Annotated in this window: 47 protein-coding genes; 27 read left to right on the plus strand and 20 right to left on the minus strand. The window is 72.0% G+C overall.

The window, feature by feature from the left end; all coding sequences use genetic code 11:
* The coding region (locus VKN16_25395; protein HME97557.1) for a hypothetical protein at window positions 1-368 on the plus strand (368 nt) is incomplete at its 5' end.
* Here the strand turns inward: VKN16_25395 and VKN16_25400 are convergent.
* The 7 genes from VKN16_25400 to VKN16_25430 all read right to left on the minus strand — a co-directional run bounded on the left by VKN16_25400 (window position 358) and on the right by VKN16_25430 (window position 6492).
* Window positions 358-879 carry a hypothetical protein gene (locus VKN16_25400; protein ID HME97558.1) on the minus strand — a complete coding sequence of 174 codons (522 nt, stop codon included), beginning with the start codon at window positions 877-879 and terminating at the stop codon, window positions 358-360. The genes VKN16_25395 and VKN16_25400 overlap by 11 nt on opposite strands.
* 32 nt (window positions 880-911) lie before the next feature.
* The gene (locus VKN16_25405) at window positions 912-1319 is read right to left on the minus strand and encodes a copper resistance CopC family protein (GenBank protein ID HME97559.1); all 408 of its coding nucleotides are present in this window, start codon (window positions 1317-1319) and stop codon (window positions 912-914) included.
* The gene (locus VKN16_25410; protein ID HME97560.1) at window positions 1316-1714 is read right to left on the minus strand and encodes a copper resistance CopC family protein; all 399 of its coding nucleotides are present in this window, start codon (window positions 1712-1714) and stop codon (window positions 1316-1318) included. The genes VKN16_25405 and VKN16_25410 overlap by 4 nt, the downstream gene beginning before the upstream one ends.
* On the minus strand, window positions 1711-2934 hold the full coding sequence (locus VKN16_25415; protein HME97561.1) for a sialidase family protein: 1224 nt from the start codon (window positions 2932-2934) through the stop codon (window positions 1711-1713). Before VKN16_25415 ends, VKN16_25410 begins: the two co-directional genes overlap by 4 nt.
* Window positions 2934-5048, minus strand: a complete 2115-nt coding sequence (locus VKN16_25420) for a TonB-dependent receptor (GenBank protein ID HME97562.1) — start codon at window positions 5046-5048, stop codon at window positions 2934-2936. The genes VKN16_25415 and VKN16_25420 overlap by 1 nt, the downstream gene beginning before the upstream one ends.
* A gap of 30 nt (window positions 5049-5078) precedes the next feature.
* Window positions 5079-5858: an energy transducer TonB gene (locus VKN16_25425; GenBank protein ID HME97563.1), complete on the minus strand. Its 780-nt coding sequence runs from the start codon at window positions 5856-5858 to the stop codon at window positions 5079-5081.
* A 100-nt stretch (window positions 5859-5958) separates the two neighbouring features.
* The gene (locus VKN16_25430; protein HME97564.1) at window positions 5959-6492 is read right to left on the minus strand and encodes a hypothetical protein; all 534 of its coding nucleotides are present in this window, start codon (window positions 6490-6492) and stop codon (window positions 5959-5961) included.
* Window positions 6493-6612: 120 nt separating this feature from the next.
* Here VKN16_25430 and VKN16_25435 point away from each other — a divergent pair, with 120 nt between their 5' ends.
* From VKN16_25435 to VKN16_25515, 17 genes are all read left to right on the plus strand, one after another.
* The gene (locus tag VKN16_25435) at window positions 6613-6825 is read left to right on the plus strand and encodes a ribbon-helix-helix protein, CopG family (protein HME97565.1); all 213 of its coding nucleotides are present in this window, start codon (window positions 6613-6615) and stop codon (window positions 6823-6825) included.
* A 37-nt stretch (window positions 6826-6862) separates the two neighbouring features.
* Window positions 6863-8173 (plus strand): 30S ribosomal protein S12 methylthiotransferase RimO, encoded by a 1311-nt coding sequence (rimO, locus tag VKN16_25440; protein HME97566.1) that lies wholly within the window; start codon window positions 6863-6865, stop codon window positions 8171-8173.
* A gap of 22 nt (window positions 8174-8195) precedes the next feature.
* On the plus strand, window positions 8196-8642 hold the full coding sequence (locus tag VKN16_25445) for a phosphatidylglycerophosphatase A (protein ID HME97567.1): 447 nt from the start codon (window positions 8196-8198) through the stop codon (window positions 8640-8642).
* 7 nt (window positions 8643-8649) lie between these two features.
* Entirely contained in the window at window positions 8650-9909 is a 1260-nt protein-coding gene (locus VKN16_25450; GenBank protein HME97568.1) for a nicotinamide-nucleotide amidohydrolase family protein, read from the plus strand.
* Window positions 9906-10487, plus strand: coding sequence for an RNA 2',3'-cyclic phosphodiesterase (gene thpR / locus VKN16_25455; GenBank protein HME97569.1), 582 nt, complete (start codon window positions 9906-9908; stop codon window positions 10485-10487). The genes VKN16_25450 and thpR overlap by 4 nt, the downstream gene beginning before the upstream one ends.
* A 104-nt stretch (window positions 10488-10591) precedes the next feature.
* Window positions 10592-12706 (plus strand): recombinase RecA, encoded by a 2115-nt coding sequence (recA, locus tag VKN16_25460; protein HME97570.1) that lies wholly within the window; start codon window positions 10592-10594, stop codon window positions 12704-12706.
* A 13-nt stretch (window positions 12707-12719) separates the two neighbouring features.
* Window positions 12720-13931, plus strand: coding sequence for a type IV pilus twitching motility protein PilT (locus VKN16_25465; GenBank protein HME97571.1), 1212 nt, complete (start codon window positions 12720-12722; stop codon window positions 13929-13931).
* Window positions 13932-13936: 5 nt separating this feature from the next.
* Window positions 13937-14494, plus strand: coding sequence for a regulatory protein RecX (locus VKN16_25470; GenBank protein HME97572.1), 558 nt, complete (start codon window positions 13937-13939; stop codon window positions 14492-14494).
* Window positions 14495-14504: 10 nt separating this feature from the next.
* On the plus strand, window positions 14505-17183 hold the full coding sequence (gene alaS, locus VKN16_25475; GenBank protein HME97573.1) for an alanine--tRNA ligase: 2679 nt from the start codon (window positions 14505-14507) through the stop codon (window positions 17181-17183).
* A 6-nt stretch (window positions 17184-17189) separates the two neighbouring features.
* Window positions 17190-19220, plus strand: coding sequence for a molybdopterin-dependent oxidoreductase (locus VKN16_25480; GenBank protein HME97574.1), 2031 nt, complete (start codon window positions 17190-17192; stop codon window positions 19218-19220).
* A 13-nt stretch (window positions 19221-19233) separates the two neighbouring features.
* The gene (locus VKN16_25485; protein ID HME97575.1) at window positions 19234-19896 is read left to right on the plus strand and encodes an HAD family hydrolase; all 663 of its coding nucleotides are present in this window, start codon (window positions 19234-19236) and stop codon (window positions 19894-19896) included.
* Window positions 19896-20603, plus strand: a complete 708-nt coding sequence (locus VKN16_25490) for an NTP transferase domain-containing protein (protein ID HME97576.1) — start codon at window positions 19896-19898, stop codon at window positions 20601-20603. Before VKN16_25485 ends, VKN16_25490 begins: the two co-directional genes overlap by 1 nt.
* Before the next feature lie 17 nt (window positions 20604-20620).
* The gene (locus VKN16_25495; protein ID HME97577.1) at window positions 20621-21469 is read left to right on the plus strand and encodes a hypothetical protein; all 849 of its coding nucleotides are present in this window, start codon (window positions 20621-20623) and stop codon (window positions 21467-21469) included.
* A complete protein-coding gene (locus VKN16_25500) occupies window positions 21466-22794 on the plus strand; it encodes an aspartate aminotransferase family protein (protein ID HME97578.1) in 1329 nt (442 codons plus the stop codon). The genes VKN16_25495 and VKN16_25500 overlap by 4 nt, the downstream gene beginning before the upstream one ends.
* Entirely contained in the window at window positions 22781-23833 is a 1053-nt protein-coding gene (locus VKN16_25505; protein ID HME97579.1) for a Gfo/Idh/MocA family oxidoreductase, read from the plus strand. The genes VKN16_25500 and VKN16_25505 overlap by 14 nt, the downstream gene beginning before the upstream one ends.
* A complete protein-coding gene (locus tag VKN16_25510; GenBank protein HME97580.1) occupies window positions 23830-24993 on the plus strand; it encodes a CDP-alcohol phosphatidyltransferase family protein in 1164 nt (387 codons plus the stop codon). Before VKN16_25505 ends, VKN16_25510 begins: the two co-directional genes overlap by 4 nt.
* A 1-nt stretch (window position 24994) precedes the next feature.
* Window positions 24995-26569, plus strand: a complete 1575-nt coding sequence (locus tag VKN16_25515; GenBank protein HME97581.1) for a CopD family protein — start codon at window positions 24995-24997, stop codon at window positions 26567-26569.
* A gap of 66 nt (window positions 26570-26635) precedes the next feature.
* Here VKN16_25515 and VKN16_25520 read toward each other — a convergent pair whose 3' ends face one another.
* The 4 genes from VKN16_25520 to VKN16_25535 form a co-directional block, all read right to left on the minus strand.
* Window positions 26636-27799, minus strand: coding sequence for a class I SAM-dependent rRNA methyltransferase (locus tag VKN16_25520; GenBank protein HME97582.1), 1164 nt, complete (start codon window positions 27797-27799; stop codon window positions 26636-26638).
* A 61-nt stretch (window positions 27800-27860) separates the two neighbouring features.
* Window positions 27861-28628, minus strand: a complete 768-nt coding sequence (locus VKN16_25525; protein HME97583.1) for a class I SAM-dependent methyltransferase — start codon at window positions 28626-28628, stop codon at window positions 27861-27863.
* Window positions 28625-29482, minus strand: coding sequence for an agmatinase (speB, locus tag VKN16_25530; GenBank protein HME97584.1), 858 nt, complete (start codon window positions 29480-29482; stop codon window positions 28625-28627). Before speB ends, VKN16_25525 begins: the two co-directional genes overlap by 4 nt.
* Before the next feature lie 21 nt (window positions 29483-29503).
* Window positions 29504-29986: an arginine decarboxylase, pyruvoyl-dependent gene (locus VKN16_25535; GenBank protein HME97585.1), complete on the minus strand. Its 483-nt coding sequence runs from the start codon at window positions 29984-29986 to the stop codon at window positions 29504-29506.
* A 72-nt stretch (window positions 29987-30058) separates the two neighbouring features.
* Here VKN16_25535 and VKN16_25540 point away from each other — a divergent pair, with 72 nt between their 5' ends.
* From VKN16_25540 to VKN16_25555, 4 genes are all read left to right on the plus strand, one after another.
* Complete coding sequence (locus tag VKN16_25540) at window positions 30059-30238, plus strand: hypothetical protein (protein HME97586.1); 180 nt, start codon at window positions 30059-30061, stop codon at window positions 30236-30238.
* A 72-nt stretch (window positions 30239-30310) separates the two neighbouring features.
* Window positions 30311-30721, plus strand: coding sequence for an adenosylmethionine decarboxylase (speD, locus tag VKN16_25545; GenBank protein ID HME97587.1), 411 nt, complete (start codon window positions 30311-30313; stop codon window positions 30719-30721).
* An 8-nt stretch (window positions 30722-30729) separates the two neighbouring features.
* Entirely contained in the window at window positions 30730-31647 is a 918-nt protein-coding gene (gene speE / locus VKN16_25550) for a polyamine aminopropyltransferase (protein ID HME97588.1), read from the plus strand.
* A gap of 29 nt (window positions 31648-31676) precedes the next feature.
* Window positions 31677-32252: a Maf family protein gene (locus tag VKN16_25555; protein ID HME97589.1), complete on the plus strand. Its 576-nt coding sequence runs from the start codon at window positions 31677-31679 to the stop codon at window positions 32250-32252.
* Here VKN16_25555 and VKN16_25560 read toward each other — a convergent pair.
* The 8 genes from VKN16_25560 to VKN16_25595 all read right to left on the minus strand — a co-directional run bounded on the left by VKN16_25560 (window position 32249) and on the right by VKN16_25595 (window position 39054).
* Window positions 32249-33205, minus strand: a complete 957-nt coding sequence (locus tag VKN16_25560) for an ABC transporter substrate-binding protein (protein ID HME97590.1) — start codon at window positions 33203-33205, stop codon at window positions 32249-32251. The genes VKN16_25555 and VKN16_25560 overlap by 4 nt on opposite strands.
* The gene (murG, locus tag VKN16_25565) at window positions 33202-34314 is read right to left on the minus strand and encodes an undecaprenyldiphospho-muramoylpentapeptide beta-N-acetylglucosaminyltransferase (protein ID HME97591.1); all 1113 of its coding nucleotides are present in this window, start codon (window positions 34312-34314) and stop codon (window positions 33202-33204) included. The genes VKN16_25560 and murG overlap by 4 nt, the downstream gene beginning before the upstream one ends.
* 151 nt (window positions 34315-34465) lie before the next feature.
* Window positions 34466-35587: a D-alanine--D-alanine ligase family protein gene (locus VKN16_25570; protein HME97592.1), complete on the minus strand. Its 1122-nt coding sequence runs from the start codon at window positions 35585-35587 to the stop codon at window positions 34466-34468.
* Between the two features lie 52 nt (window positions 35588-35639).
* A complete protein-coding gene (locus tag VKN16_25575) occupies window positions 35640-36899 on the minus strand; it encodes a replication-associated recombination protein A (protein HME97593.1) in 1260 nt (419 codons plus the stop codon).
* A 157-nt stretch (window positions 36900-37056) separates the two neighbouring features.
* Window positions 37057-37692: an HAD-IA family hydrolase gene (locus VKN16_25580; protein ID HME97594.1), complete on the minus strand. Its 636-nt coding sequence runs from the start codon at window positions 37690-37692 to the stop codon at window positions 37057-37059.
* Window positions 37689-37835 (minus strand): hypothetical protein, encoded by a 147-nt coding sequence (locus VKN16_25585; GenBank protein HME97595.1) that lies wholly within the window; start codon window positions 37833-37835, stop codon window positions 37689-37691. The genes VKN16_25580 and VKN16_25585 overlap by 4 nt, the downstream gene beginning before the upstream one ends.
* On the minus strand, window positions 37832-38833 hold the full coding sequence (locus VKN16_25590) for a GntR family transcriptional regulator (GenBank protein HME97596.1): 1002 nt from the start codon (window positions 38831-38833) through the stop codon (window positions 37832-37834). Before VKN16_25590 ends, VKN16_25585 begins: the two co-directional genes overlap by 4 nt.
* A gap of 14 nt (window positions 38834-38847) precedes the next feature.
* Entirely contained in the window at window positions 38848-39054 is a 207-nt protein-coding gene (locus tag VKN16_25595) for a hypothetical protein (protein ID HME97597.1), read from the minus strand.
* Between the two features lie 250 nt (window positions 39055-39304).
* On the opposite strand from VKN16_25595, the gene VKN16_25600 reads away from it, so the two are divergent.
* From VKN16_25600 to VKN16_25615, 4 genes are read left to right on the plus strand one after another with little or no spacing between them, the layout of a single operon-like run.
* Window positions 39305-39775 carry a potassium-transporting ATPase subunit C gene (locus VKN16_25600; protein ID HME97598.1) on the plus strand — a complete coding sequence of 157 codons (471 nt, stop codon included), beginning with the start codon at window positions 39305-39307 and terminating at the stop codon, window positions 39773-39775.
* A gap of 4 nt (window positions 39776-39779) precedes the next feature.
* A complete protein-coding gene (locus VKN16_25605) occupies window positions 39780-40535 on the plus strand; it encodes a DUF4118 domain-containing protein (protein HME97599.1) in 756 nt (251 codons plus the stop codon).
* A gap of 35 nt (window positions 40536-40570) precedes the next feature.
* Window positions 40571-41998 carry a tetratricopeptide repeat protein gene (locus VKN16_25610; protein ID HME97600.1) on the plus strand — a complete coding sequence of 476 codons (1428 nt, stop codon included), beginning with the start codon at window positions 40571-40573 and terminating at the stop codon, window positions 41996-41998.
* Window positions 41995-44979: a tetratricopeptide repeat protein gene (locus VKN16_25615; protein HME97601.1), complete on the plus strand. Its 2985-nt coding sequence runs from the start codon at window positions 41995-41997 to the stop codon at window positions 44977-44979. Before VKN16_25610 ends, VKN16_25615 begins: the two co-directional genes overlap by 4 nt.
* Window positions 44980-44999: 20 nt before the next feature.
* On the opposite strand, the gene VKN16_25620 is transcribed toward VKN16_25615, so the two are convergent.
* On the minus strand, window positions 45000-45563 hold the full coding sequence (locus VKN16_25620) for a peroxiredoxin-like family protein (protein ID HME97602.1): 564 nt from the start codon (window positions 45561-45563) through the stop codon (window positions 45000-45002).
* 48 nt (window positions 45564-45611) lie between these two features.
* Here VKN16_25620 and VKN16_25625 point away from each other — a divergent pair.
* A partial coding sequence (locus VKN16_25625) for an aldehyde ferredoxin oxidoreductase N-terminal domain-containing protein (protein HME97603.1) occupies window positions 45612-46750 on the plus strand: 1139 nt, incomplete at its 3' end.

A 46750-nucleotide genomic window follows, 5' to 3' on the forward strand; every position in this document is an offset into this window, starting at 1 on the left:
CGGTCTACGGCCGCGCGCTGATCGCGAAGGTTCTGCTGGTGCTGGGCCTGGCCTGGTGGGGCGCGGTCAATCGCTACACGGTGCTACCGCGCCTCCCCGCCGGCCGGTCGGGCGCTCTCGAGCGGCTATTCGGGCGCGGACGGGCGGTGCTGCTCGGCGCGGCGGAGATCCCGCCGGGGAGCGCTCCCTCCCGACTGGCCGTCTATCTGGCCCGGGAGATGGTGCTGGCGCTGCTCGTCTTCGCGTGCACCGCGATCCTGACCGAATCCACGCCGGCCCGGCACGCGCATCACCTCCGAGAACGCGCCCCCATGGGAGAGCACGCGGGCCCCGCGATCGCCGGCGTGCGCGCCCCGGTCAGTCGTTGACCACCGGGTTGCGGCGAACGGTCGGCACCCCGATCTTGATGAACGGGTGCTGCTCCGCCGCGTGGCACGCCGTGCACGCGGCCCGCATCGTCTCGATGCGCTGCTTGAACAGGGCGAGATCCTTCGCCTTGATGGCCTCGATCACCTGCGGATAGGCGGTCTTGAGGAAGAGCGCGTCCGCGTTCTTCCGGAACTGGGGCCGCCGCTCCAGCCCGGTGGTGAACGCGTCGTTCATCCGGCCCGCCATGTGCTCGGCGTAGCCCCAGTTGCCGTCGAGCGCGCCGAAGTACATCTCGCCGTACCGGTACGACACCTCGGCCATCGTGGTCTCGAATCCCCTGAACTGGCGCTCGATCGCCGCCACCCGCGCGTTCGGGGACAGCTTCAGGTACCACCCGCCCTGGTCCATGGTGCCGTCGTGCGAATGCATGTGCATGTGAGACTGAGCCCCCACCAGCTCCCAGCCGGCCGCCGCGCCCAGGCCGACCAGGGCCGCGGTCACGACCATCACCAGAAGCGGGCGTATCCGACGGAAGGATGTCGTCATTGCCGTTGTCCTTTCACCGTGAATGTGAAGAAGCTGTCGACGATGTGGCCGTCCACCGACAGCACGCGGTACTTGACGGTGTACTGCCCGGCGACCCGCGTGGCGAACGTGACGGTCAGGCGGCGCGGGTCGTCCGCGGTCACCGTCGCATCGCGCTCGTCGACCTGGCGGCCCGCCACGTTCCAGATCGTCACCGTGCTGTACGCGGGCTCGAGCCGCTCGTTGAACCAGAGATCCACCCGCTCCGGCGCCTGGCCCAGCACCGCGCGGTGCGACGGAGTCGAGCGCACCAGCACCGCGTGCGCCTGCACCGGCTGAGTTGCCGCGACGACCAGGAGCGCGCCGGCGAGCGCCGCGACCGCCCGGCACACGGCGCGGCCGGCCGAGGGCTTGGGCCGGCTCACTTCTGCGCGGGCGTCGAACCCGTGACGGTGAAGGGCACCGCGCCCTCCGTCACGTGTCCGTCGGCGGCCATCACCTTCCAGCGGGCCTGGTAGGATCCCGGCTCCAACGGCGGCAGCGGGTAGGCGAGGGTATCGGGGGCCGCGTCCGCCTCCGGCCGCAGCAGGGCGACCGATCGCTGGCGCGGGCCGCCCACCAGCTGCACCGAGCAGAGCGGTTTCTCGAGCCGGCTGTTGAAGCGCAGGACGAGCCGCTTGGGCGCCGCGACGGTCACGTCCTGCCGAGGCTCCGATTCGAGGATGATGGCGTGGCCCTGCGCCGGCAGGATGCCGGTCCCGCATGCCCAGATGATACCCGCCGCGACTGCCAGCGCGAGTCGGACCGCTCGGCGGCTCATCGGGCCGTCGGAATGCGGACCGGCTGGACGACGGTCTTGAGGAAGGGGAACTGCTCCTCGTGCCAGGCCACCAGGAAGGAGCCGTCCGGGGCGAAGGCCACGTCGGGCTGGTACGCCTTGATGGCGCCGGAGAGCACGTGGATCGGGCTCAGCGTCCTGCCCCCGTCCGCGGTGTAGCGCAGGAGAATGCGCCGGCGGACCGCGGTCGACTCCTCCCACACCACCACCGCGCGGCCGGCCGGATCCACCGCCATGCGCGCGTTGTCCGGGATGGACGTGGCCGAGGTGTGCAGCCGCCGCGGCGGCCCGAACCGCCGGCCGTCCTCGGAGATCGCGAAGCGCAGGTCCGGGCGGATGTCGGTGCCCTCGGTATACCAGCTCATGTAGATGCGTCCGCGCGCGTCCAGCCCGATGGCCCCACCGCGGTGGGGACACGCGTTGATCTTCCAGCGATCGGCGCTCACCAGGGTGGGGTCGCCGAACGACCGCCCGCCGTCGCGCGAGACGGCCATCACCATGTCGCGGATGTCGCCCGGGAAGACGCGCCGCCACGTGAGGGCCACGGTGTCGCGCGGCCCCGCCGCCGCGTCGACCCGGCAGCACACGCAGGTGTCGTCGCCGACCTTGCGGGTGCTCTCGACCCGCGTTCCGCGCTCGACCACCCGGGCCACCCAGGTGGCCGGGTCCCGCCGGCCCTCCCGGCCGTCGATCCAGGTGACCAGCAGCGTGCCGTCCGGCGCCACCGCGAGGCCATCGAAGGAGTGCGAGATCGGGCGGTCCTCGTTCACCCGCAGCGGCGTCTCGAAGGTCTTGCCCCCGTCGAGGGAGCGCGACAGCTGCAGATCGGAAGCGAACAGCGTGCCTTCGGGCTTTGGCTTCTCCGACGACCAGGAGACGAAGACCTCACCGCCCGGCGCGACCGCGAGGCGCGGCGGATGGTGGAGCGCCTCCACGCTGAGCCCGTCGGGGCTCACGCGCACCGGTGCCGCGCCGTCGCCCGCGCGCAGGAGATGGAGCTGGTTGGCCTGGCCTTCCTGGGAGGCCCAGGCCACGAGAGGCCGACTGTCCGGCGCGGCCGCGATCGCCGCCCCCGAGAAGTGGAACTCGTGCCCCTGCGTCACGTGCTTGTACTCGAGCCGCGGGCCGAGCGTGAGATCGGCGGCCGTCGCGGGACCGGCGGCCAGCCCGACGGCCAGCGCGCCCAGGAGGAGCGTTCGCATCACTTCCATCTCCACGCCACCGAGCCGTAGAACCCGCGCCCGTCGCCCGGGAAGAAGTAGTTGCGGTTGGCGTCGTCCACCTGTACCGCCGAGACGAAACGCTTGTCGCCGAGGTTGCGGCCCTCGAAGAAGAGGCCCAGGTTCCAGGGCTTGTACTCGTAGCCGAGCTTCACGTTGACCAGCGTATAGGACGGAGTGCGGGTGGTGTTGGCGCTGTCGACGAAGTAGCCGCGGGGGACGATCTCGACGCCGGGAGCGAACCAGAAGCCCGAGGCGTGGTCGTAGCGGATCTCGGTGTTGACGAAATGCTCGGGGGCGCCGGGCAGGTCGTTGTTGTCGAAGACGGGGTCGTCCACGAAGACGAAGCGCGACCAGGTGTAGGTCACCCGGGCGCGCAGCGCGTCGCCCATGCGGCCGAGCCCCAGGCGCGTGGCGATGTCCCGCACGACCACCACGTCCGCGCCGACCTCGACGCCGGTGTGGCGCGAGCGGTCGATGTTCTGGAAGCGGGGAATCGTGAAGGGCGCGCCCGGAAAGGGCTGGACGTTGACGTTCTGGATCTCGTCCCACAGCTCGATGTCGTAGACCGAGACGTCCCAGCGCACCCAGTCGCGCCAGGTGCCCCGCGTGCCCACCTCGAACTGCCAGGACTTCTGCGCCTCCAGCAGCGAGAGATCGCCGCCGATCTGCCCAGGCGCGGTCAGCTCGAGCATGAGCGGCGGCTCGTAGGCGCGGCTGGCGTTGCCGTAGACCTGGACGGTCGGCGCGGCCCGCCAGACGACGCCCACCTTGGGCGAGGCGCCGAAGAAGGTGGTGGAGTCCGACTGGTTGCCGTCGGAGAGGAAGCGGTCGCGCACCTGGTCGTCGGTGACCTGCAGGCGTCCGCCCGCCACCACGGCCACGGTGGGCACCACGTCGAGCTGGTCCTCCGCGTAGATGCCGAACGTGTTCGTGATGTTGACCTGGTTCTTGATCCGAGCGCCCCGATCGCCGTTGAGGTTCTGGAACTGGGCGTCGTTCTGGTTCGTGCCGAAGAACTGGAGGCCGGCGGCGAAGCGGTTGCCGAGGCCGAGCAGGGGCGCGGACAGCAGATAGCGCGCCTCGGTGCTGTAGCTGTACGTGGTCTGATCGATCACCGCGAAGGACAGCGGGTGGTCCAGGTCCTGGTAGTTGAGCTGGGTCGACCACTCGAAGGCCTGGTCGGCGCCGAGGGGCGTGCGGAACGTCACCGCCCCCCGGGTGTAGTCGTAGCGCCGCGCCTCCTTGGCGAACCGGGTCGCCGGCTGCTGCTGCTGCGGGTTCTGCCGGAACTGCTCGGGGGTCAGGGCGCCCGGCAGCTGCTCGTCGTTGCGCACGAAGCCGAGATCGAATCGCAGCGTGGCCCCGTTCGAGAGCTGGTAGCCGGCGTTGCCGTAGGCGCGATAGCGCGTCTGCTGGCTGTGGTCCCGGTAGCCCTGCAGCTCGGTGTCGCTGAAGCTCGCGTACAGATCGAAGGGCCCGTACGCCTGGCCGGTGCCGACGTAGCCCTTGAAGAAGCCGTAGGATCCGCCCTCCACGAAGCTCTCGACCAGGCCGGCGTCGCGGCCGGTCTTGGTCACGAGGTTGACCGCGCCGCCCAGGGTGTTGCCGCCGAAGCGCAGCGCGTTGGCCCCTTTGTACACCTCGATGTGCTTGGTGGTCTGCAGCTCGAGCGATTCGAAGTCGCTGAAGCCGTCGGCGTTGCCGTAGGGGAAGCCGTCGATCAGGATGTTGATCCCGCGCTGGTGGAAGTTGTTGCGCAGGCTCGAGCCCCGGATCGAGAACTGGCTCTCGTCGGCGGCCCCGAAGCGCGGACGGATGAGCACGCCGGGCACGAAGTCGAGCGCGTCCTTGAGGTTCGCGCCGCGAGACTCCTGGATGGTCTGCTGCGGCACGATCTCGACGCCGCCCGGTGTGCGCTCGATCTCCTCGCGCGCCTGCTCCAGGCTGCGCGTGCGCTCGGGCGGCAGGGTGCTCGATTCGACGATCACCGGGCTCAGCACGGGCGGGGCGGACTGGCTCTGGGCGGACGCGGCCACCGCGGCCACGAGGACGGCGGAGGACGCGAGCACCGGAACGAGCAGGACGAAGGGCATCGATCGGGTCTCCTTACCGCGAGGGCGAGATCACTTGAGCCGGAACTCGACGGGCAGCAGCACCCACATGGCCACCGGCTCGGTGCCGCGACGGGCGGGATCGAAGCGCCAGGCGCGCACCGCGTCGGTGGCGGCCTGGTCGAGGTCGGGATGGCCGCCGGACTTTTCGACGAGGACCTCGCCGATGCGCCCGTCCGCCAGGACGTGCACGCGGAGCAATGTCGTGCCCTGGATGCCGAGCCGGCGCGGGGCGGCCGGATAGCTTGGCCTCACCTGGTAGCCGCCCTGCGGCCGCGCGAACTGGGTGACGCCGGGCGGCACCGCCATGGCGGTACGCGTCGTCGCGGCGGCGGGCGGCGCGACCGGAGCCGGCGTCCCGTTGGTCGGCGGCGAGAAGGTGGTGAGCGGCGGACCCGGTGCGGCGGCGTCCGAGATCGAAGGCTCGGGGGCGGGCTCCGGGACGCTCGCGGCCGGCGGCGGATCGATCGGCGGCGTGGGTGCGACGGGAGCCGGCGGCGGTGGCGCGGGCTCCGGCGCCTCCACGACCGGCGGCGCCTCGCGGGGCTTCGGCGTCTCGAGCACCCGGGGCGGCCGGATGCGTGGCGGCGGGGAAGGCTGAGGCGTCGGCGGGGTGATCTTCGGCTCCTCCACCGTGTCCAGCGTGACCAGGTGGACGGGCATCTCGGGCGGGCGCACCGCGATCGCGACGGGCACCCAGTGCTGACCGAGCACCAGCGCCATCGCGAGCCCCAGATGGAGCAGGCACGACAGCCCCACCGTCACCCCTCGTGATCGGAGCGATTCGCCCACCAGAAAGATTCCTCCGCCTGTGCCAGAGTTGGAATCCGAAAGCTCGAGACCCACGAGCGCCGGCGGCGAGCCGCGGCGAGCGCGGGACGACGACGAAGAGCTAGGCGGAAGCGAGCGGAGGGGCCCGGCCCTGGTGCGGGTCGAGCAGGCGCGCCGGCGGGGCGGCTGGATCGAACTCGGCGGTCGGCGCGGTGGCGATCAGGACGACGGAGGCCTCGAGGAGCCCGTCGACCGACACCGCCGACAGATTCGCAGAGGCCGCCGCGATGGTGCATTCGCCGTGCTGCTTGGCGTCGAAGCCGTGGTGGACCGAGTGCAGGCCGTTCTCGAACGCGAAGATCGCGAGGAGGAGGCCCAGAGCCAGGACGAGCGCGCGCCGCGGGTGACGCCGCGCGCTCTCGAGCCCGAGCGCGCCCAGGACGATCGCGGCGAGAAGCAGGGACGACGGGCCGACCGGCGTGACCGGACCGATCGGACCGGACTCGGCGGCGGGCCGGATCTCCGGCGCCGACATCCGCAGCACCTCGGCGACGACCGGCGAGGCGGTGTGGGCCGAGGCGGGTCCGCTAGTCGCCAGGACGGCGAGCACCGTCAGGAGCATCGGGATCAGCGCGAGCGCTCGAAGGCGACGCATTGGTGGCAGGGTATCCAATCAACCATCCATGGTCAATCGCGGTTCCCCGGGCCCTTGCCCCCGTCCGGGCGCTGCCGCATGATCGGCCCGATCGTCCGCTGTCCGGCACAAGGAGAGCCCATGAGCCGCAGGAAGGGCGGGCGCGCCCCCTCCACGCGCTTCTCCGTCTCGCTCCCGGATCCGCTGATGCGCGTGCTGGACCGGCTGCGCACCGATCGCCGCTACGGCAATCGCAGCGAGTTCGTGCGGGATCTGCTCCGCGCCGAACTGGTGACAGCTCGTACCGGCCACCGGCGAGCGTCTGATGTGAGCGGCGACCGGTCGATTCGTTGACGGCGCCCGACGCCCTGTGGGATCATAACTGCTCGCCATGAAAGTCCATTTCACGACCCTCGGCTGTCCGAAGAACCAGGTCGACTCCGAGCTGATGCTGGGCATGCTCGCGCGCGCCGGCCACGAGATCGCCGACGCGGCGGAGACGGCCGACTGCCTGGTGGTCAACACGTGCGCCTTCATCGATCGCGCCCGTGAGGAATCCGTCAACACCATCCTCGAGCTGGCCCGGCTCAAGGAGCGCGGGCGCGCGCGAGCCCTGATCGTCACCGGGTGCCTCACGCAGCGGTACGGCGCCGAGATCCGGTCGGAGATTCCCGAGATCAACGCGATGCTCGGCACCTCCGAGCTCGATCGCATCGTCGACCTGGTGAACCAGGCGGACGGGCGCCAGGCCTGGGTCAGCCAGGCGCCGCCCGGCTACCTCTACGACGCGCAGACCCCGCGGCTGCTGTCCTCCCGGGTGCCGTACGCCTACGTGAAGATCGCCGAGGGCTGTGACATGGGCTGCACGTTCTGTGCGATCCCCCAGTTCCGCGGCCGTCATCGCAGCCGCCGGCTGGACGACGTGGTGGCCGAGGTCGAGGGGCTGGCCCGCCGCGGCATCCAGGAGGCCATCCTGGTCTCGCAGGACACCCTGGCCTACGGGCGCGACCTCTCCGGCAACGGCGACATCGGCGACCTGCTGCTGGCCCTCTCCGGCACCGCGATGCCCTGGATCCGGCCCATGTATCTGCATCCCGCGCACGTCACCGAGCGCCTGATCGCGAAGTGGCAGCGCGCGCGCGTGGTGCCGTATCTCGACATGCCGGTGCAGCACGGCGACGACGGCATCCTGCGCGCGATGCGCCGCGGCGTCACCGCCGGGCGCATGCTCGAGCTCATCGCCCGGCTGCGCGATGCGCTGCCCGGGGTGACCCTGCGCACGACCGTGCTGGTCGGCTTCCCCGGCGAGACCGAGGCCGCGTTCGACAACCTGCTCGCCTTCGTCGAGGAAGCCGGCTTCGATCGGCTCGGAGTGTTCACCTACTCGGCGGAGGAGGGCACGCCGGCGGTGGACATGCCGGATCCGGTGTCCACCGAGGTCATGGCCGAGCGCGCGCAGCAGGTGCAGGATCTTCAAGACCGGCTGGCGTGGCCGCGGCAGAAGGTCCTCTACGGCACGCGCCAGACCGTGCTGGTGGACGGGCCGAGCCCGGATCCGGCGTTTCCCTTCGAGGGCCGCACCGCGGGGCAGGCGCCCGAGATCGACGGCGTGGTGCTGCTGCGCGACCGACGGCTGACTCCGGGCCGCTTCGCGGAGGTCTCGATCGTCGAGGTAGACGGTTACGAGCTCGTCGGGGAATAAGCCCCTCGGCCGCCTGGACCGCGTGGCCTTTCTCGCGGCCAGCGTCTTCGGCGCCGGCTACGCTCCGATCGCCTCGGGCACCGTCGGCAGTTTCGTCACCCTCGTCTTCATCTGGCTCCTGCCGTGGACGACGTTCGGTCTCCTGGTGACCCTCGTGGTGGTCACGCTCGTCGGCCTCTGGGCGGGCTCGCGCGTCGAGCGGGTGCTCGGGCGTAAGGATCCCGGGGTGATCGTGATCGACGAGGTCGCGGGCATGCTGCTCTCGGTGATCGGGCTGCCACGCTCGATCCCGGTGCTGGTGACCGCGTTCCTGCTCTTCCGCGTGTTCGACATCTGGAAGCCGTTTCCCGCGCGCGAGAGCCAGGCGCTGAGCGGAGGGATGGGCGTCATGGTGGACGACCTCATCGCCGGTCTCTACGCGCTGATCCTGGTCATGGGCGCGCGCACGCTCTTCGGCGTCCCCGCGTGAGCGCACCGTGACGCCGAGCAGCCGGGCCTGGGTCGTCACGGTCGGCGCGGCCCGGCTGGGCACGGCGGAGGACCCGGCCGGCCTGATGGTGGCGCGCGCCCTGCTCGCCGAGGGCGTGCCGGTGGCCTCACGGCAGATCGTGGACGACGACGAGGCGGCGGTGGAGGAGGCGTTGCGCGGGGCGGCGGAGGCCGCCTCGCTGGTGGTCGTCCTCGCGCAGCCGGGCGGCTCGAGCGGCGAGGTGGTGCGGCGCGCGCTGTCGCGCCTCTCCGGCGCCCGGCTCGCGCTGAACGACAAGCTGCTGGCGCTGCTGGAAGAGGACTTCGCCCGGCGCGGCCAGGCCATGCCGCGGCGCCTCGATCGCCTCGCGCTCCTGCCCCAGGGCGCGACCCTCTGGCCCGGTCCGGGCGAGCCGGCCTGGATGCTCGAGGTCCACCGCGCGGCGGTCGTCGTGCTGCCTACCGGGTCCGTGGCCCTCGCCGCGCTCGTGGACACGCACCTGCGCCCGCTGGCCCGACAGCGGCAGGGCGCGGGGGAGAGCACGGTGCTCCGCACGCTGCACACCACCGGGCTCTCGCCCGCGGAGGTCGAGGAGCGCCTCGGGCGCTGGCTCGGCGGCGATTCGGCGGTGGCCGTATCCTGCGTGCCGGTCGAGGGCGACGTGTGGGTGCAGCTTCGCGCCCGTGCGGCGTCGCGGAGCGCGGCGGAGGCCTCCCTGGCGCCCGTTGAACGAGAGATTCGCGACGCCCTCGGCATCGACTGCTGGGGCCGCGACGAGGACACCATGGAAGTGGTGGTCGGGCGGCTCCTGCTCGAGCGCGGGCTCTCCGTCTCCATGGCCGAGTCGTGCACCGGCGGGCTCGTCGGGCACCGGCTCACCAACATCGCGGGCTCCTCTCGCTACGTCGAGCGCGGCGTGGTCGTGTACTCGAACGAGGCCAAGGAGCAGATGCTCGGGGTACCCGAGGCGATGCTGCGCGAGCACGGGGCGGTGAGCGCGCCGGTGGCCGAGGCGATGGCCGCCGGCATCTGTCGCATCTCGGGCTCGCCGTGCGGGATCGCGGTGACCGGCATCGCGGGGCCCGACGGCGGCACCCCCAGCAAGCCGGTGGGGACCGTCTACATCGCCGCGGCCGTGCCCGGCACCGACGGGCCGCGCATCGCGGTGCGCCGCTGCCGCTTCCCCGGCGGACGAGAGACCGTGAAGTGGCAGTCGTCGCAGGCCGCGCTCGACCTGCTGCGCCGGGCGCTGTCGTCTCCGGCGTGATCCGCTCGTTCGTCGCCATCCTCCTCCCCGACGACCTGCGCGAGCGCATCGCGGCCACCATCGAGGCGCTCCGTCCGCTCGGCACCGCGGTGGCCTGGGTGCCGCCGCCGAACCTCCACCTCACCCTGCAGTTCCTCGGCAACCAGACCGAGGAGCGCCTGGCCGAGGCCGCGGCCGCGCTGGAGGAGGCGGGGGCGGGGTGCGCGCCGCTCGACCTCGCGTTCCACGGCCTCGGGGCCTTCCCGGGTCTCGAGCGCCCCCGCATCCTCTGGGTCGGCGTCGCCCAGGGCGCCCCGCACGCGCGGGCGCTGCAGGCCCGCGTGGCCGACGCGCTGGCCCGACGCGGCTTCCCGCCGGAAGACCGCGCGTGGCATCCGCATCTCACGATCGGACGCGTGTTCGACGAGCGGCGCTGGCGCCGCGAGGCGGGACCGCCGCTGCGCGGCGCGCTCGCGAAGGCGGCGACCACCAGCTTCGGCACCGTGCGGGTGACCGAGGTGGCGCTGATGCGGAGCGATCTCTCGCCGAAGGGGGCGCGCTACTCCGTTCGCCGCGTCGCCGCCTTGTCCCCGACGTAGAGACGGTGAGGTGTATCCGGTTCTCGGCCTTGACAGCGTCGTGCGCGTCGTACCACAGTGCTGAGCAACCGACGGACCCATATCAATGCCGGTGAGGAGAGAACATGGCTGATGTGAAGAGCGACCGCCGCCAGGCCCTGGATCTGGCCATTGCCTCGATCGACCGCCAGTTCGGCAAAGGCGCCATCATGCGTCTGGGCCAGGGAGGGGTCATCGACGAGATCTCGGTCATCCCCACGGGCGCGATGCAGCTCGACGTCGCGCTGGGCGTGGGTGGGATTCCGCGCGGGCGGATCACCGAGATCTACGGCCCGGAGTCGTCCGGCAAGACCACGCTGGCCCTGCACGTCATCGCGGAGGCCCAGCGCATGGGCGGCACCGCTGCCTTCATCGACGCCGAGCACGCGCTCGACCCGGTCTACGCCAAGAACCTCGGGGTCAACACCGACGAGCTGCTGATCTCGCAGCCGGACACCGGCGAGCAGGCGCTCGAGATCGCGGAGACCCTGGTGCGCTCCAACGCGGTGGACGTCATCGTGATCGACTCGGTGGCGGCCCTGGTGCCCCGCGCCGAGCTGGACGGCGACATGGGCGACTCGCTGCCCGGCCTGCAGGCCCGTCTCATGTCGCAGGCCCTGCGCAAGCTCACCGCCGCCATCGCCCGCTCCGGCGGCTCGGTGATCTTCATCAACCAGATCCGCGAGAAGATCGGGGTCATGTTCGGGTGCCTGCACTGGGACACCCGAGTCCTCCTTGCGGATGGTTCGCGCAAGCGCATCGGCACGATCGTCCGTCGGCGTTTGCCGGTGGAAGTGCTTTCATACGATCCGATTACTCGCAAAGTATCACCACGTCGCGTTGTCAACTGGTTCAACAATGGACGGACCGATCACTTCATCCATTTCCGCATTTATGGGGGGAAGAGCGGACTATCTGGGTTTGCCGCCACTCCCAATCACCTCGTCTTTACCCCGCGCGGTGAGGTCGCCGCTGGGGAGCTTCGCGTCGGTGATCAGGTCCTGTTCTACATGCCGGATTACTGGCTCACTGACGATCAGCACCAACTCCTCCTCGGCGGATGCTTGGGAGATGGGTCGCTGCGGATGCAGGGCGGACACAGCGCTCACTTCAGGGTAGGGCACGGGCACTCCCAGAAGGACTACCTCGAGTGGAAGCATGCGATGCTCTCACCATTTGCCCGGCCGATTGGACGCGTCGCCAATGGGCTTGGGTTCAGCACCATCACTATGGCCGTGCTCGGCGACTTGCGTCGCGAACTATATGGAGAGGATGGGCATCGCGTAGTGGGAGCGGCGACGCTCGAACGGCTTGACGCCCGCGGCTTGGCGGTCTGGTACGGGGATGATGGATCGTTCATGGGTTCCTTCGACCGCTGGGGCAAGGGGAAGGCGGTGCTCTACAACAAGAGCCTGAAGGGCGAGTGTCGTGAGCGGGTGATGGCCGCCTTCGAGCGGCTTGGTATCGGGAGACTGCGCGATGATCGCCGGGGCTTTTGGTTCAGCTCAGAGCAGACAGCGCGCTTACACGAACTCATCGCGCCGTACCTGCACCCGTCGGTGGACTATAAGCTTCACCCGACGCTTCGAGGTCGGTTCGCCTGGCAGTCACCGCTGGCGCAGGCAGGAACGCTGGAAAGCCGGCGCAGATTCCGGGTGGTTCCGGTCGAGATCACCGATCGGACGGTGCGCGCCTCCGGGATTCGGCCATACCGCTTCGACATCGAAGTTGAGGGCAGCCACACCTACCTGGCCAACGGGGTGGTGGTCCACAACTCCCCGGAGACCACCACCGGGGGCCGGGCGCTCAAGTTCTACTCCTCTATTCGCCTCGACATCCGCCGCCAGGACACCATCAAGAACGGCACCGAGGCGGTCGGGGTCCGGACCAAGGTCAAGGTGGTGAAGAACAAGCTCTCTCCCCCCTTCCGGGAGGCCGAATTCGACGTCATCTACGGGGAGGGGATCTCCAAGGAAGGGTCCGTCCTGGACCTGGCCGCGGAGCACAATGTTGTCGAAAAATCCGGCACTTGGTACACCTATAAGAGTGAGCGGATCGGGCAGGGACGGGAGAACGCCAAGCGGTATCTGAAGGACAACCCCAAGGTCTTGGCTGACCTCGAGGTGAAAGTCCGCGGCGCCCTCGGCCTCAAGCCCGTTGGGGGGGCGCCGCCGCCGACCCCGGAGAAGGCGGCCAAGTAGGAGCGAGCACACGATGGAACTGCAGCAGCTGCTGGCGGAGACCGCACAGCGCAAGGCTTCGGACCTGCACCTCAAGTCGGGCTCCAAGCCGATCCTCAGGATCCACGGCCATCTCGAGGTGCAGGACGACCTGCCCCTGATCACGCGGGAGTTCATCGACAAGACCGCCGAGGGCCTGCTGGGCGAGCGTCGCCTCCGCATGCTGATGGAGGGCCGGGAGATGGACCTGGGCTACATGCTGCCCGGGATCGGCCGCTTCCGCTGCAACCTGTTCCTGGCCATGGGCGAGGTCCGGGGCGTCTTCCGGCACGTGCCCGAGCGCATCCCGCTGTTCCAGGAGCTGCACCTGCCGAAGGTCCTCGAGCGCCTCTCCATGGAGCGGCGCGGGATGCTCCTGGTCACCGGCATCACCGGCTCCGGCAAGTCCACCACGCTGGCGTCCATGATCGACTTCATGAATCGCAGCCGTAACGACCACATCGTCACGATCGAGGACCCGATCGAGTTCGTGCACCAGGACAAGAAGTGCGTGATGAGCCAGCGCGAGATCGGCCACGACTCGATGAACTTCGCCCAGGCGCTGCGCGCCGCGCTCCGCGAGGATCCCGACATCATGCTGGTCGGTGAGCTCCGCGACGTGGAGACCATGGAAGTCGGCCTCCACGCGGCCGAGACCGGTCACCTCGTGATGTCCACGCTGCATACCCTGAACGCGGCCGAGACCATCAACCGCATGATCTCCATGTTCCCCCCGCACCAGGAAGAGCAGATCCGTGGGCAGCTGGCCTCGGTCATCCAGGGCATCGTCTCCCAGCGCCTGGTCGTGCGCGCCGACGGCCGGGGCCGGGTGCCCGCGGTGGAGATCATGATCGCCACCGGCCTCATCCGCGACTGTATCCGCGAGGCCGACAAGACCCCGCAGATTCCGAGCGTGATCGCCGCGGGCACCGCCCAGTACGGCATGCAGACCTTCGACCAGTCGCTCCTGCAGCTGTATCGCGAGGAGCTGGTCACGTACGAGACCGCCCGCGACGCGGCCACCAACCCCGACGACTTCGACCTGAAGGTGAAGGGCATCTTCTCCACCGGCGAGATGACGTGGGAGCACCCGGGGGGCAGCAGCACCGCGGCCACCCACACCCCGCCGGCCCAGCCGGCGAGCCTCACCGGCAGCGGCGCCACGCCCGGTCCGGCCGCGCGGAGCCCGTTCGTCAAGCGGACGTAGCGCGCGTGCCGGGGCGCCGGACCCGCCGTTCCGGGGAGCCGCGCCCGCAGCCGACGCTGACCGAGAAGGCCGCCCGACTGGCGGCCTTCGATCTTCTCGCCCGCAAGTCCTGGAGCGGTCGCGATCTCACCCGCCGGCTCCGCCGGCGGGGAGCCCCCGCCGAGGTGGCACAGGCCGTGGTGGCCGATCTCACCGGCCGCGGCTACGTGGACGATCAGGCGTTCGCTCGCTGGTGGGCCGAGGCGCGGGCGCGCGGCCGTCGCATCGGCAGCCGCCGCCTCCGTCAGGAGCTGGCCGCCAAGGGCATCCCGCGCGAGATGGTGGAGGCGGCGATCGCGGCGGCCTTCGAGGAGGTCGGCGAAGCCGAGCGCGCGCTCGAAGCGGCGCGCCGCCGGCTGCCCGCGCTGCTCCGCGGTCGCCAGGCCGCCCGCGCCTCCGCCCGCCTGGCCGACTACCTCCTGCGCCGTGGCTACCCGGCCTCGGCGGTTCGTCACGCGGTCGCCACGCTGCTCGCCGGCCGCGGGGTCGACGTCCCCGCCACCGAGGAGGACGGCGGCGTATAATATCGCTCCGATGACCGGGAGCGAGATCAGAGCGCGATTCCTCGAATATTTCCGCCGCCGCGGGCACACCGTGGTGCGATCGTCCCCCCTCGTGCCCGCCCAGGACCCGACCCTGCTCTTCACCAACGCGGGCATGGTCCAGTTCAAGTCGGTCTTCCTCGGCGAGGAGCGGCGCGACTACGTGCGGGCCACCACCGCCCAGAAGTGCGTGCGCGCCGGCGGCAAGCACAACGACCTGGAGAACGTCGGCCACACCGCCCGGCATCACACGTTCTTCGAGATGCTGGGCAACTTCTCCTTCGGCGACTACTTCAAGGAGGACGCGATCCGGTTCTGCTGGGAGCTCCTGACCGAGGAATTCGGGCTGCCCAAGGACCGACTGAAGGCCACCGTCTTCACCGACGACGACGCGGCGTTCGGCCTCTGGAAGACCGTCGCGGGGCTCTCCGACGACCGCATCCTGCGGCTGGGCGAGGAGGACAACTTCTGGGCGATGGGCGACACCGGTCCGTGCGGCCCCTGCTCGGAGGTGCACTTCCACCAGGGGGACCACCTGCCCTGCGCCGAGGAGCAGGCCGGGCGGACGTGCCCGGGGCCGGCGTGCGACTGCGACCGCTGGCTCGAGGTCTGGAACCTGGTCTTCATGCAGTACAACCGCGACGCGAGTGGCGCGATGACGCCCCTGCCCAAGCCGTCCATCGATACCGGCATGGGGCTCGAGCGGGTCGCGGCGGTGCTCCAGGGCAAGCAGTCGAACTACGACACCGATCTGTTCCGGCCCCTGCTCGCGCGAGTGGAAGAGCTGTGCGGGAAGACCTACGGCCGCGACGAGGCGGCCGACGTGTCGATGCGGGTGATCGCCGATCACGCCCGTGCCGCGACGTTCCTCATCACCGACGGCGTCATGCCCTCGAACGAGTGGCGCGGCTACGTGCTGCGGCGGATCATGCGCCGGGCCATGCGCCACGGCCGCATGCTCGGGATGTCGGAGCCGTTCCTCTGGGACGTGACCGGCCGCGTGGTCTCGGTGATGGGCGAGGCGTACCCGGAGATCCGCGAGGCGCAGGCGCGCGTGGCCGAGGCGGTGCGGCAGGAAGAGGAGCGCTTCGCGGAGACGCTCGACCTCGGCATGGCCAAGATCCGCGAGTACCTGGAGGCGCATCGCGGCGATGCCGCCCGCACCGTGGACGGCCGCTTCCTGTTCACGCTCTACGACACCCACGGCTTCCCGTCCGACCTGGCCCAGGAAGTGTTCGCGGACGCGGGCTGGACGGTCACCCCGGAGACGCAGCAGGCCTTCGACGCCGAGATGGAGGCGCAGCGCGAGCGCGCCCGTGCCGGTGCGTCCTTCGGCGGCGGCGACAGCGGCGATCCGAGCGTGGCGATCTACCAGCGGCTGTCCGGTGAGCTCGCCCGGCCCACGTTCCTCGGCTACGGCGCCCTGACCGCGCCGGCTCGCATCCTGGCCATGGTGGCCGACGGCCAGCGCCGGCGCGAGGCGCGGCAGGGCGAGACGGTGGAGGTCATCCTGGACCGCACGCCGGCGTACGCGGAGTCCGGCGGCCAGCAGGGCGACACCGGCACCCTGGTCGGTCGCGAGGGGCAGGGTCGGATCCAGGACACCTACTATCGCGGCAGCCAGCTGATCGTGCACCGGGTGGCGGTGACCCAGGGTCAGCTGCGCGAGGGCGAGGAGGTCGCGGTCAGCGTCGAGTCGCGTCGCCGGCAGGGCCTGCGCCAGCACCACACCGGCACCCACCTGCTCCACGCCGCGCTCCGTCGCGTGCTGGGCACCCACGTCGCCCAGGCCGGCTCGCTGGTGGCCCCCGACCATCTGCGCTTCGACTTCTCCCACGGCGCGGCGGTGAAGGACAGCGAGCTGGAGGACGTGGAGAGTCTGGTCAACGAGCAGGTGCAGGCGAACGTGGTGGTGAGCCCGGCCGAGATGGACCTGCAGGAGGCGCTCAAGAGCGGGGCCATGGCCCTCTTCGGCGAGAAGTACGGCGACCGGGTGCGGGTGATCCGCATCGGCGATTTCTCGACGGAGCTGTGTGGCGGCACCCACCTCGACGCCACCGGCCAGATCGGGCTCTTCAAGGTGACCGACGAGGGCGCGGTGGCCTCCGGCGTGCGGCGCATCGAGGCGGTGACCGGCGAGCCCGCGCTGGCCCACGTGGGCCGCGAGGAGGCGGCGCTCCGCGAATCGGCCGGCCTGCTCAGGATCCCGCCGCTGGAGCTGCCGCGGCGCCTCGCCACGCTGCTGGAGGATCAGAAGCGCCTGGAGAAGCAGCTGGCCCAGCTCGAGAGCAGGCTGGCCCGCACTCAGGCCCAGGACCTCGTGACCGCCGCGACGCCGGTGGCCGGCGTGACGGTGCTGGCCGCGCGCCTCGATGGGCTCGATCCCGACGGCCTGCGCTCGGTCGTGGACACGCTTCGCGATCGGCTGCCGTCCGGCATCATCGTGCTCGGCAGCGCGGCGGACGGCAAGGTGAACCTGGTCGCCGCGGTATCGAAGGATCTCACCAGGCGCTTCCCGGCCGGCCGGCTCGTGCAGGAGATCGCGAAGATGGTCGGGGGCGGCGGCGGTGGCCGCCCCGATCTCGCGCAGGCCGGTGGCAAGGACGCGTCCAAGCTCGACGAGGCGCTGGCCGCGGTGGCCGGCTGGGTGGAGCGGACGGCCCAGGGTTAGCGGCGCATGGCCACGGACCGCCGCACCGTCCGCACCATGTGTCCGATGAACTGTCATCCCACCCTCTGCGGGATGCTGGTCACCGTCGAGGACGGGCGCATCGTGGAGGTCGCGGGCGATCCCGACAATCCGGACAGCCGCGGCTTCCTGTGCGTGCGCGGCCACGCCTCGCGCGAGATCATCGGCAACCCGCAGCGGATCCTGACGCCGCTCGCGCGCGACCGCCGCGATCAGGCCTTTCGCGAGATCGGCTGGGACGAGGCGCTCGACCGCATCGCGGCGAACGCGCGGGCGGTGGGCCGCGAAGCGGTCGGCCTCTGGTCCGGCCACGGCTTCTTCACCACCAACTACGGCACGCGCGTCAACTCCGAGCTGCTGCGCCGTTTCGCCAACCTCTGGGGCTGTCAGTGGTGGGCGCCCACCATGATCTGCTGGGGCCTCGGCGGCTTCGGCATCGGGCTCACCGGGCCGCTCGAGACCAATACCAAGGAGGACATGGGCGCGCACGCCAACTTGATCCTCCTGTGGGGCGCCAACCTCGCGAGCCAGCCCAACACCGGCCGCCACCTCGTCAACGCCCGCCGTCGCGGCGCGCATGTCGTCACCATCGACGTGCGGCGCACCGAGGCGGCGGCCCAGTCCGACGAGGTGTTGATCGTGCGGCCGGGCAGCGATGCGGCCCTGGCCCTGGGCCTCATGCACGTGCTGATCGGCGAGGGCCTCTGCGATCGGGAGTTCGTGGCGCGCCACACCGTCGGGTTCGACGCGCTCGCAGCCCACGTGCGGCCGTACTCGCCGGAGTGGGCCGCCGCCGAGACCGGCCTCGCCGCCTCGACGATCGCGGCGCTCGCGCGCCGGTACGCGAGCACCCGGCCGGCCATGATCGTGCTCGGGGGTAGCAGCATGCACAAGGGCGGACAGGGCTGGCGAGGCGCGCGCGCGGTGTCGTGCCTGCCCGCCCTCACCGGTAATCTCGGCATCGCGGGTGGCGGGCTCGGTCCGCGCCACGGCAGCAAGGGGCACGGCCACGGTCTCGCCGACATCTCGGAGCCGGAGCGCCGGCCTCCGGGCCGCTACGTGCCGAACCAGATGTCGCGCGTCACCGAGGCGCTGGAGGACGGCACGGTGCGCGCGCTCTGGCTGTTCGGCACCGACATGCTGTCCTCCTACGCCGACGTCGCCCGGGTCGAGCGCGCCCTCGCGCGGCAGGAGCTGATCGTCAGCTACGAGTTGTTCTGGAACGAGACCGCGCGGCGCTTCGCGGACATCGTGCTGCCGAGCACCGCGTGGGTCGAGGAGCTGGGCTGCAAGGCGACCAACACGCATCTCTACCTGATGGAGCCGGCGCTGCCGCCCGCCGGACAGACCCGCACGGGCGCGTGGGTGCTGCGCGGGCTCGCCGAGCGGCTCGGGGTGGCCGACTTCTATCCGTGGACGGGCGACGAGGGGCCGCTCGACGCGATCCTCGATCATCCCGCCACCGGCCGCGCCACGGTGGCCGCGCTGCGCGCGGAGAGCGGCCGGCGCGCCTTGAACGTCTCGCCGGTCGGACATCCGACGCGGGTGTTCCCCACGCCATCCGGCAAGGTGGAGCTCTACTCGGCCCGCGCGGAGAGCCTGGGACTGCCGCCGCTGCCGGTGCCGGAGGCGCCGGCCCCGTCGCGGTTCCCGCTCTCGCTGCGCCAGGGCCGCACCCTCGGCCACTTCCACGGCTTCTACGATCACGGCCGCGCGCTGCCGTCGCTCGCCGCGCTCGAGCCGGGCCCCGCGCTGTGGATCTCGCCGGCGGACGCGGCGGCGCGCGGGGTCGCCGACGGCACCGACATCCGCGTGTTCAACGAGCGCGGCGAGATGCGCTGCCGCGCCCTCGTGACGGATCGGGTGCCCGCGCGCACCGTGTGGATGCGCGACGGCTGGGACGGCCTCAACCGGCTGACCGCGGGCGAGTCGTGCATCCCCGACGCGGCGGTGGACGTGTTCGGCTTCTCGGCGGGGCAGGCCGCGTTCGACGCAGCGGTGGAGGTCGCGCCTGCCTGAGTCCCCGCGCGCGGTGCTGCTGGACTTCGGCGGGACCCTCGACGCCGACGGGTTGACCTGGAAGGAGCGATTCTACCGGCTCTGGCGCGACGAGGGGGCCGCGGCGAGCCGCGAGGCGTTCGATCCCGTCTTCTACGCGGCCGACGACGCGCTGGTGGGCGCGATCCCGATCACGTGTTCCTTCGAGGAGACGGTGCATCGACTCGCGCGCGGCCTCGCGACCGCGCTGGCCGTCCGCGACGAGCGCGTGATCGCGCGGGTGGCCGAGCGCTTTCTCGCCGACGCGCTTCGGCACCTCGCGCGCAATCGCGCGCTGCTGGCGCGGCTGCGGCCGCGCTATCACCTCGGCATCGTGTCCAACTTCTATGGCAACCTCGAAACGGTGTGCCATAATGTGTCGGTTCGGCCCCTGCTCGGTGCCGTCGTGGATTCCGAGCGAGTGGGGATCCTGAAGCCCGATCCGCGTATCTTCATGATGGCGCTGGACGGGCTGGGCGTGAAGCCGGCGGACGCGGTGTTCGTGGGCGATTCGGCGGCGCGGGACATGGCGGGGGCACGGGCGCTCGGCATGCGACACATCTGGCTGGCCGGAGAGCCGGCGCCACCCGACGGGCCGTGCTGCCCGGGCGATGCGATCATCCAGACGTTTCAGGCCGTGGAGGCGTTGCTTCTCTGATGACCGGGGCGGTGCGCGGGGGGATCATCGCGGCGGGCGAGGGCCGCCGCCTGCGGCGAGACGGCTTCACCGCTCCCAAGCCGCTGGTGGAAGTGGCCGGCGTGCCCCTGATCGGCGCGGTCCTGCGCAACTTCGAGGCGGCGGGCGTCACCTCGATCACCATCATCGTGAACGAGGACGAGCGCGCGTGCGTGGAGTGGGTGCGCGCGCATCGCGCCTCGCTCGACGTGGAGTTCATCGTGAAGACCACCGCCTCCTCGCTGGAGAGCTTCCGCGAGGTGACCGGGCGCGGGCCGGCCGGCCCGATGCTGGTCTCCACGGTGGACGCGTGGTGCGCGCCGGAAGACTTCGCGCGCTTCGCGGCCGCGGCCGCGCGCCGCCCCGACGCCGCGACCGTGCTCGCGGTCACCCCGCTCGTGGCGGACGAGAAGCCCCTCTGGGTGACGCTCGGGCCGGCCGGGCGCGTGCAGGCCATCGGTGACCCGGGCGGCGGGCTCGTCACCGCCGGGGTGTATCGCGTCTCCGAGCGCGCGCGCCGCATCGAGTCGGCGCCCGCGCTCGAGCGTCTGCGCGAGTACCTCGGGTGGCTGCGCGCGAGCGGCGAGCCGATGTTCGGTGAGATCATCGAGACGGTGGTGGACGTGGATCGGAGGGAAGACGTGGCCAGCGCGGAGGCGCTCGCGGGCCGGCGAGCGGGGCGTGCCTGAGCCGGGGAGGACGTGAGGTGAGCGAGCCGAGATACTGGGGCCTCTTCCGCGAGCGCGAGCACTCGCCGGGACGCGAGAGCGACGACGCCGAGATCCTCCGACTGACCGCCAAGCATCTGGAGAGCCGCGGCGCGCAGGTGGAGCTGAAGGCCCCCGAGGAGCTCGGGGCCGACGAGACGCCGCCCGACGGGGTGTTCCTGATGTGCGAGCGGATGGAGGCGCTGCGGGTCCTGCTCGGCTGGCAGGAGCGCGGGATCCGTCAGGTCAACGCGCCCCTCGCGGTGCTCAACACCTACCGGGAGCGGATGATCGCGCAGCTCCGCGAGGCCAACGTGCCCTTCATCGAGAGCCGGATCGTCTCGACCCGGGGCGGGGAGGCGGGCGTCCGGGCCGCGGTGTGGGTGAAGCGGCCCGACGTGCACAACACCCAGGAGGGCGACGTGGTTTTCGCGGACGACGAGCGCGCGGTCGGGGCCGCGCTGGCCGGCCTGGCCGCACGCGGCATGACCACCGCGGTGCTGCAGCCGCACGTGCCCGGCGACCTGATCAAGTTCTACGGCGTCGGCGGCGGAGGCGGCGCGGACGGCGCACCCGCGTGGTTCCGCTGGTTCTACCACCGGGACCAGCGGCTCGGCGGGCACGTGTTCGATCCGGCCCACCTCGCGCGGCTCGTGCGGGCGGCCGCCTCCGCGCTCGGCCTCGAGGTCTACGGGGGCGACGCCATCGCCTCCGGCCACGGCGCGCTGACCCTGATCGATCTCAACGCGTGGCCGAGCTTCGCGCTCTATCGCGACGAGGCCGCGCCGGTGATCGCCTCCTATCTCTCGCTGCGCTTCGGAGGCGGGCCCCTCGGAGGCCGACCATGACCGCGCCCCGCGAGCCGGGACCCCGGTCGCGCGAGATCGTGACGCGCGAGGCGCGGCACATCGCGCCCGGCTACCAGTCGTTCGCGCTCTATTCCGGCCTCGCGATGGCCCGCGGCCGCGGATCCAAGCTCTACGACGAGGACGGGCACGAGTACATCGACTTCATCGCGGGCATCGCGGTCGGCAGCGTGGGACACTGCCACCCGCACTACGTCGAGGCGCTCAAGCGCCAGGTGGAGACGCTCACCTTCGGCAGCTTCACCACCGAGACCCGCGCGCGCTTCCTCGAGCTGGTCGCCTCGGTGACTCCGGAGGGCCTCGGCCGGATCCAGCTCTTCTCGGGCGGAGCGGAGGCAGTGGAAGCGGCCCTGCGCCTGGCCAAGGCCGCCACCGGCAAGCAGGAGGTCGTCTCGTTCTGGGGCGGCTTCCACGGCAAGACCGGTGGGGTGCTCGGCCTGCTCGGCAGCGAGTTCAAGCATCACCAGGGCCCGTTCCTGCCCGGCCAGTACTCGACGCCCTACGCCGACTGCTACCGCTGCCCGCTCAAGCTGCGCTATCCGGATTGCGGCATCGCGTGCGCCGAGTACGTGCGCGACGTCATCCGCTACCAGACCGCGGGAGAGATCGCCGCGATCATCGTCGAGCCGATCCAGGGCACCGCCGGCAACATCATCCCCCCCGACGGCTTCCTGCGGGCCGTCCAGTCGGTGGCCCGGGATCACGGGGCGCTCTTCTTCGCGGACGAGATGATCACCGGCTTCGGGCGCACCGGGGCCATGTGGGGCACCGAGCACGAGGGGATCGTCCCCGACATGATGACGGTGGGCAAGGGCGTGGGCGGCGGCTTTCCGCTGTCCGCGGTGATCTCCACCGACACGCTCACTCAGGCCAAGCCCTGGTCCAACCCGAGCTTCAGCTCGTCCAGCTACGGCGGCAATCCGCTCGCCTCCGCGGCCGGGCTCGCCGCGCTCCAGATCATTCTCAACGAGGATCTGGTCAAGAACGCGGACCGGGTCGGTGCGGTCATGCTCGCCGAGCTGCAGCGGCTCAAGGAGAAGTACCGCACGGTCGGCGAGGTGCGCGGGCGCGGCCTGCTGCTCGGCATCGAGCTGGTCGAGGATCGCCAGAGCCGCAAGCCGCTCGATCGGGCGATCACCCGCGACCTGTACCAGGAATGCCTGCGGCGCGGCTTGCTCTCGATGACCTACGCGCCGACCGTCCGGATCAATCCGCCGCTGGTCATCACCGAGGAGCTCGCGCGGGAAGGACTGGCCATCCTGGACGAGGCTCTCGGAGCGGTGCTGCGGCGCCATGGGCGGGACTAGGAGGCTGCGCGGCGCCGTCATCGGGCTGGGGAACGTCGCGGTGAACGGTCATCTGCCCGGCTGGCGAGAGCGGGCCGACTGCGCGATCGTGGCCGCGACGGACGCGAGCCCGGGACGCCAGGACGCCTGCCGGGGCGCGCTGCCCGAGGCGCGGTGGCACGACTCGGTCGAGTCGCTCCTGGCCTCCGACGATCTCGACTTCGTCGACATCTGCACGCCGCCCTCGAGTCACGCCGGCCTGATCGAGGCCGCGCTCGCCCGCTCGCTCCACGTGCTGTGCGAGAAGCCGCTGGTCGGCTCCCTCGCCGAGCTGGATCGGCTGGCCGCCCTCGCGCGCGCGGCCGGCGTCGCGTTCCACACCGTGCACAACTGGCACCACGCGCCGCTGGTGCGCGCCGCCGACGCGGCGATCCGCGCCGGCCGCATCGGCGCGGTCCGCGAGGTGGTCTGGCAGACCCTCCGCACCCGGCCCGCGGTGGCCGCCAACGGCGACGGCTGGCGCGTGGATCCCGAGATCGGCGGCGGCGGGGTGCTCACCGACCACGGCTGGCACGTCTCCTACGTGATCCCGCGCTGGGTGGGCGCGCGGCCCGAGGCGGTGAGCGCGCGCCTCGAGACGCGGCGGCATCGCCGCTTCGCGGTCGAGGACACCGCCACCGTGCGGCTGCATTTCCCCGACGCGGTCGCCGACATCGTGCTGACCTGGGCCGCCGAGACCCGGGAGAACCACGCGCGGGTCATCGGGACCGCCGGGCGGATCGAGATCGAGGACGACGCCCTCGTCCTCACCACGGACGGTCGCGAGGAGCGCCGCCGATATCCGCCGCCGCTGTCCGACGGCTCGGCGCACCCGGACTGGTTCACCGCGATCGCCGACGAGTTCATCGCGCGCGTGCGCGACCGCGGCGCCCGCGAGTCGAGCGCCAACCTGGACGAGGCGGCGGTCTGCATCGCGGTGGAGCACGGCGCGCGGGAGTCGAGCCGCAGCGGCGGCGGGCGCCGCGCCCTCTCCGCCGGAGCGGTCGGATCCGCGCGGTGACCACCCTCCTGCCGACGGCGGCGGTGTCGGTGCCCAGCGTGCTGGTCGTGCTGCCGGCGCCGCCCGGCAAGGGACTGCCCCCGGACACCGTGATCGCCGGGCTGCCGCTGCTGCGCCGCATCGTGCTCGCGGCGACCCGGGCCGGCTTCGAGCGGATCCTGGTGCATCGGGGCGCCTGTCCGGAGCCGCGGCTGCTCGAGGGCACCGGCGCGGTGGTGCTCGACGGCGGCGCCGGGACGCCGTCGCCGGATCGGGTGGTCCTGCTGCCGGTGAACGTGCTGCCGCAGGCCCGCTGGCTCCGCGGGCTGCGCGAGATGCCGCTCGAGCCGGAGACGATCCTGGTGGACTCCTCGATGGTGGCGGCGCTGGAGAGCGCGGGCGGCGGCGACGTCCTCCGCACCGCGGGCGAGTGCTCGGCGCCGCACGACCTGGTCGCCTCCCTCTCGCGCCGCCTGCCGAGCATCGCCCCCGCGGGGGACCCGGCGGGGCGATTCGCGGTCGAGGGCGCCGGCGGGGTGAAGGCGGCCGAGGACTGGCTGCTGCGCGGGCTCATCAAGGACACCGAGGGGTTCATGTCGCGTCACGTGGAGCGGCGCATCTCGCTGGCCGTGACCCGCCGGCTCGTGAGCACGTCGATCACTCCGAACGTGATGACGCTGGTGAGCCTCGCGGTGGGGCTCAGCAGCGCGCCGTTCTTTCTCTCGGTGGATCCGCTGACCCAGGTGATCGGCAGCCTGCTCTTCCTGACCCACTCCATCCTCGACGGCTGCGACGGCGAGCTGGCCCGCCTGAAGTTCCTCGAGTCCCCGGCCGGGGCCCGCCTCGACTTCTGGGGCGACAACCTGGTTCACGTCGCGGTCTTCACCTGCATGGGAGTCGGCTGGAGCATGGCCATCGACGCCCTCTGGCCGCTCGCGCTCGGCATGCTCGCCGTCACCGGGACCGGCCTGTCCGCGGTCCTGGTCTCCCAGCAGAACGGGGCGCGGTCCGCGTCGGGGGCCCGCCTCGCCGAGGCGCTCGCCAACCGCGATTTCATCTATCTGGTCATCGTCCTGGCCTGCTTCGGCCGTGCCCAGTGGTTCCTGGTGTGCGTCGCGCTCGGGACGCCGATCTTCATGATGCTGGTCCGCTGGGGCGCCGGCCGGCGACGGGCCAAGTGACGTGGCCGGCTTCCTCGACGTCATCCTCCGTGGGCTGATCCTGGCGGCGCAGGCCGTCGCCGTCGGCGGCGTCTGCTTCCTGCTGCTGGTCCTGCGGCCCTTCGGCTCCCGGCCGGTGCCGGACCTCGTCACGCGCGCTCGGTCGCTCGGGCTCATCGCGCTGGGCGCGCTGGTCCTCGCGATCGGCCAGACGCTGGCGCTGGCGAGCGAGCTGTACGTGCTGCTCCACGATGCGGTCTGGCCCCTGATGGCCGCGGTCCAGACGCTCTACGTGCAGGTGAGCCTCGTGCGCATCCTGGCCGGCGTGGCCCTGGCCGCCTGCGCGCTCCAGCTCCGTCGCGAGCCCGAGGAGCGCCGCGGCCTCTGGGCCGCGATCGGGCTGCTCGCGGCCACGATCGTGGCGGCCGCGCCGTGGACCAGCCACGCGGCGGCCCGGCTCGAGTCGCGCGGGCCCCTGCTGCTGCTCGACGGGGCCCACCAGGTCGCGGCGATGGCGTGGGTGGGCGGGCTCGTGCACCTGATCGCGGCGGCGATCGCGCGCGGGCCGCGGCCCTGGCCGGTGGCCCTGCTGCAGCGGTTCTCCAATCTGGCGCTCACCTCGGTGGTGGTCCTGGTGGCCGCGGGCGTCGGGCTCTCGATCTACTACGTCGACGACGTCTCGGCCCTCGTCGGCACCGCCTACGGCCTGATGGTGATGACCAAGGTGGTGATGCTGGCCGGGCTGCTCGTGCTGGGCGCGCTGAACTCGCGCGCGATCCGCCGCATGGACGGCCGTGTCGAGGCCGACCAGGTCACGATGCGCCGCTTCGTCGAGGTCGAGGTGGGCCTCGGCCTCACCGTGCTCTTCGCGGCCGCCTCGCTCACCTCGCTGCCGCCCGCGGTCGATCTCACCCACGATCGCGCGACCCTGGCCGAGGTCGCCGGGCGATTCACGCCCCGGATGCCGACGCTGCGCTCCCCGTCGATCGACGAGATGCCCATCGACGACCCCGACGCCCCGCGCACCGACGCCGACCGCGCCTGGTCCGAGTTCAACCACCACGTCTCCGGGCTCCTCGTGCTCGTCATGGGCCTGCTGGCGATCCTGCACGCCTCCGGTCACGCCCGCTGGGCACGGCACTGGCCGCTGGTGTTCCTCGCGTTGGCCGCCTTCATGATGGTGCGGAGCGACCCCGGCTCGTGGCCGCTCGGGCCGGAGGGCTTCTGGGAAGGCTGGCTGGTCGCGACGGTGATGCAGCATCGGATCTTCACGGTCCTGGTGGTGGCCTTCGGGATCTTCGAATGGATGGTCCGCACCGGGCGGATGCGCTCGCGCCGGGCCGCGCTGATCTTCCCCCTGCTGTGCGCCCTCGGCGGCGGCCTGCTGCTGACGCACTCGCACGCCGCGCAGAACCTCAAGGACGAGTTCCTGCTGGAAGTGACGCACACGCCGCTCGGCGTGCTCGCGATGATGATCGGCTGGACCCGCTGGCTCGAGCTACGCCTGCCCGAGGGACGCCAGCGCCTGCCCCGCGGTATCTGGGCCATCGGGCTGGCCCTCATCGGCGTCCTCCTGATCTTCTACCGCGAGAGCTAGCTCGGGCCGCTCGAAGCTTGTCCTACGCCCGCGGAAATGTCGTAATGCAAGACCTGACCCCTGTGCTTACTGCGTGGATTGGAGGAGGAGGCCGGTGAGGTAGCGGGTCTCGGGCACGGTCAACAGGATGGGGTGATCGCGGCTCTGGGTGAGGGTGGAGAGCACGCGGGGGCGGAGGCCGGCGTCGCCGGCGGCCTGGCGGCAGATGTCCTCGAACAGGGCGGGCGTGATGTGGTGGGAGCAGGAGAAGGTCAGCAGCAGGCCGCCCGGCTCCAGCAGGCGCAGGGCGCGGAGGTTGATCTCCTTGTAGCCGCGCGTCGCCGCCTCCACCGCGGACTTGTGGCGCGTGAAGGGCGGCGGATCGAGGACGACCAGGCCGAAGCGCTCGTGGCGTGATTCGAGATCGCGGAGGGCGTCGAAGGCGTTGCCCTCACGGAGCGTGGCGCGGTCCTCGACCGCGTTGAGGGCCAGGTTGCGGCGAGCCGCGGCCAGCGCCTCGGCCGAGGCGTCGAGCAGGAGCGCGGAGGCCGCGCCGCCCAGCAGCGCGTGGCAGGCGAAGCCGCCCGCGTAGCAAAAGGCGTCGAGCACCCGGCGGCCGCGGGCCAGCGTGGCTGCGAGCAGCCGGTTGTCGCGCTGGTCGAGGTAGAGCCCGGTCTTGTGGCCGGCGCCGAGGGAGACCGCGAACCGGCCCGCCCCCTCCTCCACCGTCAATTCGGCCTCGCGGGTGTCGCGCACCGGCTCGAACCCTTCGATGCGGGCCGCCGTCGGATCGTCCAGCCGGAGCACCTCGTCGCCCGGGAAGAGCCGGCCGAGCGCCGTGCCGACCCACTCGGCGTTGCGCGCCATGCCGAGGGTGAGGCACTGGACGACGCTCACCGGCCCGTAGCGGTCGACCACGAGCCCGGGCAGGCCGTCGGCCTCGCTCCAGCAGAGCCGGTAGGCGGCCGACTCGAGGCCGGCGGCCCGCCGGTATCGCAGCGCCGCCTCGAGACGCGCGTGGACGAGGGCGCCATCGACCCGCTGGTCCTCGCGCGTGATCAGGCGGCAGACCAGGGTGGAGCGCGGGCTGTAGAAGCCGCGCCCGAGGAAGCGCCCGCCCGCGTCGGCGACGTCGACCGCGGCGCCGGCCGACCAGGCGCCCTTGAGGTCGGCCACCTCGCCGCGATAGACCCACGGGTGCCCGGCCCGGATGCGGCGCTCGGCGCCCCGCTTGAGGATCAGCGTGGCCATCGGATCGTGTCCCGCTCCCCGTCGGGAGAGGGGCCCCATCTCCCAAGAGGCGCGGACGCCTCTATCGCTTCCGCAGCACCACCACCATCAGGAGCGGGTGGTGGGCCTCGTCGAGGCGGAGGTGCGGCTTGAAGCCGTAGAACCACTCGACGAGATCGAAGCCGCCGGCCAGCTGGACCAGGGCCTTCAGTTCCTGCGGGAAGACCATGCGCGAGGCGTGACGCTGGCGATAGACGTGCCGGGTGCCGTTCTCGTGGACCTCCAGCTCCATGTCCTCGAAGAAGGTCTGGGTCACCGGGTTCAGGTCCTTGAGCGCCTCGAACGTCGCGCGCACCGTCGCGTTGCCGCGCCGGCGCGTCCAGGACCAGCGTCGGGCCGGATCGGTCCACGACGAGCACATGTAGCGGTCGAAGACGTAGAGGCCCCCCTTGCCGAGCGCGCGGGCCACGCAGCGCAGGTGATCGAGCAGGGCCTCGTTGGTGAGCAGGTGCCCCTGCGAGTCCTGCATGCAGATGGCCGCGTCCACCGGCTTGGGCAGCCGGAAGCGTGTCATGTCCGCGACGAACAGCTCGGGGGTGACGCCGCCGGCGGCGGCCCGCTCGCGCAGGTACGCGATGTTCTCCGGCGAGAGGTCGAGCCCCGACATCCGGTAGCCGCGGCCGGCGAGCCGGATCAGGTGCGGGCCGGTGCCGCAGGCGATGTCGAGCACGCGCCGGACGCGCCGGCGCGCGTAGCGGCGGAAGCAGTGAACGAGGAAGTTCACCTCCTGTCGCCGGTTCATGTCGAAGGCGATCTCGTAGTAGCGGGGCGCGGAGTACTGGGCGGTCATGATGCGAACCAGGTCAGGATGGCTTCCCGGAGGATCCACGAGGCGGTGATGCCGGTGCGGCCCGAGGGATCCCAGGTGTGCGCGACCTCCATCAGGTCGGTTCCCACGATGGGGCAGGGCTGGAGCAGGCGGACGATCTCCACCAGATCCGAGGCGGTGATGCCGCAGGGCTCGGGCGCGCCGGTGCCGGGCGCCTCGGACGGATCGAGCACGTCGACGTCGATGGTGACGTAGAGCGGGTGGCGGCCCAACTCGGGCAGCAGGCTCTTCACCGCCTCGACCGGATGGATCTGGTGCGCCGGGAACAGGTGCGGCGCCTTGCGCTGGTACTCCTCCCGGGCGCCGGTGCGCATGCCCACCTGGAAGACGCGCTCGGGCGCCAGCACGTCCATCACCCGCGCCATCGCCGAGGCATAGTTGTAGCGCTCGCCGAGGAACTGCTCGCGCAGGTCGGGATGGGCGTCGAGCTGCAGGATGCGCAGGTCGGGGATGGCGGGCGCGAGCACCTCGATGACCGGCAGCGTGGCGGTGTGGTCGCCGCCCAGCATCACCGGGATCAGCCCGGGGCGCCAGAAGCCTCGAATCTCCTCGCGGGCCCGGGTCAGCTGCTCCCGGGGCGTGCCGTCGCCCAGCTGGCAGTCGCCGAGGTCGGCGATGGCGAGGTCCTCGAGGTCGCGCCCGAGGAACGGGGAATACGTCTCGATGGAGTCCGAGGCCACCCGCAGGTCGCGCGGGCCGTGGTCGGCGCCGCGCCGGAGGTTGACGCGGCCTTCGAACGGGATGCCGAAGAGGACGATCCGGGCGTCCGGGAAGGCCGCCCGGCAGGCGATGAAGCGGGGCTCAGCAGCGATCAAGAGCCCACGCCCGCCTCGGGGCTAGACGAGGTCGTCCTCGGAGAGGAGCGTCACGGCGGCCAGCGCGCAACCGGTGCGCTCGACCCGGTGCTCGACCGCGAAGACCTTCAGGTCCCGGATCGTCTCGCCCCGGACCCGGAAGGCCTCCTCGAGCATCTGCACGATCATCCGCTCGGCTTCCTCGCGCGTGGCCTTGTCGTGGTACTCCATGATCACGCCGTTCTTGGCGGGATCCTCGGGCCGCGCCCAGCCGACCGCGGCCGCCACGACCTCGCCCGGCACCTCGCTGGTCATCGCCGCGTAGGCCGTCGGCACCAGCGCTCCCGGCTTGATCCGGGGCAGCGCCACGAGCTCCACGCCGGGGGGCAGGATGCTCGAGACCTTGATGAGGTTGATGTTACCGATGCCGGCCGCCAGGAGGGCATTGTCGAAGGCGTTGAGTGGGGTCGAGCCCTCCGCGTTGCCGGCGGTGCCTGCCGCCTTGGTCACTGGTGCGAAGTGCATTCGCGCTCTCCTCCTCGCGTTCGCGAGACGGCCTCGCCGTGTAGTCCGAGCCGCGCCCCACCGCGGCTCGTCGTGAATTTCTGGCTCATCGTAGCGGCAGAACCGACGAACGCAAGCGAAAAGTTGCCGTCGGCGGCGTCGGCGAGCGCGGGCGCGAGCGTCGGCGGGCGCGTCGGCGACGTGGCGAGCGCGTCCGCGGTGACGTCCGAGGCGCCAAAATCGCATTTTTTTCTTGCAATGAAAAAAATTTAGCCCCACAGTGCAGAAAAATCCGGCCCGGAATTTCGCCGGAGAAAACAAGGAAGTTTCGGGAGGAGGGAAAGAGTGCAAGCACTGGGGCGTCACCTGCTGCTCGAGCTGTTCGACTGCGACGCAGAGGCCATCAACAGTCTGGACACCGTGAAGGCGTCGATGGTGGAAGCGGCCAAGAGGGCCCAGGCCACCATCGTCGACGTGGTATTTCACGAGTTCAACCCGTTCGGCATCAGCGGCGTCGTCGTCATCGCCGAGTCGCACCTGGCCATCCACACGTGGCCCGAGTACCGCTACGCCGCCGTCGACGTCTTCTCCTGCGGTGACGTGCTCCAGCCGCAGGTGGCCGCCGACTACCTGGTGGAGCAGTTCGGGGCCGCGCGGGCCTCGGTGGTCGAGCTCCAGCGCGGGATCTTCATGAACCACCCGCGTCCGCTCCTGCACAAGCCGGCGGGCGCGCCGGTCGCCACCACCGGGAGCTGAGCCGGCCGATGGCGACGCCTCAGTACAAGTGGTTCTTCGAGACCACGACCCCGGTCGAGGGGCACATGCACGCCATCGCCCGGACCATCGTCACGCGGCAGACCAAGTTCCAGCTCATGGAGATCATGGAGACCCTCTCGTACGGCAAGTGTCTCGTGCTGGACGGGCGGATCCAGTCCAGCCAGGCCGACGAGTTCATCTACCACGAGACACTCGTGCACCCTGGCCTCCTGGCCCATCCGCGGCCCCAGCGCGCCATGGTCATCGGCGGCGGGGAGGGCGCGACCGTCCGGGAAATCCTGCGGTACCGCACCATCACCGACTGCCTGATGGTGGACATCGACGGTGAGGTGGTCGAGGAGTGCAAGAAGCACCTGCCCGAGATGCACCAGGGGGCCTTCGACGACCGCCGGACCCGGCTGCTCCACGAGGACGCGCGGGCCTACCTGGAAAAGACGACCGACCGCTTCGATCTGATCGTGGTGGACCTGGTCGAGCCCCTGGAGGAGGGGCCGGCGTGCCTGCTGTTCACCAAGGAGTTCTACACGCTGATCCGCGACCGCCTGACCGACCAGGGCGTCATGACCATGCAGGCCGGCATGACCAAGGTGAACGAGATCTTCTTCCACGGGGCGGTCAATCGCACGCTCCAGGAGGTCTTCCCGGTCGTCGCGCCCTACCAGAGCTTCATCTCGTGCTTCGGCACGCCCTGGGGCTTCATCCTCGCCTCGAAGGGCATGGACCCCCGCACGCAGTCGGCGGCGGAGATCGACCGGCTGATCGCCGAGCGCCTGGATCCCAAGCAGCTCGGGTACTGGGACGGGCAGGCCCATCTGCACTCGTTCAACCTGCCCAAGTTCCTCCGGGTGGCGATCGAGAAGAACGACCGCGTCATCACCGACAAGAACCCCCTGATCGTCACGTAGCCCGCTTCCTGAGCCCCCCGGTCCTCATCCTGGCCTCCGCCTCACCACGGCGCCGGGAGCTGCTGGAGCGGCTCGGCATCCCGTTCGAGATCCTCGCCAGCCACATTCCCGAGGAGCATCCCGCGCTCCCGCCGGCCCAGGCCATCGCCGCGGTGGCGCTGGCCAAGGCCCGCGCGGTGGCGGCCGGGCTCGACCGGGCGCCGGCGGTGGTCCTGGGCGCCGACACCGAGGTGGTCCTGGACGGCCGGCTCCTCGGCAAGCCCCGTGATCCGGCCGACGCCGCCCGCATGCTCCGCGAGCTGCGCGGTCGCGAGCACGAGGTGATCACCGGTCTGGCCCTCGTCGAGCTGGACGCCCCGGGCGCCCCCTCCCGGCAGGAGACCACGTCGGTGACGAGCCGGGTGCGGATGGGCGACTACGGCGACGCGGCCATCGAGGCCTACGTCGCGACCGGTGAGCCGCTCGACAAGGCCGGCGCCTACGCGGTGCAGGGCCTCGGCGGGCAGCTGGTGGCCAGCGTGGTCGGCTGCTTCACGAACGTGGTCGGGCTGCCGCTGACCACCACGCGCGCGCTGCTCGAGCGGCGCGGCCTCCGCGCGAGCTAGCGCGCGTTGCCGGCCGCCGGCTCCTGCAGCAGGAGCCGGTCCACCGCGGGCAGCTTCACCTTGGCGGGCAGCGGCGCGCGCCCCCGGACCAGCTCGACGCCGTGCTCGAGCGCCTCGACGCTCACCCGGCCGCCGGGCAGGAACAGGTCGCGCGCCTTCGCCAGCCGCAGGGCGAAATCGGCCGGCGAGCCGACCGTCGTCGCGGGCAGCCCGCCGGCCAGTGCCGGCGGCGCCGTCGAGAGGATGCGCGTCAGCGCGGCCTGCAAGGCGGTGGCGAGGCCTCGCAGAGTCGCCGCGTCCGGCTCGGTGCCCGCCCGCGCGAACAGGGCCGCGCTCACGCTCGGCCCGCCGAGCCACGTGGCGGCCTCGCGGGCCGTGCGCAGGTCGACCGCGACCACCGCGGCGCCGTCCTCCACGATCCTGCTCACGTAGGGCTCGCTCAGCACCGCCGCCGCCACCTGGCCTCCCTCGAGCGCACGGGCCGCACCTCGCTCGCCCAGGCTTCGCAGCATCACCTGCTGGGGCGCCACGCCGGCGTGGGCGAGCAGGAAGGCGAGCGCCTGGTCCTCCGGCGCGCCCGGCGCGGGCACGGCCACGGTCTGACCGACGAGATCGGCCGGCGAGCGAATCTCGTCCTTCCGGGCCGGGTTCACCAGCAGCGCCACCGGCGGCGCGGCCGTGAAGCCCCAGACGAGGCGCGGCGGCCGGCCGTCCACCGCGCCGAGCCGGAGCGCCGAGTCGAGCGAGGTGGCGGCGAGAGACGCCTGGCCCGAGGCCAGCGCCTCGGCGGCGCTCGGCTCGGAGCGGTAGGGTCGCAAGGTGACGGCGAGGTTCTGGGCGGTGAAGAGGCCCTCGGCCTGCGCCACGTGCAGGGGCAGGTACTCGGGTGACGTGGCCGGCCCCGCCACCGCGATCGTCAGCGAGGCCTGCAGCAGCACGAGCCAGGCGATCATCGCGCCGCCGCGACCTCCTGGAGCAAGCGCACGATCCGGTCGGCGGCGTCGGGCTGGGCGAGGCTCCTGGCACGCTCTCCCATCGCGGTCAGCGCCGCGGGGTCGGCGAGGAGCCGCGTCACCGCATAGGCCAACCCGTCCGGCGTGAGCGAGACCTGCGGGAACATCACCGCGCCGCCGGCCGCCTCGACGAGCCGGGCGTTGGCCGTCTGCTCATCGCCGCTGGTGCCGGGCAGGGGCACGTACAGGGCGGGGAGGCCGAGCTGGCAGCACTCGTTGACGGTGCCGGCGCCGCTGCGCCCGACGATCAGTGCGGCCGCCGCGTAGACATCGCGCAGCTCGGCGCTCACGTAGGGCTGCAGCGCATAGCGGCGGTGCAGCGACTCGGGCAGGGCCTGGGCGCGGGCGGTCAGCCAGGCGCGGTCGTCGGTCGCCGGGTTGTCGCCGCACTGGTGGATCACCTGGCAGACCTCGAGCAGCCGCGGCAGCGCGGCACCGACGTCGCGATTGAGCCGGTGGGAGCCCTGGGCGCCACCGGTGACGTAGACGATCGGCGCCGCGGGATCGAGACCGAAGCGGCGGCAGGCTTCGGCGCGGGAGCCGCCGCGCAGCTCGGGCCGGAGGGGATTGCCGGTCAGCACCGTGCGCTCGCGCGGAAACTCCTCGCCGGTCATGGGGAAGGTGAGCGCAATCCGCCGGGCGAAGCGGCCGGCGACCCGGTTGGCCAGCCCGGGCACGCTCGTCTGCTCGTGCACGACCACCGGGATGCGAAGCGCGCGCGAAGCCAGGGCCGGGGGCAGCGCCACGAAGCCGCCGGTGGCGAGCACCACCGACGGGCGCAGCCGCCTCAGCAGGCGCCAGGACCGGGCGAGGCCGGCGGGGGCGCGCACGGCAAGGTCCGGCACGTTCTGCCAGTCCCAGTAGCGGCGCAGCTTGCCCACCGGGATCGTGTGGAACGGCACGCCCGTCTCGGGCACGCGCCGCGCCTCGATGCCGCGGCGGCTGCCGATCCAGTGCACCTCCGCGCCGATCTCCCGAAGCCGCGCGGCGACGGCGAGGCCGGGGCTCGTGTGCCCTCCGGTGCCGCCGCCCGCTATGACGACTCGCATCGGGGCGGACGACCGGGCGAATGCACGCGCGCGGTGCGCGGATGACCGTGTACTTCTGTACGGCTCTGTCTTATGCGGGGGCCCAGAAATGGCCCCCGCACTCCCCCAGCCGGCGGACGACCGGCGATCCGGCGTGCGCTCGGCGCGAGCTTCACCGGCGCTCGAGCGCGAGGTCGATGAGGCGGCCGATCAGCTCGGGGTAGGGGATGCCGGAGGCTTCCCAGAGGCGCGGATAGGCGCTGGTCGCCGTGAAGCCCGGGATCGTGTTGATCTCGTTCACGAGCACGCGGCGGTCGCCCTCGATGAAGAAGTCCACGCGCGCCATGCCCGCGCAGTCGGTGGCCCGGAAGGCGCGCAGCGCGAGGGCGCGCACCTCCTCGGTGACTTCTGGGGCCAGTGGCGCCGGAACCTTGAACGTGGTCTGGCCCGCGCCGTACTTGGTATCGTAGTCGTACCACTCGCCCGGGTAGCACACCTCGCCCGGCACCGACACGCGTGGCTCGTCGTTGCCCAGGACCGCGACCTCCACCTCGCGGCCCTGCACCGCGCGCTCCACGATGATGCGGCGGTCGTGCTGCGCGGCGAGGTCGATGGCGGCGGGCAGATCCTCGGCGGCCTTCACCTTGCTGATGCCCACGCTCGAGCCCAGGTTGGCCGGCTTCACGAAGCACGGGAAGCCGATCTCGGCGCCGATGCCCCGCGCGATGTCCTCCCGGCCGCCGCCCTCCCAGTCGTGACGCCGGACGACCGCATACTCCACCAGCGGAAGCCCGTGGGCGCGGAAGAGATCCTTCATCGCCACCTTGTCCATGCCGACCGCGGAGGCGAGCACGCCGGCGCCGGTGTAGGGCACGCCCGCGAGCTGCAGCAGCCCCTGCACGGTGCCGTCCTCGCCCTGCGGGCCGTGGAGCAGGACCAGCATCACGTCCAGGCGGTCGCGCAGGCCGGCGGGCAGACTGTCGGAGGTCTCCATCCGCATGAGGGAGGCGCCGGTGTCCTGTGCGGTCGCGCGCTCGAGCAGCTCGTGCTTGGTGTGGGCGTCGGCGCCGCCGGCGGTCAGCGCCTGGCGCGCGGCCTCGGCGGCGAGCGCGCGCAGCGGGTCGCCGCCCACGAGCCACCGGCCGTCCTTGGCAATGCCGATCGGGACCAGCTCGAACCGGCTCCGATCCATCGCGGCCATCACCGAGGCGGCGCCGGCCAGCGAGACCTCGTGCTCGCCCGAGCGTCCACCGAAGACCACGCCCACTCGCAGCTTCCGGGGCCCGTCGGCCATGGATCCAGTTGTATCAGACCGCACGTTTACCGGGGAGAACTCGTTTGCGCGCTCAGGCCGGCTTCTGCTTCTCGCGCCATGCCCGCCACTTCGCCAGACGCTCGGCGATCTCCTTCTCGGCCCCTCGCGTGGTGGGACGGTAGTAGACGCGGCCGCGCAGCGCGTCGGGCAGATGGTCCTGGCTCACCTGCGCGTCGGGCGCGTCGTGCGCGTACTGGTAGCCGCGGCCGTAGCCGAGGTTGGCCATGAGACCGGTCGGCGCGTTGCGGAGATGCAGGGGCACCGGCTCCGCGGGATGCTCCTGGATGTCGTGGTGGACCGCGTTCCAGGCCGCGTACACCGCGTTCGACTTGGGCGCCAGGGCGAGGTAGCACACCGCCTGGGCGAGGGCCAGCTCGCCCTCGGGCGTGCCGAGGAAGTGGTAGGCGTCCTTGGCGTCGAGGGTCAGGCGCAGCGCGGCCGGGTCCGCGTTGCCCACGTCCTCGGAGGCGAAGCGCACCAGCCGGCGCGCCACGTAGAGCGGATCCTCGCCCGCCTCGAGCATGCGGCCGAGCCAGTAGAGGGCGCCATCGGGATCGGAGTCGCGCAGCGACTTGTGCAGAGCCGAGATCAGGTTGTAGTGCTGCTCGCCCGACTTGTCGTAGAGCAGGGCCTTCTTCTGGACCGCATCACGCACCGCCGCCTCGGTCACGTGCGACCTCGGCCCGGTCACCGCCAGCTCGAGCACGTTGAGCGCGGTGCGCGCGTCGCCGTCGGAGAGCCGGGCGATCAGGGCGACCGCCTCCGGCTCCACCGTGGCGCCCAGGCCGCCCAGTCCGCGCTCGCCGTCCCGCAGCGCGCGCTCGAGGATGGCCACCAGGTCCGCTTCGCCGAGCGGACGCAGCACGTACACGCGGGCCCGGGACAGCAGCGCGCCGTTGACCTCGAACGAGGGGTTCTCGGTGGTGGCGCCGATCAGGATGATCGTGCCCTTCTCGACGTAGGGCAGGAAGGCGTCCTGTTGCGCTTTGTTGAAGCGGTGGATCTCGTCCACGAACAGGATGGTCCGACGGCCGAGCCGCATGCCTTCGGCCTCCGCCTCGGTCATGACCTGGCGGATCTCCTTGACGCCGGAGGTCACGGCCGAGAACGGCACGAAGCGGGCGCCCGCCACGTCGGCCAGGAGCCGGGCCAGCGTGGTCTTGCCGGTGCCCGGCGGGCCCCACAGGATCATCGAGTGCAGCGCGCCCTCCTCGAGAGCGCGGCGGAGCGGCCGGCCCGCGTCGGTCAGTTGCGGCTGCCCCACCACCTCGTCGAGGCGGCGGGGGCGCATGCGGTCGGCGAGCGGCGCGGGGGCGCGGGGTGCGGCGGCGGGCAGCGAGTCGAACAGATCCACGCGCGCAGTATACCCAGGCGAGCGGGACGTGGCGGCCGTGAACGCGCGCCGGACGGCACGGAGGTCGCGGAGTGCCTCGACCGCCGGTGACGGGTCAGGCGAGCGCGGCGGGCAGGTCGAGCAGCGACTGGATGCGCGCGGCGATGACGACCCCGCGCTGCGACATCTCCGCGAGGTCCGGCCGGTAGGCGATGAAGGGGACGCCGGCGGCCTGCGCGGCGACGCCGTCCACCCACGAGTCGCCCACGACCACGATGCGCTCGGCCTCCGGCCAGCGCTCGCGCACCACGCGCACGCCGTCGGGATCGGGCTTCAGCCGCCGGACGTCGTCGCGCGTGACCACGAGATCCAGGTGGGCCACCAGCGCGAAGCGGGTGAGCACGTGATCGGCGACGACGCGATCGTTGTTGGTCCAGATCGCGGTGGCGAAGCCGAGATCCTTCATGGCGGCCAGCGTCTCGCGCGCGAAGGGCTCGAGGGTGGCCGCGGCCATCGCCCGCCGCTCGTGCGCCACCGGAATCGCGAGCAGCTCGGCCTCCAGATGCGGGGCCTCGCGCCGCACCAGGTCGAACAGCTCGGCGCCGGACCAGCGGAGCGCGCGCTCGGGCACGCGAATCCCGCGAGCCTTGACGAAGGCCTCCATCTCGCGGCCCACCGCCCGCAGGTCGAGCGGCGAGCTGACCAGCGTGTGGTCGAGGTCGAAGACACAGACCGCGGGGCCGGCGCCTATGCCACCGCCTCCGGCTCTCGGCGGACGAGGCCCCGCCGCAGGTCCGAGCGGGTGAGGATGTCGACGAGGTGGCCGTCCTCCGCGAGCGGCATCGCGGCCTCGATGGGGAGCGCGGCTCGGGTCATGGCGTCGCGCGCGTTCATGTCCGCTCTCCGTCGGTCTGGGCCAGGAGGTCGCGCAGCATCTCGATCCCGCCGGAGTCCAGGCGGCGATAGGCGGCGATCAGCTCGACGTCGTGCGGGAGCCGGTCGCGGAGGAGCGCCGCGGCCTGGTCCGAGCAGACCACCACGCGGGTCTTCTCCAGCATGCGATCGATCGACCACGGATCGTCGGTGGAGGCCAGGATCGGCACCACGTGCGACAGACCGGCGGACTGGACCGAGCTCAGGATGTTCTGGCTGCCGCGCGCGGTGGCGCAGACCAGTCCGACCGTCGAGCCCTCGGGCATCTCGGTGAGGCGCAGGAGCGAGGAGATGTTGGCCTCGGACAGGAGCGCCACCGCGGGAGGCCCGTCCATCGGCAGCGCCTGCTTCACCTCGTGGATGTGGAAGAACGTGGTGACCACCATGCGGTAGGGCGCGAGGAAGGCGGGCTCCCGGAAGCGGACGTCCACGTCCTCGACCAGCACCCGGTCCACCGTGATCGACAGCTCCTCCTCGAGCTGCTCGCGATAGCGCGCCAGCTCCGGATGGTTGCACTCGACCAGCAGCACGCGCTCGCGCGGGCGCCGGGGGGCGCGCGCGCTCGGGGCGCGCGCGGCGATGGTGGCCGCGATCTCCTCGTGGGTGAAGCCGAGCCGCCGCGCCCGCTCGAGCGTGTCCTGCACCAGCCGCTCCAGGCTCCGCGCGGCTCGTCCCTCGCGGGCGGGCGGCCGATCCGTCACGAAGGTGCCACGCCCGTGCTGACTTTCCAGATAGCCGTCCTGGTAGAGAGCGGCCAGCGCGCGCGCCACCGTGTTGCGATTGATGCGGAGGAAGCCGGCGAGCTGACGCACCGTCGGCAGCTGCATCGCCGGCTTCAGCGAGCCGATGTCGATCAGGTGGCGGATCTGGGTCTGGAGCTGCACGTGGACGGGCACCGCGCTCTTGCGGTTGACCCGCAGCCCCGAGGGCGGGGTGATGTGCGAGGATTCCCGCGCCACGTGCCGGCTCCTTCCTAGGCGGCGACCCGTCGCGGCGCCGCCACGCGTCGGGGCGGCCGACCGGCCACCCAGTGGCCAGCCTTGATGAGGGCATGGCCCACCATCACGCGCACGGGACGCCGAGCCGGACGAAGGCTGCGGAGAAGGGCCCACCGGGCCGCCTCGGCCCGGGCCTCATCCAGCCGCTGCCTGGCCACCTGCTCTTCGAGCTGCGGGTTCATCACGATCCTCCTGGTCCCAGATGATCTGGGGAATGTCACCGGAGCACTGGCCTAGGGCACTATGTCACGAGGCCGATCCGATGAGTCTTAATGTCCTAACATACTAGGACACACGGAAGAGGCGCGTCAACCCTTCTCTACCGGGCGCTGGGGCCGCCGCGGTGCTGCGGCGCGACGGGCTGGGCGGCATCCTCGTCCCGTTTCCGGGCGTCGAGACTATCGACATGATCGTGGTAGCCTGCGGGCTGGCGTGAGGGGGGCCTCGTACGTGCGACCGGCGCTGTTGTCGCTGCTGATCTTCACGGTGATCACCGGCCTCGTCTATCCGCTCGTGGTCACCGGCATCGCCCAGGTGGTCTTCCCCTCGCCGGCCAACGGCAGCCTGGTCGTCCAGGACGGCACCGTGGTCGGCTCGGCGCTCATCGGCCAGCCCCTCGACGCGCCCGGATACTTCCGGGGGCGGCCGTCGGCGACCGATCCGTTCCCGCACAACGCGGCGGCGTCCTCCGCCTCCGATCTGAGCCCCACGAGCCCGGCGCTGGTCGAGGCGGTGCACGCGCACGTGGCCGCGCTTCACGCCGCGGAGCCGGGCAACTCGGCGCCGGTGCCTCGCTCGACGCGGTGCGCCCTCGTGGATTACACCGAGGGGCGCTCGCTCGGATTCCTCGGCGAGCCCCGCGTCAACGTGCTCGCGCTGAACCTGCCGCTCGACGGGCGGTGAGGCCATGATCAAGCCGAGCGACGACGTGCGCGTGTGGATGGTCACCGGAGCGCTGGGCGCCATGGCCCTGGGCGTCGCGCTGATTCCGCTGCGCGGGCGGGTGGGCGCGTCGAATCTCGCGTTCGTGTTCATGGCCTTCACGATCCTGGTCGCGGAGCTGGGCGGCCGCAGCCCGGCGCTTGTCACCGCCCTGATCTCGGCGATGAGCCTGAACTTCTTCCTGACCGAGCCCTACTTGACGCTCGCGATCAGCAAGCCCGACGACGTGGTCGCTTTTTTCGCGCTGGCCGGCTGCGGGCTCATCGCGGCCGCCTTCGGCCGGCGGCGCGAGCGCCTCTCCGCCGCCGCGGGCCGCGCCGACCGCGAGCTGGGCCTGCTGAGCCGGTTCGTGGAGCGGGCGAGGGACGGCCGACCGGTCCGAGCTCTGCTCGAGGATTTGCGCGCCGGCTTCGATCTGGGCGGCCTGGTCCTGCGCGACGCGGGCGGCCGCGTACTCGCGGCGGCGCCCGAGAGCGCGGCGTCGCGGCCGGCGCCCCGCATCGCGCTGGACGCCGACACGCTGTTCGCGCCCGCCGACGATTCGCCGCGATTCGGATCGCGCGGGCTCCGGCTGCCCGACGGCGGCGGCCGGCTCACGCTGCAGACCGGACGCGGGCCGATGACGCTCGATCTCTGGGAGGGCCGCGAGGACGGTCTGCGCCTCGACGAGGCGCGCACCCTCGCGGTCGCGGCCTCGATTCTGGGTCTCGGGATGCGGTAGGCGTTCGGCTTTCGTGGTAGCGTGGCGGTATAGCCATGACGGGCACTTCGCTACGCGTCTATCTGGCTGTGGCCGCGCTCGGCGCGATGGTCGTGTCGCCTCCTCCCGCGCTCGCGGTCAGCGAACCGGAGCGGCTGTGGACGGTGGGCGACCGGGCGTTCCAGGACGGGCTCTACCCGCAGTCGCGCCGCATGCTCGAGCGTCTCGTGGAGCGCTTCCCCTCCGACACCCGGGTCCCCGACGCGACCCTGCTGCTCGGCAAGGTGCGCCTCGCCCAGAATCAGCTCGAGCCGGCCCTCGCCGCGTTCCGCAAGGCGCAGACCCTGTCTCCGGTGCCGGGCCGGCCGGACGAGGCGCGCTTCTGGGAGGGCGAGACCCTCTTCCGGATGAAGCGCTATCCGGAAGCGCGCGCGATCTACGACAAGATCCTCACCGATGATCCGAAGTCGCCCAGCGCGCCCGACGCGGTGTACGGCCTCGCCTGGGTCAATCTGGAGCTGAAGCGCCGCGACCAGGCGGCCACCGAGTTCCGTCGGCTGCTCTCGAGCTATCCCGATCACGCCACCGTGCCGTCGGCCACCTTCTATCTGGCGCGCACCGAGCTGGAGCTCAAGCACGCCGACGAGGCGGTCACGCTCCTGCGGGGATTCATCGGCAAGTACCCGGACAACCGCCTGCTACCGGACGCGCGCTACACCCTCGGCCAGGCGCTCATCGCGAGCGGGCAGACCGACGAGGGCGCGGCCGAGCTGCGCGCCTTCGCCAAGGAGTACCCGCAGCACGAGCTGGCCGCGGCGGCCCGGCGCAACGTGACCGACTCGCTCGTGCGCCAGGGCAAGAAGGGTGAGCTGGCCGAGGAGTACAAGTCGCTGACCACCCAGCGCGCGACCGCGGAGAGCCTGTACGACGCCGGCGTCGTCGCGACCAAGCTCGGCCGCCAGAAGGACGCCGACGCCGCGTGGGCCCGCCTGCGGAAGGAGTTCCCCGATCATCCGCTGAGCGGCCGCGTCTCGCTCGAGATGGCCCACACCGCGTTCACCAAGAACGCGTTCAAGGATGCCTCCACGCTGGCCCGCGCGGCGTCGCGCAGCCCCGAGGGCGCGGTCCGCGGCGAGGCCTTCGTGCTGCTGGGGGAGAGCGAGCTGAAGCAGAAGCATCACACGGCCGCCATCGCCGCCTTCAAGTCCGCGACGGACGCGTCCTCGATCGAGCCCGCCCTCCGCTATCGCGCGCTCGCGGGCACCGGCCTCGCCCACGAAGAGCAGCGGCAGTGGTCGCAGGCGGCCAAGTTCTACGAGGAGGCGGCCAAGAGCCCGGACAAGGCGCTGGCCTCGTGGGCCAAGGAGCGGCTCGCCACGGTGGCCGCCAACGGCAAGTCGGACGCCGGCGCGCCCAAGGCCACGCCGAAGTCCGGGGCGACCCCCCAGAAGGGCGCGAGTCCGCAGAAGGGGACGAAGCCATGATCCTCGCGCGCGCGCTGGCCCTGGCCTCACTCCTCGTCGCCGCGATCGTCTCCGTCCCGCGCGCCGAGATCACGCTGACGCTGCCCCCGCCCGACGTGGGCGGGCTGCTCTCGCTGGCGGTGCCGCCGCTGGAAAAGCCGCCGGTGCCGCTGCCCGCGGTGTCGCTGCCGCCGATCCCGCAGGGGATGCCGGAGCTGCCGCCGGCACCGATGGTGGGCCATCTCGGCGATCGCCCGGTGGCCCCGCTGCCCCCGCCGCGATTCATGGCCTGCAATCCGGTCGGCAGCGTCTTCGGGGTGGCTTCCGAGCTGATCGAGTGCGGGCGCGCGCGCTACCAGCGCGGCGAGTTCGAGCCGGCGCGCGAAGTGCTGCAGAAGGCGGTGCAGGAGGCCACCGAGCGCGCGCAGATCCGCGAGGCGCGCTACTGGCTCGGCGAGACGCTGCTGCGGATGAACCAGCCCGCCGACGCCGAGCGCCTGATGGTCCAGGTGAGCCAGGACGACCCCCGCGGCGAGCTCGGTCTCTTCGCGACCCATGAGCTGGGCTGGGTCTCGCTCGAGCTGGGCAAGCCGGATCGCGCGCTCACCGCCTTCGACACCGTGCTGAAGTCCGGCGCTCCGCCGGTGCTGATTCCCTACGCCCGACACGGCCGAGCGCTCGCTCTCTACGGGCTCAAGCGTTACGGCGAGGCGCGCGAGACGTGGCTCGGCCTCATGAACCAGAGCGCGCCGCGCTCGGTCGCGTGGGAGGGCACGTTCTGGCTGGGCGACACCCTCGGGCGGCTCGGCGACTATCGCGGCGCGGTGCAGCGCCTTCAGACCTTCGTCTCCGGCGGGCCGCAGGTGCTGATCGACAGCGGCCTGCTGCGCCTCGGCTGGTGGACGCGCGCGGGCGGTCAGCCGCTCGAGGCGGTGAAGACGTATCGCGGGATGCTCTCGGCGTATCCGCAGTCGAAGGAGGCGCCGTGGGCGCGCGCCGGGCTCGTGCAGGCGCTCCTCGATCTCGACGACTTCCCGGGGGCTCTCGACGAGGCCAAGAAGCTCGAGCAGACGAACCGCAGCGGGCCCCTGGTGACTCCGACGCGGCTCCTGCTGAGCCGCTGGGCCGCCGAAAAGGGCAAGGTCGAGGAGGCCCGCGAGATCAACGACGACCTGCTCGCCCGCAATCTCGATCCGGCCACGCGCTCGTACGTGCTGCTGCTGAGCGCGGAGGCCAGCCGTCTGGGCGGGCAGGCCTCCGACGCGCGCGACCGCTTCCAGCTCGTGCGCAACGCGCCCGGCTCGCCCGCGCTCGGCGCCTACGCCACGCTGCGGCTGGCCCAGCTCGACTTCGACACGCGCGAGTTCGCGCAGGCGCGCGACTCGGCCCGCAAGCTGCAAGGCGACAGCGCGGTGCCCGCCGAGATCCGCGCCGCCGCGCTGGTGCTGGGCGGCGAGGCCGCCTACTGGGCGCGCGACTACGCGCAGGCCGCTCAGGCGTACGGCGCCTTCCTGGCCAATCACGGCTCCTATCCGCAGGCGCCGGTGGCGGGCCTCGCGCTCGGCTGGGCCGAGCTGCGTGGCGGCAAGCCGGACGCGGCGCGCCAGCGCTGGACCCGGTTCGCCCAGCAATCGCAGAGCGATCCGCGCGCTCCCGAGGCCCTGGTGCTCGCCGCGGACCTGGCCGGCCGCGCCGGAGACTGGGCAGACGCGCAGACCCTGCTCGATCAGGTCGTGGACCGCTATCCCAACAGCCCGTACGCCGAGGTGGCCACGCTGAATCGCTCGATCCTCGCGGTGCGCGGCGGCCGGGCCGCCGACGCGCTGCCCGAGCTCGGACGGCTGGTGCAGCGGGGCTCGGTGTCGCCGTACGTGAGCCGCGCGCGGGTCGCGCGCGGCGCCGCGCTCCTGGCGACCGGCAAGCCGGCGGACGCCGAGCGCGACTTCCAGGCCGCGCTGAGCCTGGGCGAGACCGGCATCGCCCATCTGGGGCTCGGCAGTGCGCACGCGGCGCGCCAGCAGTGGGACGCGGCGATTCGCGATTTCACCAACGCCCGCGACGCCGGCGGCCCCGTCACCACCGCCGCGAGCTACGGGCTCGCCGCGGTCCTCTTCAACCAGCGCAAGACCGCGGAGTTCAAGCAGATCGCCACGCCGCTCGTCGCGGGGCCGGCGGATCCGGTCACCACGCCGCGGCTGATCCACGGCCTGGCCGTGGTGGCCGCCGAGGAGAAGCGCTGGCCCGACGCGCGGACGCTGACGCTGCGGCTGGTCGATCAGTACCCGAAGTATCCGGGCACGCCCGCCGCGCTGTCGACCCTGGCCGCCGCGGCCGCGCAGGGCGAGGAGTGGACCCTCTCGCGCGACATGTACGCCAAGCTCGGCGAGCGCTACCCGGACAGCGCGGCCGGCACCGGCAACCGCCTCGACTACGCCGAGGCCCTGCTCCGCACCGGCGCGGCCGCGGAGGCGAAGCGCACGCTCGAGCCCGCGGCCGGCGGCGGCCAGGCGCAATCACCGCGGGCCGCCATGCTGATGGCGGAGGCGCAGGAGGCCACCGGCGACCGCGCCGGCGCGCTCGATGCCTATGCGCGCGCGGTCGCCTCCGCGGCCAATCCGAAGGAGAAGGCGGTGGGGCTACTGGGGCAGGGACGCCTCCTGGCCGCCGACGGCAAGTGGAACGATGCGCGCCCGCTCCTCGAGCAGGCGCTCGACGCCGCCGAGGGCTCGATGGCCTCGGAGGCGGCCTACCGCCTCGGCGAGGGCTATCGCGCCACCGGCAAGACGCAGGATGCGGCGGACATGTACCTGACCGCCGCGTATCTCGGCGACGATTCCTCGTGGAGCCGTCGGGCGCTGGTGGCGGCGGGCAACGCGTTCGCCGCGCTCAAGCAGAAGGACGCCGCGGTGATCGTATACCGGAAGGTGCTCGCCATGTCCGGCGTCGAGCCCGAGCTGACCGAGGCCGCGCGCAAAGGCCTCCGCGCCCTCGGCGCCAGCTAGCCATGCTTCCCCCTCTCCCCTCAGGGGAGAGGGCCGGGGCGAGGGGCGGCCAGAGCCGGAATCGCCGCCACCGCCGCATCCAGATCCGCGTGGTCTCCCGCGTAGCGATCGCGCCACTCGAAGTGCACGCGATCGCCGGGGCCCAGCACGAAGGTGCCGCCCTGCTGGATGATGTCGCCCTGGCGGCCGGTCTGCCGGTGTCCCTGCGCGACCGCGCGCACCGCCTTCAGCACCGCGAGCGGATGATAGGTGCTACCCCGGCTGTGCTCGAGCCCCGCGGCCCGGAACGCGCGCAGCGACGGGTCCACGAGGAGCGGCCCGGCGTAGCCGGTCGCCGCGCGGAAGCCCGCGATGTGCTCGGAGCGCGAGGGGCCGACCACCACGAGGCTGGCCGAGCGGCGCTCGATCTCGGGCAGCCGACGCAACAAGCCGGCGACCTGCTGGCGACAGAAGAGGCAGCCGAGATGCCGGACGAGCGCGAGGACGACCGGGCGCTTCGCCCAGAAGTCGCCGAGCCGCACCGCGGCGGAGCGCTCGTCGAGGACCGAGACCTGGCCCAGCGCGGCCGCGAGCAGATCGTCCATGGCCTGCATTGTAACCGGCCGCCATTGTAACTAGAATGATCCGCGCACATGATCGCCCGGGGCTACGGCGGCCGCATTCTCTTCGTCGACGTCACCGACGGCCGGAGCCGGATCGAGCCGGTCACCGACGACATGGCCCGCGCCCTCCTGGGCGGCAACGGCTTCGCGGCGCGCCTGCTGCTCGATCACGTGCCCGCCGGCGTGGATGCCTACGACGAGGCGAACGCGGTGGTCTTCGCGGTCGGTCCCATAACCGATACCACCGTGCCCGGCAACAGCCGCGCCTGCGTGGCCTCGAAGTCGCCGCTCACCGGGCTCTTCTTCGACTCCACCTTCGGCGGCCGGTTCCCCGCCACCATGAAGCGCACCGGCTTCGACGCGATCGTGATCACCGGCCGCGCCGCCGAGCCGGTGTACGTGAAGGTGACCGAGGCCGGGGTGGAGATCCGCCCCGCCCGCGAGCTCTGGGGGCAGACCACGCGCGACACGGTGCAGGCCGTCCACGCCATCGAGGGCGGCGACGCCGACGTGATGGCGATCGGGCCCGGCGGCGAGAACCTCGTGCGCTTCGCGGCGATGGGCACCTACTGGAAGAACCGCGAGGCCTTCGCGGGCCGCGGCGGCATCGCGGCGGTGCTGGGCAGCAAGCGGGTCAAGGCACTGGTGGTGGCGGGCGCGCGCAAGACCGAGCTGGCCGACGCGCCCGCGCTGAAGGCGCTGCTCGAGCAGCAGCGCGAGCCGCTCAAGACCGGGACCAAGGCGCTCTCCGTCTACGGGACGCCGTTCCTGGTCAAGCCGATCAACACCCTCGGCGCGCTCGGCTCGTACAACCTCCGCCAGGAGGTCTTCGCCGACGCGATGGCCATCTCGGGCGAGGAGATGCACGCGCACTTCCACGACCGCGACACCACGTGCCTGAAGTGCCCGGTGGCGTGCGGCAAGCAATACGAGGTCCGGGAGGGCGAGCTGGCCGGCCTGAAGGCGAAGATGCCAGAGTACGAGACGATCTTCGCGTTCGGCTCCATGCTCGGCAACGGCCACGCCGGCTCGCTCGCCCGGGCCAACGACCTGTGCGATCTGCTCGGGCTCGACACCATCAGCATGGGCGTCACGCTCGCCTTCGTCTGCGAGGCGCTCGAGCGCGGCTGGCTCTCCGAGCGAGACCTCGGCGTGCCGTTCGGCTGGGG

Source organism: Candidatus Methylomirabilota bacterium (genome assembly GCA_035315345.1).
GTDB lineage: Bacteria > Methylomirabilota > Methylomirabilia > Rokubacteriales > CSP1-6 > CAMLFJ01.

Coding starts and splice junctions, on each gene's coding strand:
- VKN16_25410 (HME97560.1), bottom strand. CDS start 1,714: ATGAGCCGCCGAGCGGTCCGACTCGCGCTGGCAGTCGCGGCGGGTATC.
- VKN16_25415 (HME97561.1), bottom strand. CDS start 2,934: ATGCGAACGCTCCTCCTGGGCGCGCTGGCCGTCGGGCTGGCCGCCGGT.
- VKN16_25420 (HME97562.1), bottom strand. CDS start 5,048: ATGCCCTTCGTCCTGCTCGTTCCGGTGCTCGCGTCCTCCGCCGTCCTC.
- VKN16_25430 (HME97564.1), bottom strand. CDS start 6,492: ATGCGTCGCCTTCGAGCGCTCGCGCTGATCCCGATGCTCCTGACGGTG.
- VKN16_25435 (HME97565.1), top strand. CDS start 6,613: ATGAGCCGCAGGAAGGGCGGGCGCGCCCCCTCCACGCGCTTCTCCGTC.
- rimO (HME97566.1), top strand. CDS start 6,863: ATGAAAGTCCATTTCACGACCCTCGGCTGTCCGAAGAACCAGGTCGAC.
- recA (HME97570.1), top strand. CDS start 10,592: ATGGCTGATGTGAAGAGCGACCGCCGCCAGGCCCTGGATCTGGCCATT.
- VKN16_25465 (HME97571.1), top strand. CDS start 12,720: ATGGAACTGCAGCAGCTGCTGGCGGAGACCGCACAGCGCAAGGCTTCG.
- alaS (HME97573.1), top strand. CDS start 14,505: ATGACCGGGAGCGAGATCAGAGCGCGATTCCTCGAATATTTCCGCCGC.
- VKN16_25480 (HME97574.1), top strand. CDS start 17,190: ATGGCCACGGACCGCCGCACCGTCCGCACCATGTGTCCGATGAACTGT.
- VKN16_25490 (HME97576.1), top strand. CDS start 19,896: ATGACCGGGGCGGTGCGCGGGGGGATCATCGCGGCGGGCGAGGGCCGC.
- VKN16_25500 (HME97578.1), top strand. CDS start 21,466: ATGACCGCGCCCCGCGAGCCGGGACCCCGGTCGCGCGAGATCGTGACG.
- VKN16_25505 (HME97579.1), top strand. CDS start 22,781: ATGGGCGGGACTAGGAGGCTGCGCGGCGCCGTCATCGGGCTGGGGAAC.
- VKN16_25520 (HME97582.1), bottom strand. CDS start 27,799: ATGGCCACGCTGATCCTCAAGCGGGGCGCCGAGCGCCGCATCCGGGCC.
- VKN16_25525 (HME97583.1), bottom strand. CDS start 28,628: ATGACCGCCCAGTACTCCGCGCCCCGCTACTACGAGATCGCCTTCGAC.
- VKN16_25535 (HME97585.1), bottom strand. CDS start 29,986: ATGCACTTCGCACCAGTGACCAAGGCGGCAGGCACCGCCGGCAACGCG.
- speE (HME97588.1), top strand. CDS start 30,730: ATGGCGACGCCTCAGTACAAGTGGTTCTTCGAGACCACGACCCCGGTC.
- VKN16_25560 (HME97590.1), bottom strand. CDS start 33,205: ATGATCGCCTGGCTCGTGCTGCTGCAGGCCTCGCTGACGATCGCGGTG.
- murG (HME97591.1), bottom strand. CDS start 34,314: ATGCGAGTCGTCATAGCGGGCGGCGGCACCGGAGGGCACACGAGCCCC.
- VKN16_25570 (HME97592.1), bottom strand. CDS start 35,587: ATGGCCGACGGGCCCCGGAAGCTGCGAGTGGGCGTGGTCTTCGGTGGA.
- VKN16_25575 (HME97593.1), bottom strand. CDS start 36,899: ATGCGCCCCCGCCGCCTCGACGAGGTGGTGGGGCAGCCGCAACTGACC.
- VKN16_25585 (HME97595.1), bottom strand. CDS start 37,835: ATGAACGCGCGCGACGCCATGACCCGAGCCGCGCTCCCCATCGAGGCC.
- VKN16_25595 (HME97597.1), bottom strand. CDS start 39,054: ATGAACCCGCAGCTCGAAGAGCAGGTGGCCAGGCAGCGGCTGGATGAG.
- VKN16_25605 (HME97599.1), top strand. CDS start 39,780: ATGATCAAGCCGAGCGACGACGTGCGCGTGTGGATGGTCACCGGAGCG.
- VKN16_25610 (HME97600.1), top strand. CDS start 40,571: ATGACGGGCACTTCGCTACGCGTCTATCTGGCTGTGGCCGCGCTCGGC.
- VKN16_25615 (HME97601.1), top strand. CDS start 41,995: ATGATCCTCGCGCGCGCGCTGGCCCTGGCCTCACTCCTCGTCGCCGCG.
- VKN16_25620 (HME97602.1), bottom strand. CDS start 45,563: ATGGACGATCTGCTCGCGGCCGCGCTGGGCCAGGTCTCGGTCCTCGAC.